We start from the raw sequence: 43,172 nt of genomic DNA on the forward strand, positions 1-43,172 counted from the left end.
CCAGATGCACGGACGAGCAGGCTTCACCCTCCTCCGCCACCGCATCCTCCTCGGATAGCGACACCCTCCGTCACCACCGAATGTGAGACAGGGCCGTTAAATTCACACCCCCCCTCGCCCCCTCACCGGCCCGCTGGCTCGACACAGAACAGGAGACCCGCGACCGCTGGCACGCCCTGGTCATCGCCCACGCGAGTGGGTGCGCGCCGCACGGTGAAACACCTGACGGCCCGACCGGTGAGCCGGGTGCGGGATGCTACGTCTGGGGCTGGGGCTCGGCTGATCGCCAGCTCATATAACTGATCTCCACAACGATCAGCCAGTTGCCCAGGATCCGCTCCCACAACAGCCCGTCCCGCCAGCTCCCGTCGAGGAAGATCGAGGAGTGCGCGACGCCGTACGGGCTGAACCCGTTGCGGCGCAGCACCCGCTGCGACGGCAGATTCTCCAGATTGGTGGATGCCTCGGCGCGGTGCAACCCGAGTTCGTCCGTCATCACCCGGAGTGCAAGCCCGACGGCGTGCCCGGCGTGCCCTTGATTCTGGGCGATGCTGGCGATCCAGTATCCGACGGTGCCGCGGCGCAGGTGCGGCTGCGGCAGGATGCCTCCGACGGTGACCTGCCCGATCACCTGGTCGTCAGCGAGCACCACGCCGGGCCAGACCGTGCCGGCCAGGTATCCGGCCAGCAGTCTGTCGATCCGCTCCGCCTGGCCCTCCGGTGTGAAGAAGTCAGCCGGCTGGGCCGGTTCCCACAGCCGGAAAGCCTCGAAGTCCCGCACCCGATGCGCGGCTATCGGGGCGGCGTCAGCGGGCTCGATCAGGCGAATCCTGGTGCTGTTGTGCACGGGCCGATCCTTGTCGCGGTGCGTCGGATAAGACCGGCCAGCCTATGCGAGCCGCAAGAGCCGACACTTCTGGCCAAGCGCTTCGTCCTGAAACGATCAGTAACAGAGTGCTGGTATTGAGTGGTTGAGTTTCCATATCCGGGTTGCCCACATCTCGCGCATATGGCGCTCTTCAGGACACCCCAGGGAAGCCTCGACGCATCAAGTCACTCGTACGTCCTGGCCGCCATGATCATGCGCGCCACCAGTTTCCAGTCAGGCTGGTCCGGCACTGGCTCACCTCGATTAGCGAATACTCCTGGCGTGTCTTGCAACCAGCCAGCCAGGGCCTCCAGGAATTCTTCGAGCGACGTATTTACCCAACTCGGCCCTCCCTCCGAGAGATCCACAATAACCTCCCCCAGGAACCTGACCAAATCATCGCGAGTTTCAACATCGTCAAGTCGATCGACGAGGCCCATCACTATCGCCCTCTCACCCTGATTGACACACCGTCATTCCTTGATGAAAACTTATCCCCCTTCACGGTCTCTCTATACCCCTCCCCGGCCTTTGGGTCCTTGCCGAGTCATACGCCGAGCACCCCGCCTATCGCCAGGAACGGCACCCATAGCCGTTCAAGGAGACAGGATTTAGCCCTGAAGCAGTCCGAGGGTGCGCCCGGCGACCTGGCCCCGCGCGCGCCCTCATGCGCTAATGTGATCACATCCAATTCGCCAGGAGCCCGACCGGGAGGACATCGCATGCGCCAAGTCATCCCCCTCGGGTTGTTCGGCACCCTCTCCGGACAGTCCCGTTTCAGCCGCAACGTGGAGGAGATCAAAAAGCTCTCCGGCCAGGTGCCCGTAGACGAACGCACACACGTAGCGGAATATTTGAGAACGGCACCTGTGATCATCGCCCTCATGGGATACACAGAGGACGTCGTAGGTCAGGAATTCTCCGTAATGGGTGGATCCGCACTTCACAGCGACGGCACCTACTACTGGCGCCGCGATACCGCCGAGTACGTGGAGACCTACGGCACACTCCTTCCTGCCGAATTCATGGAACACGGCACAAAGACGGAATGGCGCACACCCTTCCTGACCGATGAAGAAATCATCGAGATCGACGATTACTTCATGTCTCTCCGCACACAGAACTGAGCATCGAACACCCGGCTCAATGAAAGACCCCCCACCTGGACGAGTTCCACCAGCTCCTTGAGCCCTTTTAGCCTCGGCGATCAGCTTCGGCACGCTCCAGCGCAGCTTGGCGCCGTAAGCCGAGCGTCGAGGATAACGTCCAGCCAGCCCTTCCAACAACTCCAGGCTATGGAGGCTGACGGCACCCAAGCGACTGCGCTGGCCGGCCGTGAACGCGCCTCACCGATGTCAGCCGCAGGAGTTTCGGAAGGGTTTGCTGGGAATGTATTTTTCCCATTCGTCACGGGTGAAACCGCCGTGTGCCGCTGCGCAGGCCGCGGTGACCGGGTCCGCGCTGATCGCCGGGAGTGCGCCAAGGTCCCACAGGATGGCCGTTCCGTCGATGGTGGCAGTCGCCACGTAGCGGCCGTCCGGGCTGAATGCCAGGTCCGTGACGAGATAAGCCAGGGTCCCGAGAGTCCGGGGGTGGCTAGGGTCGCCTGTGTCGTACAGGGTGGCCACGCTGTTCGCGTCGAGCCGTGCCAGCAGGTCACCGCCGGGGTGGAACCTTGTCTTTATGGTGAGGAGGCTGCCGTCTTCGATGCTGGGCATTTCTCCCAGGCCTCGTGGTTGGTTAGGTCGGCTGATGTCTGCCAGCATGAGGATGTTATCGAGGGGATTGGTTGCGACGAGCACTCGACCGTCCGGGCTGATGTCTGAGTGATTCACGATCCGCCGCGGCAGGGTACAGAGGTGTTTGAGGGTGCGGGCGTCCTTGACATCCGAGCCAGCCACGGCGGTCCTGCCGGTGGAGTCGAACAACAGGTGATCCTTGGTGGTTCCCAGGCGTTGTGGATCCAGCGTGCTGACGTCGTACAGATCGGTCTCGTTGACGGTGAAAACTGTCAGGACCGCACCGTGGGGTGCGAAATCAATGGAAGACGGTCCGAGTTCACTCTCTTGGAGGGAACCAGCTTTCCGTGGCCGACGGCGATCGGTGATGTCCCAGAGCTGGATGAGGCCGGTGCGGTCGGAACTGGCGAGGATCTTGCCATCGGGGCTGATCGCCATTCCCACAACGAGGTCGTCATGTCCTTTTACCGTGGCAATCGTCCTCGGGTGCACGGGGTCGGAGATGTCGCGCAGCACAATGTCTCCGTCGGTCCCGCCCGTTACCAGGGTCCTGCCGTCGGGGGCGTAGGACAGAGTTCTGAAGTCCTTCCGGTCACGGAGGGTGGTGACGGGTTCCACGGAGTTACGGCCGCTGGTCGACCAGCGGACTACAGTCTGTTGGCTGTCCACGGCGACGAGACTCACGCCGTCCGGGGCGAACGCGAGATCGGTGATGGGGGCTTCGTTCCCCTTCAGGGTTCGGGTTTGCTTCGGAGCGGCGGGGTCGGTGGCGTCCCACAGCACGACCGTTCCGTCGTAGCTGCCGGTTGCCAGTTTCTTGCCGTCGGGGCTGAAGGCGAGTGCGGTGATGTCCTGCCGATGGCCGATGGCGCCTACGGAGAAGGAGCGTCGTTCGCCCGGTTTGTTGAGGTCCAGCGTTCTCAGAACCCCATTGCGGCTGATGGCAAGCAAGCCGCTGGGCGCGCTGAGTGCCAATGGTCTGTCGGCCGACACCGGCTCGGTCATCCTTTTAGGGGTCAGAGGGGCGCTGATGTCCCACAGGGTCGCCTTGTCCTCCGGTTTTTTCTTCTCCGTCGCCTCGCCGTCGGCTGCTTCCTGCGACCAGACGACGGCTGTCCGGTTGTCCTGGAGGAAGTCGACAGCGGTGGCTCCGACGAACCGCCAGGCGTCCGATGATGCCTTGGTGGTGCCGCGGGCGGACACGGTCCACAACTCCACGGTCCCGCGTGTCACGGTCGCCGCCACCGAGCCGTCGTGGTTCAACGCGAGGTTCCCGCTCTCCGTATTTTCTGCCTGCCGGCTGCTCGCGGTCCGTAGCGTGGTCAGGCGCCGGGGCTGCCGGGGTTCACTGACGTCGTAGAGAACGAGCCGGTCGCTGCCGCAGGAAGCGATCAGGGTCCGGTCGTCTCCGCTGAACACGATGTCTCCGTCCGGCGTGGGACAGCCGGGCAGCCGCGCGAGGGCCGTGCGCCGCGTGGGCGCAGCGATGTCCCAGAGGCTCACGCCCGAAGTTCCCGGGGCGCGCACGGCCAGTATGCGGCCGTTGTGGCTGAGGGCAGAGCCGTGCGCGTCCGTGCCGGGCGCCAAGGTGGTCACCCCCTGGATCGAACTCTGCAGCATGGTGTCCGCGACGGCCCGACGGGTCTCCACCGAGGGACGCAGTTGGTGCGCGGCCAGCCCTAGCCGTAGCGCCAGCCGGGGCTGGTCCGTACGCAGGTTTCCCGCCTCGGCCACCAGTGCGCGGTAGTCGGCGACCTCTTGTTGGTCTTCTGCGGTGCGCCACTGCCATACGGCCACTCCTGCCGCGATCAGGGCCAGGCACAGCGCGGTGCTGATCCCGATGAGGATGTGTCTGAACCGGCGGTGTCCCTCGGCCTGTTCCGCACCACTCGCGGTGAGGAAGGCATGCTCGGTGGGGGTGAGTTCATGCTGATCCTGTGCCAGGATGTCGTCGGCCTCGGCCAACCGGACGCCGCGGTAGAGGGCGCCGTCGTCGTGGCCCAATCGCTCCCAGGTCGAAGCGGCCTCGGTCAACTGGCGCTGGACGCGCAGCCGCTGCCGGTCCTCGTCGATCCAGCCCCGCAGTCTGGGCCATGCCGTGATCAGCGCCTCGTGGGCCAGGTCGGCGCTCGTGCCGTCCAGAGTGATCAACCGGGCCCGCGCCAGCCGCTCCAGCGTCGGTTCCATGACCGAGGGGGGCCCGCAGGAGAGCAGTTCCTCGCGGTCGGCCGGGCGTCTGGTGTCGGCCGTTCCCTCTCCGGGCGTGATCAGGCGCAGCAATATCCGGCGGGCGCCCAGGTCTGGGACCGGGTCAGTTCGGTGTAGAGGTTCTCGGCGGTCTACGCGACGGCACCATGCAGGCCGCCGGCCGCCTCGTACGCTGCGACAGTCAGTGCGCGGCTGCGCCGACGCCGCCAGGTCTCCAGCAAAGCGTGAGACATCAGCGGCAGTCCGCCGGGCTCCCCTTCCACCTCGCTGAGCAGCCGGGTGGTCAGCTCCCTCTCAACGATCAGTCCAGCTTCCTGGGCTGGTTTGACGATCGCCTGCCGCAGTTCGCCGGTGCTCATCGGGGCGGCCAGCAGGGTGGCGTCCCGGAGCGCTTCTGCGAGGCCCGGGTGCTCGGCGAGCCGGCCGAAGAAGTCCGCCCGTACGGCGATCACCACACGCAGTCGGCTGTCGGGCTCCCGCGCGGCCAGCAGCCGGTCGATGAAGGCGATGCGTTCGTTGGTGTTGCGGCAGAGCGTGTAGAGCTCTTCAAACTGGTCCACGATCAGCCAGGTATCGCCACCGGCGGGGTCGGTGTCCGCCGGCGTGAGCCGTGGACCGTGAGTGCGCAGCGGGTGGCTGCCGGGAGTCAGCACGCGGAGAGCGGCAGGGGGCGCTTCCGGCGAGTTGTGGCGCGTGCTGGCGGGTGCCGTAATAAGGGGAGCGCCGGGTTCTGTTCCGGGACGTGCGCTGGCCTGCGTGTCAGCGCTGTCGCTCGTTCTGCGCAGCCGGGGGATCAGGCCTGCTCGCAGCAGTGAGGACTTTCCGCTTCCGGACGGGCCGACGATCGCGGTCAGCCTGGAGCGGCGGGTCTGGTGCACCAGGTCGTCGGTGAGCTGGTCGCGTCCGAAGAACAGCCTTTCGTCCTGCGTTTCGAATCGGGCCAGACCGCGGTAGGGCGCTGCAGTCGTGTCGTCGGGCCGCAGTTCTCCTGCCTCTTCCTCGGTGACCCGGCGCCAGCGTTCCTGCCAGTCCTCACGGTCGCCGTCACACGCCTCCACGTATGCAAGGAGCACGGGAAGCGTCGGTAGCCGTTCTCCCGCAGCGGCTTGGGAGAGGGTGCTCGCACCGAAGCCGGTCCGCAGGGCCATCGCGCGGTAGGTGGGGCTGCCGGCGCTTTCCCGCAGCGCGCGCAGTTCGTGTGCGAGGTACTGCGCCGGACCCGCCGCCGGATCGACCGGATTCTCGCGCCGCCCTGCCATGGTGCTCGCCCTCCCCCAGGTCGCCTCGCCCGACCAGCGGCGTGGTCATTGTTCAGCCTGGCAGATCAGGGCTGTCATTCAATGCGGCGGCGGCTGAACTCGATGGTGTTCGGGCCGAAATGGCTCGGCTGTTGACCGGTACCCGATCACATCACGTGTTCAGCACGGGGAGGAACCGCCATGCACGCTGTGTACGACACCGTCATTACGAAATGGGCTGGCCCTGCGGACGGGATCCAGCTGTCGGCGTCGGTCGCCGATGATGACAACTGGCCGCCGCCGAGGGGGATCGCTGAGCGGTGACGGAACGTCTGTGCGGCGGCCGGTGACGGCCGCCGCACCTTGCGTCGGTCGGCGCGCCTCCGCGGCGCGTCGGCCTCCGGCGACCGGCTGCTCCGGGACCGAACTGTTGTCAGGATCCGGCCGTCAGTAGCGCACGCAGCCTCGCCGCCTCGGACGGCTGCGTTCCCGCGAGGAGCGGCAGCGCCTGTTGCCAGCATGTGCGGGCCCGCTCGGCCTGGCCGAGTTGCTGCAGTGCCTCACCCAGCAGGATCAGAGCGTGGACGCGCCGTCCGGCCCCGCCGAGCCCGCTCAGCAGCGCCAGCGCCTCCTCCGCGTGACCTGCGGCTTGGCGGGGCCGCTGCACTGCCAGTTCCGCCTGGGCCATCCGGTACCGGGTCATCCCCTGCCAGAAGGGCTGTCTGGTCACCTCGAATCCCGCCAGCGCCTCGCATAACTGGTCGAGTGCCTGATCGTGCCGGCCGGCCCGGTGCAGGGTCAGAGCGAGCGCGTAGTGACCGTTGGCGAGCCGCAGTGTGGCGCCCAGCCGCTGCCAGGAGCTGACCGCCTGCTCGCTGGCGGTGATCGCCTGTTCGGTCCGGCCGAGTTCGAGGTCCGCCCGCCCCACGTTCATCAGCATGGCCGTCTCGCCGTACTGGTTGCCGTCCGCGCGGAAGGCGTCCAGGGCACGCCGGTAATGGGTGGCCGCCCGTTCGTACTGTTGGCGTGCGGTGGCGAGGTTGCCCAGCAGGTTTTCGGCGTAGCTGTGGGTGAGGGGGTCCTCGGCGGTCCGGCCGAGATCGAGTGCCCGTTATGCCTCGTTTTCCGCCGATTCCAGGCGGCCGGTGAGGTGGTGGGTCTGGCCGAGGAGGAGCCGGGCCCGGCCCTCTGTCCGGGTGTCGCGGGCTGTATGGGCGTTTTCGGCAAGTGCGTGGGCCGCCTGTCCGTACGGGTCCGTGAGCGCGCCGGTTTCCATCAGATCCTGTGCTGTGAGCAGCACATCGGTCGCGTGCCGCAGGAGTTCCGGTTCTGCCGCCGCCTGCTGAACGGACGCGAGCAGGCCGGGGCCTTCCTGGTGGAGCCAGCGCAGCGCGTGGGCGCCGTCGTCGAACGCCGGTGCGGTGCGGATGGTGGGTGTCAGGTGTTCCAGCAGCCGGTCGCCGGGGTTGTGCAGCGCGTAGACGCGGGCGGTCGTGGCGAGCTGGGAGTCGAGCAGCCGGGCGAGGGCCGCGCTTCGCTCACCGACGGGCTCTTCCAGATCCGCGCGGCGGCGGGCGTAGAGCTGCAGCAGGTCGTGGTAGTGCCAGCGGGACGGCGCGGCCGACTCCAGCAGGCCGAGGTCGACCAAGGATTCCAGGAGTGCTTCGGTGGCGCGCTCGTCGCGCACCGGATCGTCGGAACCGTCGCCGATGACGGCGACGGCCGACGCAAGCGGGATGTCGGGCGCCTCGACGACCGCGAGCAGGCGGAACGCTCTGGCCCGGGTCGGGCTCAACTGGCCGTATCCGAGAGTGAAGGTTGCTTCGACGGCCAGGTCCCCGGTCCGTAGCTCGTCCAGGCGGCGCCGCTCGTCGGCGAGCCGAACGGCCAGGGACGCCACGTCCCAGGCCGGTCGGGCAGCCAGTCTCGCCGCAGCGATCCGGATGGCCAGGGGAAGAAAACCGCAGGCCGCGACGGCCTCACGGCAGGCGGCGGGCTCTGCGTCGGCACGTGCCGGGCCGATGACGCAGCGGAAGAGGGACAGTGCTTCCGCCTGCGTCATAGCGCCAAGGTCGGTCAGCCGCGCGCCGTCCAGTTCTGTCATCCGTGTGCGGCTGGTGACCAGGACAGCGCAGCCGGGTGTGCCGGGCAGCAGCGGCCGTACGTGGGTGGCGTCGCGGGCGTTGTCCAGCACCACCAGGACCCGGCGGTCGGCGAGGACCGAGCGGTACAGCGCCGCGCGCTCCGCTCCGTCTTTCGGCAGAGCGTGCCGTGTCCCTGGGCTCGCAGTGGGTGGCGCGGGCCCGGGTGGCTTTCGGGGCGGATCAGGGTGAGGTATTCGCCCCTGCGGCCTGCACCGGTGCCACCGACTCGACCGCTACCACCAACGGCTGCGCAACCCTGAACAGTCAACGCGCATAGTGCGCAGAACCCGGAAACCCGCAGGCCACACCGGCTCGGCCGGCACGCCCCACCGACTTGCCCTTCAGCAGTATTCAGTGGTGCCCGCTCTCCAAACTGAGCGATGCACAGGTCAGCCTCGAAGGACTGCTCATTTTCAGGAAGGCGCGGCAGCCGGAAGCCGTACACCACGGCGGCCAAGCCACCGCGCCCCGAAAGTGACCCGTCACCGCCCCCTATCCCGAACAGGCCGTGAGGGCGGTGACCGAGACGATCTCGTTACGACGGCTGCTCCGGACAAGAGACCGGAGCCGCCCGAACTCCTCCATGCCAGGGCTCACCCGCCTCAAGCCGGACCGGAGAACGCATGCCCACAGCCGGCTCGGCCGCCTCATCAAACACCTGGCTGCTGTCCCCGCCCCGTGGCACTACCCGCCCACGACGACTGGTCGGCTGATCGCCGCGCTCGCCGAACAAACAATCCCGAAGCCTGACAAGAACCGGGAAAACCTGTCTGTCCGGGAAAATCACCCGCTCGCCTCCACCAGGCAGCGCCCCAAGTAGACGGCGCGCAGCCGGCGCGGGCTTGTTTCCACGGCCCGCCCTCTGGGGTGGAGCCGAACCAGCGCACACGATGACGTCGATCTGCCTCGCCGCCGCGCGGGGCAGGTTCGGTATCCCTCACCTGTGGCAGGGACCTCGGGTGGTGTTGTGGTGATGAATGACGAAAGGTGGCGGGCGTCCATCCGTCGCTGCACTGCTTCGGTACCGCTTCTGTCACTGATCCGCTTCGCCGGTTCGGGGAATGCCGGGACACTGGGCAAGTGGCCCGCGGGAACAGGCGAAGTACAGTCCGGGGGAGCTCACAGCCTCCGGGGGCCGGACCAGGTGCTTACTGGGCTTCTTGGAACTCGTAGTGGGCTTCTTGGAACTCGTAGCAGGATCTTGTGGCCTCGGAGAGGGAGTGCCGATGCTCACTTCTCGGAGTCGGACCAAGTCGCCACAAGGGCTCTCTGATCTGGAAAGCGAGGACCGGGGACTGTCTCCTGGGTGGGTTCGCCGTTGAGCCAGCACACTTGCTCGGGGGCGCCGTCGCCGGTGTCAAACAGGCAGCACACTCCTCCGCTGTCGGCGGTGAGGCCGGTGAACACCTTCCTGATGTTCGCCGACCGCGCAAACAAGCGGCTCATCACCGACGTCGCCGCCCAGCACTCCAACGACGTGTAGCCAGGATGCAGAAGGGACTCGAACCGGATCGTCACGTAGATGTACCCGATCTGGACGCGCCCGTCCGCCTCCGGATCAGCGCCGCTCGTCTGCGCGTACTCGCGCAGTGCATCATCGACGTCGAACATGAGGGACATGTCGAGTTCGAGCGTGCTGCTCGTGGAACAGTCGACCGGCTCGCTCTCGAAACGGGACGTGAATGGGAGAACGAGCCGGTCACCGCCGGGCAAGGTAATCTCAAGTGGCTTTACGGCACGGGCCGGTGGCGCCAGCTCGGCCAGATTGGCCAACGCCCTGGCGACATTCCGAGGACGCAGATAGATGTCATAGCCGTAGACCAGCCCCACACTTCCCCCTGTCCCAGAGCGAACCGCACCCTCTCACGAATCACCCCTCGGGAGCCTGTCAGCTTACGAGCTGGTGCAGGTCCGGCCCCGCACATAGCGGTCCTTGAGACAGGAGCGCGGGTGTGCGGGGCCGGAGCTTCAGGAGCTGCTCACCGGTGGGCTTTTGGGCTCTGGTCGGGAGTGCATCGTGTGGTGGAGGTTTGTCAGCTGATGGTCTGGTATCCGGTCCAGTCGCCTGCGACGGGGACCTTTGTCTTGCGGTCGGTTCCGAGGTCGAGGTAGGCGATCAGGCTGGATGCGCCGTCGGTTTTGCGGGTGTACCAGATGTCGAAGGCTCCGCTGTGGTCGGCGTCGCCGGGTGAGGTGATGAGGGGGTTGGCGGCGACGGTGAACTGGCTGCCGGCCTGGATCTTGGTGCTGTGGTCGGCGAGGCCGTCTCCGTCGTCGTCGCTTCCCCGGTAGATGAAGATGTCGCCGGTGGTGCGGTCGCGGGCGCCGAGGTCGACGCGGCCGTTGCCGGTGGTGTCGCCGGGGGCGAAGAGGTCCATGTTCTTCCAGCCGTCCGTGCCGATGAGGACGGGTTCGCGGTCGGTGTCGAGGCGGTTGTCGGGTGCTCCGTAGTAGAGCCACAGGAGGTCGCCGTTGCGGACGAGGAGGTCGGGGTAGCCGGGGATGTCGGGGGTGCCGTCGTTGTCGACGTCGAGGGGGCCGTCGACGTCGCCGATGGCGAGGATGGCGTCGGCGTCGCTCCAGTGGTTGTTCGCGGGGTCGTAGACGGTCAGTTCCTGGCGGTCGTTGGTGTCGCCCTCGCAGTCGGTGCAGGCGAAGCCGAAGCCGTTGTTGGGGTGGATCCACAGGCGGCTGGTGCCGGTGTTGGTGTCCGGGCGCAGGGCGATGAGGTCTTCGTATCCGTCGCCGGTCCAGTCGCCTCGGTGGGTGATCTTCACTCCGGTCCAGTTGAAGTCGGAGGCGGTCTTGGCGTTGTCGGTGAGGGTGCCGTCTCCGGCGCCGTAGTAGCGGTGGAGGGTGCCGTCCTGGTCGACGGCCCACATGTCGGGGTTGCCGTCGCCGTTGATGTCACCGGGGGTGTCGGCCTGCTTGAGGCCGTTGGCGTAGAAGAGGTAGTCGGCGCTGTCGGACTTGTTGCCGGCCTTGTCCAGGCTGCGTGCGTAGAGGTGGTTGGAGCCGGAGGTGGTGGGGGTGAGTTTGACGCTGACGCTTCCTCCTGTGGCTGAGGGGGTGGCGGTGCGTACGGTGGGGTCGGTGTCACTCCAGTACTCGTACTTGGCGACGTCCGCGACACCTCCGCTGGAGAGGGTGAAGGTTCCTTCGCTGCGTACGGAGCCGGTGTTGGAGGGCCAGCCGTCGGTGCCGTCGGGGAACTGGCTGGAGGCGATCACGGGCGGGGTGCTGGGGCGGTTGGGGTCGAACACAAACCGGCAGCCTGGTTTGCCCGCGGCGGGGGTCCAGTCCGAGGTGGTCTTGCCGTCGTCCGCCCGGGCTTTCCAGGAGAAGTTGCCGCCGGCTGTGCCGAGGTGCTTGCTGAGGGTGCTTTTGGTGATCTTCAGTTTGGCTACGGTGCCCGAGGTGACGGACACGGTTTGGTTGACGATCATGACGCCGTTGGGGTCGTCGTTGGGGTGGTGTCCGGTGGCCCAGAGGTTGAACTGGATCTTCACGGTGCCGCCGTCCTTGTCGGTGCCCTTGGCGGTGACAAAGATGTCGGTGTTGCCGATGAGACCGTAGGGGGCGGTGTCTCCGCATCCTTTGGAGTTCTTCGTGCTGGGGATGGTGTCGAGGCCGGTGGGTGCGCTCGGTGGTGTGTTGTACTCGGTGGAGAGCACGGCGGACTTGGCGTCGAACTTCTTCCACCCGTACACGTCGGACTCGTCGTTGGCGGCGAGTTCGAGGATGATGGTGTTCCACTTGCCGGAGGCCGCGTCCTTGGCGCCGGCGGTGACGTCGAAGGCCAGGTTGCCTGCGGGGCAGCCTGATCCCCAGCCCTTGGCGTCGGAAACGCTGTCCAGTTTCTCTCTGCGGGTGGGGCGCTTGTTCCAGGTGGTCGAGGAGTCGATCTCGGTGGTGCGCCAGAGGTCGACGGGCCGGTGGGTGCAGGACCAGGACCAGGTGTTCTTGATCCGGAACGTCGACTTGAGGACCTGCTTGTCGGTGCTCCAGAGGTTCTTGGTGTTCATGCGGAAGTAGGAGCGGGCCAGGCCGTCGGTCTCGTTCTCGTATCCGGCGCGGGCGGTGGAGGTCGAGGAGCCTGAGCCGCCCCAGCCGGCGCCGTTGAAGAAGGCGCTGTTGGGGTACTTCTTGTAGGCGATGGTCCACGAGTAGCGGGAACCCTCGACGTAGGGGTCGATGTAGACCGGGTACCGGGTGTCGGTGCCGGTCATCAGTTCCGTGTCGGGCGTCAGTTCCAGTGTGCCGTCTTTGACTTCGACGGGCATGGCTGCTTGCTGGGCGCCGTGTCCGGGTTCGAACTCGTCGGTGGCCTGCGGGGGGCCCGCCGGCTCGTCGGCGGTCCGGGCCCTCATCCGCGATGCCTGGGCGTCGGTTGTGGTCGTGGTGCTGTCCCACATGCGGGGTGTGGGGGCGGTGAAGAGTTCCTGGCCGGCCGGGTTGACTGCGCTGAGGTTGCCGTGCTCGTCCGCGGTGACGTCAACGCCCTGGCTGGACATGCCGTATGCGATGGTCTTCAAGGCCGGGTTGGCCGCGGCCTGAGGGGACTTGACGACCAGGAGCTGAGCGAAGCCCGAGGCGCCGGCGCGCAGCTTCAGGTCCACGTCGGGCAGCACGTCCGGGTAGGTGGCGGTGTCGTCCGAGATCAGCGGTTCGGGCAGAGGCGTGGGCCAGGACAGGGAGAGGCTGCGGCCGTCGCGGGTGATAGTGGCCAGTGGTCCCCCGCCGCCACTGGAGAACTGGAGCCCCATGCCGGTGGCCGCTGGAGTGATCGTTCCGTCCTGGCCGCGCCGCAGGCTGGTGTCGATGTCCACCAGCCGGTTGCCCTTGCGGGCCCACTGGGCGGTGGCGAACCGCTCCTCGGTGAAGGTTCCTGACGGGTTGGCGAAGACCTGGGATGCCTCGGTGCGCTGCGAGAGCACCTCGACAGGCTCACCGGACTCGGCCGCCTGCGCGAGAGCCTTGGCCTCGGCAGTGGTTTCCGAGACCTCTGCCGCTTCCGTCTTTGCCTCAACTGCGTTTGCAGGCAGGGCTGTTACGAGCGGAGTGGCCATTGAAAGGGCGAGTACTGCAGCAAGGGCGGCACTCACTGCGGTGCGTTTCGGTCTCTTCCGGTGGACTCTCATCACGCTTCCTTTTCCATTTACACACAGCATTCCGTCGCACCCTATAACCCCGATCAACCGGGTCGTAAATGGACCGAGAGAGCCACCCCGGGGGTCCGTATCCACCAGAACGGCAAAGAAAATAAAAGAGGCAAAATACACCACATCCTTCGATTACATTCCGTTCTAACTGGTACTGGTACGGTGAGGGTGCGCAGCTCAGGGGCATCACATCAGCAGCCCCAAGGGGATCCTTTCCGGCTTCGGGCCTTTCGCGATTGCGGGCACATCTGATACCGCTGCCACCGCTCACCCGCACCCTGCCGACCTTCTTACCGGAGGGGCTGTTTGCCATTTCATTGCATGCTGCTAAGGTCCCTCCTTGGTCTTTACATTTATGAACTTCCCGTGGGGGGAATCGGTGCGAAGTTTGCGGGCGAAGTCGTTTCGCCGTTCCATGCGTGCGGTCAACAGACCCGCGCGCGCTGTCCGTTGGGTCGCGCTGTCGCTCGTGGCCTACCTCGTGGTGGGACTGCTGGGCGCTCCGATGGCCGCCGCGGCTGAACTGGACCTGCTGAAGCTGAAGAAGCCCGACCCGGTCCCCACCTCGCCAGTCGGCAAGCACACGCTCGCCCGTCCCGACCGGACCACCCAGTACGCCAAGGACAACGTGAAGGGGACCTGGCCGAAGCCGGGCACCGCACAGATATCCGTGCCGCGCAGCGGTGTCGGCAAGGGCCGTGCCGGCGACTTGCCCGTACAGCTGAGACCGTCTGATGCCAAGCAGCGCGCCGATGGGCGTCCTGAGCAGGCGCAGGTGCAGGTGCTGGATCAGAAGACGGCGAAGGCCCTGGGCGTCGACGGAGTCCTCGTGGCAGTCGAGCCTTTGGCGGGCGCTGCGGGGAAGGTCGACGTGCAGATCGACTACAGCGGCTTCCGGCAGGTCATCGGCGGTGACTGGGCATCGCGTCTGACACTGCAGCAGCTGCCCGCATGTGCTCTGACGACGCCGCAGGCCAAGGGTGCGGTAAGGGCAAGATGCTGCAGACGGTCAACGACACGGAGCAGGCCAGCGTGTCAGCGCCGGTTTCCCTCCCGGCCACGTCCTACGACAGCAGGCAGGAGACCGCTCCGGTTGGCAAGGCCGCGGCCTCCGATGCCTCGGTCACGGGCTTGTCGGCGAACCGCCAGACTGTTCTTCTGGCGGTCACGGCGGCAGCGTCCGGCGCGTCCGGCGATTTCAAGGCCACCTCTCTCGCACCGTCGGCCTCCTGGTCGGCTGGCGGAAGCAACGGTGGATTCGCCTGGACCTACAACATCAACGCCCCCGAGGTGCCCGGCGGGCTGCAGCCCGATGTGTCTTTGTCCTACTCCTCGCAGTCGGTGGACGGCCGCACGGCGGCGACCAACAATCAGGCCAACTGGATCGGTGACGGGTGGTCCATGGAGCCCGGCTTCATCGAGCGCCGGTACATCCCCTGCACCGAGGACACCAAGGACAGCAACGCCGCCGGCAAGGTGGGCGATCAGTGCTGGAAGAAGGGCAACGCCGTCCTCAACCTCGGGGGCCAGACCACCGTGCTGGTCAAGGATGACTCCGTCAAGGACGATCCTGAGGGCGACTGGCGGCTCGAAGGCGACGACGGCACCAAGGCCGTCAAGCTCACCAGCTCCAACCGGGGCAACGGTGACAACGACGGTGAGTACTGGCGGGTGACGACTCCCGACGGTACCCGCTACTACTTCGGCTACAACCGGCTGCCCGGATGGGTCGAGGGCAAGCCGGAGACCAACTCCACGTGGACCGTGCCGGTCTTCGGCAACCAGAGCGGTGAGCCCTGTCACGCCACCGCGTTCAAGGACTCCTGGTGCCAGCAGGCCTGGCGCTGGAACCTCGACTACGTCGTGGACCCGCACTCCGACGCCATGGCCTACTACTGGGAGAAGGAGACCAACTCCTACGGCCGCAACGTCAACGACACCACCGGCGTCTCCACCGCCACCGACTACACCCGGGGCGGCTACCTCAAGAGCATCGAGTACAGCCTGCGTTCGAACACCATGTACGGCAAGAAGGCGGCCGGAAAGGTCGACTTCACCGTCGCCGAGCGCTGCCTGAGCAACTGCGGCACCTTTGACAAGGCCAACGCGAAGAACTGGCCCGACGTGCCGTTCGACCAGTACTGCGCCCCGGGTACCGAGTGCAAGGACCGTTACTCGCCGTCGTACTGGAGCCGCAAGCGGCTCACCCAGATCGACACGTCGGTCCTGACCGGTGGCGCCTACCAGGCCGTCGACACCTGGAAGCTGGCCCACGACTTCCCTTCCACCGGTGACGGCACCGACCCCGCCCTCTGGCTGAAGTCGATCACCCACACCGGCCACACCGGTACCGGTGATGTCACGCTGCCCGCGGTCACCTTCAAGGGTCAGCAACTGGCCAACCGCGTCGAAGGCGCCACCACCGGCGGCAACGCCGACCCCGTACCTCCTCTCGTGCGCTACCGCGTCTACGGCATCGACACCGAGACGGGCGGCACCATTGGCGTCACCTACTCGGCCGCCGACTGCAAAGCCGGTGACGTCCCCTCCCCCGCCTCGAACACCCGCCGCTGTTACCCCGTCATGTGGTCCCCTCCGGACGCACCGGCCGCGGATTACGAGCCCTACCTGGACTGGTTCCACTCCTACGTGGTCACCCAGGTCCTCGAGTCCGACAACACCGGCGGAGCACCGGTCAAGCAGACCGACTACTCCTACCTCGACGGGCTTGCCTGGGCCAAGTCCAAGGACGACGAGTTCACCAAGGCCAAACACCTCACCTACGACGACCGCAAGGGCTACGGACGCCTGCAGGTCCGCACCGGCGCCGGCGCCGACAATCGGACGCTGAAGGAGTACCGCTACTTCCGCGGTATCGACGGCGCGCAGGTCAAGGACCAGGAGGGGATAGCGGTCACCGACCGTGCGGCCTTCGCCGGCATGACCCGGGAAGAGGCCACGTACGACGGAGACGGCGGAAAGCTGATCACCACAACGAGCTATGAGCCATGGATGTCCGCTGCCACCGCCACCGAGTCCCGGCCGCAGGGACTGCCCGCGGTGAGGGCATACGCCACCGGCATCGCCTCGGAGAAGACCCGTACCGCGGTGGACGCCGGCTGGCGGACCACGAAGACGGACCGCACCTTCGACACCTACGGCCAGGTCCTCACCGAGTCCCTGCTCGGCGACACCGCGAAGACCGGTGACGAGGAGTGCACCACCACCAGCTACGCGCAGAACGCCGAGAAGAACCTGCTGACCCTGCCGGCCGAGGTCAAGACCGTCGCGAAGGCCTGCGGCACCACGCCGTCGCTGCCCGCCGACCTGATCTCGGTGGCCCGTTACTACTACGACGACGCCACAAGCATCACCACCCCTCCGGCCAAGGGGGACGAGACGCGTCTCGACGAGCAGGACGCGGCCGGCACCGGCTACCTCACCACCTCCACCACCACGTACGACCAACACGGGCGGGAACTCACCAGCGCCGACGCCGAGGGCAACAAGACCACCACCGCCTACACCCCGGCCACCATCGAACCCTCGACATCGAAGACCGAGACGAACGCTCTGGGCCACACGACGACTGTGGAGTACGACCCGGCACGAGGGATCGCCACCGCCAACGTGGACGCCAACGGCAAACGCACCGACGCCGTACGCGACGGACTCGGCCGCGTACTGAAGTTATGGAACCCCGGCTGGCCCAAAGCCGACCACGCCACCCAGCCTTCCGCGGAATTCGCCTACACGATCTCCAAGACTGTCGCCAACTCCGTGGCGACCAAGACCCTGGAGTACGACGGCACCTACTCCACCTCCTACACCCTCTACGACGGCCTGCTGCGCGAAAGGGAAACCCAGGCCCCGGCCATCGGCACCAAGGACAGCGTCATCACCGAGACGCTGTACGACACCCGTGGCTTCACCTGGAAGACGTACTCCCCCTACTACGCCACCGGCGCACCCTCGAAGTCCCTGGTGAGCGGCTCCGACAACAAGATTCCCGCCGCCACGGAGAACCTCTACGACGGTGCCGGCCGGGTCACCGCCGCGATCTCCCGGACCTTCGGCGACGAGAAGTGGCGCACCAGCAGCGTCTACGACGGTGACCGGACCACGGTGATACCGCCCAAGGGCGGTACCGCCACCACGGTCGTCACCGACGCCCGCGGCCGGAGCACCGAACGGCTCGAATACACCAACGCCCAGCGCACCACGTCGCAGAAGACCAGCTATACGTACGGCAAGTACAACGAGCCGACCGCGGTGACCGACCCGGCCGGCAACACCTGGACCTACACCTTCGACAGCCGCGGTCAGCAGACCACGACCGACGACCCCGACAAGGGCGCGACGACCACGGTCTACGACAAGCTCGGGCAGGCCATCTCGACCACCGACGCCCGTGGCATCACACTGACCACCAGTTACGACCCGCTGGGCCGTCAGATTGATACCAAGCAGGGCACCACAGTCCTGGCGAAGTGGACCTACGACACCATCGCCAAGGGCCAGCCGGCCAGCAGCAGCCGCTTCGTCGCCGGCAAGGAGTACCGCACGGCCACCGACTCGTACAACGACAGCTACGAGCCTCTCTCGAGCACCGTGACAGTCCCCGCCGAAGCGGGAGCGCTCGCGGGCACGTACACGTGGACGTTCGGCTACAACACGTACACCGACCAACAGGAATGGATCAGGCATCCTGCGGTCGGGAACCTGCCGAGCGAGCGCCAGACCACCGTCTACAGCGAGGGCAACCTCCCCCAGAAGACCACCGCGGGATCCATCACGCTGGTCAACTCCACGGCCCACGACGTGTTCTCCCGCCCTGTGCGCACCGAATACGGAACGCTCGGCAAGAAGGTCTACAGGTCCCAGGTCTACGACGAGCACACCGGCCGCATGACCCGGCAGACCACCGACCGCGACCTCGCCTCCCAGCGCATCGACGACACCACCTACGCCTACGACCCCGCAGGCAACGTCACCGGCATCACCACCGCCAGCGGCCAGGACACGGCCAAGACCGTGGACAGCCAGTGCTTCACCACCGACCTCCTGGGCCGGCTGGGGGAAGCCTGGACCGCCAAGACCAACTGCGACTCTGCCCCCACGACGGCCACGGTCGGCGGACCGGACGCGTACTGGCAGACCTACAGCTACGACAGCCTCGGCAACCGCACCAAGCTCGTCGAACACGCCGCCGGTGCACAGGGCGGCACGGACGCCACCACCACGTATACGCATCCCGCGGCCAAGGCGGGGCTGCCGCACGCCGTGCAGCAGGCGAGTGTCCAGGGCGGCACCAACAACGGGCAGACAAGCACCTTCGCCTACGACAAAGCCGGCAACACCACCGAGCGCGCGATCGGCACCCGGACCCAGAAGCTGACCTGGGACCCCGAAGGACACCTCGCCACCCTCACCGAAGCCGGCAAAACCACCAGCTACCTCTACGACGCCGACGGCAACCGCATGATCGCCAAGGACGCCGACGGCAGCCAGACCCTCACCCTCCCCGGCGGCAACGAACTCAAGGCCACCAGCACAGGAACCAAAGAAGCCGTCCGCTACTACACCCACGGCGGCGAAACCGTCGCCGTCCGCACCAGCAAGGGCTTCTCCCTCCTCCTCCCCGACCACCAAGGCACCGCCATGGCCGCGATCGCCATGACCACCCTCGCCGTCACCCGCCGCAAACAACTCCCCTTCGGCCAGACCCGCACCGACCAAACCGAACAAATACCCGGCACCCGCGGCTTCGTCCAAGGCACCAACGACCCCACCGGCCTCACCCACCTCGGAGCCCGCGAATACGACCCCACCCTCGGCCGCTTCCTCTCCGTCGACCCCGTCATCGACATCAACACACCCGCCCAGATGAACGCCTACAGCTACGCCCACAACAACCCCATCACCCAATCCGACCCCACCGGCCTCTGCCCCGCCGACCTCTGCGGCAACGGCTACCCCATCGGCGGAACCGGCACCAGCAAAAACAACCCCACCCGATACGTCACCAACGCCTCCACCGGCAACCGCTACGAACTCGGCTCCTACATCGGAACCAACGGCAAAGCCATCAGCACACCAGGCAAAAAGACCGCACAGCAGTCGAAGAACCAAGCCCGAGCCAGAGCCGCAGTACAAGCTCAAGCCGCAGCAAACGCCAAAGCCAAGGCGCAAGCAGCCGCTCGCGCCAAAGCCAAGGCAGAAGCAGAACGCCGCAAGCGAAACGAAATCCTGAACTCCATGCTTCGTGGATTCAGGTCCACACCTGGAAGTCTCGGAAACAAGTTCGCGGGGGCGGTACTGGAAGGCGGTTTCGCTGCCATGGGATTGACGAATGCGAGCGGAGGATGCATCAATCTGGGCTGGGGAGTCGGCGCGACCGGTGGGGTCTCCGGCTGCGCAGTGATGGTCAGACGGCCAGACGGTTCGACCGACATCGGCTGGACCAGATCGGTTTCAGCGGGAGGATTCGGTTTCGGCGGAAGCGCCAACGCATCAATACTCCGAAGCAATGCTGACGATATCGGAAACTTCGGAGGATTCGGGCGCGACATCGGCGGCGGCCTTTACTTCGGCCCCGGCGTTGAAATCAACCACGAAACCGCCATCGGCACAAAAAACTCAAGAGGACAACAAGTCTATTCCGTCGAGGTCGGCCTGGGTGGAGGAATAGGATTCGAAGAGAGCGCCGGAATGAACTACACACAAAGCGGCAAATGGCTCAGCCGCCGCTGAGGCCACTCCACAGAGAGACTTTCCATTGTTTCCAATCATCGTCGGCATCTGTGTAGCATGTTTCGGAGTCTGCCTTCTGGGCAACTTCTGGAATTTCGCAAGTCGAAGTTTCGACTTCTTCTCCAGATTCACATACACAGGCATGGCCACAGTTAACACCCTCCGATTTGTGGGAGCAGGCGGAATCTTGGTCGGAGCATTTTGGATCGCGACCGCGCTATCCGAGATCCTCTAAGATTCCTGGAGCATCTCGGGTTGAGATCCCGCAGGCCAGCCCATAGAACCTGGTTGTCCCTTGCCGAAGAACACCGGCAGGTGAACACCCACAACGAGTTGGGCCCGACAGAAAGGCTGCCGGGCCCAACTCGTTTCTCGTCGGTCTTCATCGACGGAAACGTGCCAACTTTGGCAACTGGCAGCCTGACAGCCGAGGGGAGCCAGACAAGAGCCTTCCCCCTCCTCAGCAAGCACCAGGTGCGGATTCCGGGATGAGCAATTTTGGCGCGATTGCCGAGGCGTCTGGTTTCAACGAGCCATTGATGAAATTAAATATGGCTAATCCAGGGAAATTCCGCTTTCCCTGGATCAGCCACACAAAACACGGCAGGGGAATCAACATGCGTCACATCACCTGGACCGTCTGGGGTGTCATCATGGCGACTGCCGGATTTACCATAGCTTTCGACTACCGGAACATCGGACTCCGGTTCTATGATTTCATGGCCGCCCACACTCCCGACGGCTCCATCGATCCGAGATTCACCCCAGATATCTGCCGAATCATTTGGGGAATCATGGGGACAATCGGATTGTGCGTCGCCGCCTTCAATATTTTTCAGAAATTTATCCGCTGAGAAACCCATCATGGGCTTGCCGGGAAAAAAGTCGTGGCTTGCTGCTGCGGGGCTCGTTGTTCTGGTACGGGGAGACCGGAGGGGATTGAAGCCGTCCTGGCTGCGAAGTTCGAGGTGTTGTTGCCGCATCTGGATGAGCGTCGGCGTCGGCTGGCCATAGGAGCGGAAGCGCTGTCTCTGGGGCATGGTGGGATCAGGCTCGTCGCTGCCGCGGCCGGGGTCCGGGAGAGCACGGTCCTGCGGAGCGGCAGAACTGCAGTCTGGCCAGGCTCTGTTGGGGCAGGTCCGTCGTCCTGGTGGGGGCCGGAAGAGGGCTGTGGTCCTTGATCCAGAACTTCGACCAGCGCTACTTGCGCTGGTCGAGCCCGACAAGCGTGGCGACCCGATGTCGCCGCTGCGGCGGACGACTAAGTCGACGCGAAAGCCGGCAGCAGAGCTGACCCGGCAGGGCCACCGGGTCTCCGCCGACACGGTCGCCGGCCTGCTGCGGGAGGAAGGCTTCAGTCTGCAGGCCAACGCCAAGACATCGAAGGCTCTCAACACCTCGACGGGGATGCCCCGTTCCGTTACCTCAATGAGCAAGCACGAGAGCACCGGGACGCCGGTCACCCGGTGATCAGCGTGGACAGCAAGAAGAAGGAGCTGATCGGCGACTACAAGACCGCCGGGCAGGAATGGCGGCCCGCAAGGCAGCCCGTGAAGGTCAAAACGCACGACTTTCCCGGCCAGGCCGAGAAAGCGATTCCGTACGGAATCTACGACATGGCCGCGGACGCCGACTGGGTCAGCATCGGAACCGATCACGACACCGCGGCATTCGCCGTCGCCTCGATCCCCCGCGACGACAGGTCGGCGAAGCTCCGGTACGCCGCCCACCGCCATCGCGTCGTCCGGCCGTTTTCGGCTTTCACATGGCTGGATGGCGCTGTTCTGGGGCGAGTCGTCGCGATTGCCCCGCATGGCCGGAAAGACTCGGGCAGCATACGCAGCGAACACACATGATTACTTCATGCGATTAGGCAGTGTCCTGGCGATCAGTTGAGTCGTTGATACGACTATGGGGAGTAGGACTGATCTGACGGATGCCCAGTGGGAGCGGCCTGGAGCCGTTGCTGCCGGTGAGCAACGGGCGTTGTGGCAGGTGGCGGAATCATCGGCAGGTCGTGAACGGGGTGCTGTACCGGATCCGGACGGGTGTGCAGTGGCGTGACCTGCCGGAGCGGTACTAGCCGTGGAAGACGGTGCACGAGCGGCATCGTCGCTGGTCGGCGGACGGAACGTGGGAGATGCTCCTTCGGCGGGTCCAGCCGGGGCGGACGCCGTCGGTGAGATCGACTGGGACGTCTCGGTCGACTCGACGTCCGTGCGCGCTCACCAGCATGCCGCCGGGGCCCGGCACGCTCCGCCGCCCGTCCTCAAAGGGGGCTTCGCACAGGCGGTCAAAGCCGCTCGGGTCCGGGCGGAACTGATCGACCGGCTGGCGGAGGTGGTGCGGGAGGTGAGGCGCTCGGCCGCTCGCGCGGGGGCTTCACCACCAAGTCCCACCTGAGTGCGGACGGCCGCTGCCGGGTACTGTCCCTGGTCATCACGCCCGGGCAGTACGCCGACTGCACCCGGTTCGAGCAGGTGATGGACGGGATCCGCGTACCGCGGCTGGGTGCTGGCAGGCCGCGCACCAAGCCGGACAGTGTCAGCGCGGACAGGGCCTACAGCAACCGCCGGACCCGCCGCTACCTGCGCAGACGCGGGATCCGGCACGTCATCCCGGAGAAGCGTGACCAGGCCGCCGGCCGGGTCCGGCGCGGCAGGGCCGGAGGCCGCCCGCCCGGCTTCGACAAGGACCGCTACAAGAAGCGCAACACCGTCGAGCGGGCGATCAACAAGCTCAAAGCCTTCCGCGCGGTCGCGACCAGGTACGACAAGCGCGGCTACGTCTACCTCGGCACCGTCACCGCGGCCGCACTCGTCATCTGGCTCCGCTCATGATCGCCAGGACACTGCCTAGTGGGCGAAATGCGGCTTCTGAGGCCTGTGTGATCTCGTGGGTGCCCCCTCCCCGTCTCGTGCGTGGCTCCTCGCCGTCCGAATTCGCCGGCCGGGAGGGGGATCCGCACGGGATGCTGCACGTGTGATCGAGCGAGAGGCCGCCGTTCGGGCCGTCGAAGAGCAGTTGGAGCGGGACTACCAGGAGTGGCGGGCCGTGGACGCGGCCGCCAAGCGGATGGGTGTGGTTCACGTCGAGGAGCACGAGCTGGTGTGGATCGTCTCCTGGCAGTCCGAGGAGTTCGCACGCACCCGGGACTGGTCGTCCATGCTGATCGGCAACGGACCGTACCTCGTCGACCGGGTCGACGGGGCACTGCACCACATCGGCGTCATCTCCTCGGCGTCCGGAGCGTGGGAAGCCGACTACCGGGCCCGGATTCGCGGGCTGCCGGTGCGCACCGCAGTGGACGAACTCCACGACGAGTTGCGGGAAGTGGCCGCCGCGCGCGGGCGCGTGCACGCCGTGCGGACACTGCGCCGGAGACTGTCCGTACTCTCGCCCGCGGAGGCCATCGCGTATCTGAAGGCACTGTTGGACGGTGACGCGCCGACGCGCCTCGTGGCCGTCGCCACCAAGGAACTCGTGGAACCTCTCGACCCGGTACTTGCCGTGAAGACCGTTCGGGCGGGTCCAGTGGTCCGCCCCGGCGAGATGCTCGCCGACTGACAGGAGGTGCCGGCCGGCGGGCCGGTCGCGCGTTCCGCTCGGCCGTGCGCCAGGCCGTCAGCACTCCCCCTCCCCCGAGGAAGGCGCGTTCAGGTTCACGTCGAGTCCCTCCGTCCCGTCGAACCCGCCGGTGCTCAGCAACATCAGCTCCAGGGCATCGGACGACTGGTTGCCGTGGCCGTCGAGCCCGTGCAGGGCCTGCTCGGTCCAGATGCATTTTCCCTTCGCCGTGTAGCGGCTGCCCCAGCGTTGCGAAAGCGCAGTGATCAGCTGCAGCCCGCGACCGCCTTCGTCGGTGTCCGCGGCACGGCGCATGCGGGGCATCGTGAGGCTGCCGTCGAAGACCTCGCAGATCAGCTCGGCGCCGTGCAGCAGCCGGAGGCTGACCGGGCCCTTGGCGTGGCGTACGACGTTGCCCACCAGTTCGCTGGCCAGCAGTTCCGTGGTGGATGTCAGGTCGTCCAGGCCCCAGGCGGAGAGCTGCTCACGGACATAGCGGCGGGCCAGGCTGGCCGCCTTCGGTTCCTCGGTGAGCGGCCAGGAGGCCATCCTGTCCGCGTTGAGGGCGTGGAGGCGGGCCACGAGAACGGCCGCGTCGTCGGCCGCTTGGTGCTCGGCGGGAAGCAGCCCGGCCGTCAGTGTGTCGCAGAGGCGCTCCAGATCCGCGTCGCCGCCGTCCGCGTGGGCGGTGCGCAGGAGCCGGGCCAGGTCCGCCATACCCGTGTCGATGTCGCGCTTCGCCGACTCGACGAGGCCGTCGGTGTAGAGCACGACCAGAGTGCCTTCGGGCACGGTCAGCTCGACCGTTTCGAACGGCGGCTCGGCCGCGCCGAGCGGCGGATCCGCGCCCAGTTCCGGGAACCGCACGGTGCCGTCGGGATACATCAGGGCCGGGGGAGGGTGTCCGGCGCGGGTGATCGAGCAGACCTGGGTGGTGGAGTCGTAGAGCGCGTACAGGCAGGTCACGTAGGACTCGTCGCCCATCTCGCCGACGATGTCGTTGAGGTGCCCCATGATCTCGTCGGGGGGCAGTTCGAGGTCGGCCAGGGTGCGTACGGCCGTACGCAGGCGGCCCATGGCGGCCGCCTCGGGCAGGCCGTGGCCCATCACGTCGCCGACGACGAGGGCGACCTGGCCGCTGGAGAGCGGGATGACGTCGTACCAGTCGCCGCCCACGTCCATGCCCTGCCCGGCGGGGAGGTAACGGGCGGCGGTCACGCACGCGGCCAGGTCGGGAAGGCCGGTGGGAAGCAGGCTGCGCTGGAGTTCCCGGGACCGGACACGCTCGGCGTCGTAGAGCCGGGCCCGCTCAAGGGCCTGCGCGACGAGGGCGCTGATGGTGGTCAGCAGCGAACGCTCGTCGTCGGTGAGCCGACGGGGACGGTCGAAGGACACGACGCACACACCGAACGTGCGCCCGGACGCCGTCAGCGGCAGGAAGGCCCACGCCTGCTTGTCGGCGATGGCCGGCAGATCGGCGTGGTCGGGCGCGTACGCGGCGTACTCCTGCCGCGAGGACAGGAATGCCGGTACCCCGGACGAGACCACCTGCCAGGACGGGCTGGTGCCCGCCGCCACGCGGTCGTTCACGACATCCAGGAAGTCGTCCGCGTATCCGACGGACCCGACATTGAGGAGCCGGTTCCCCTCGATGGCCTGCACCATCAGCCCGACGGCGTCGAACGGCGGCAGCACACGCCGGGCCACCGCGTCCACCACGTCCCGTGAGGTAGTCGCCTTGGCGAGCGCCGCGGTCAGCTCCATGATCTGGGCGGCTCGCTCGGACGCGGCCCGCTCGGCCGCCCGGCGTTCCTCCTGCATGCGCAGCTTCTCGGTGACGTCAGACAGGTAAAGGGCGCAGCCCACCGGCCCGGGTACGAGCCGTAGCCGGTAACGACGCCCCGTATCTGGCATGAGCACATCAAAACTGACGGGTTTCTTCTCGGCGGCGGCCTTCCGGCAGCGGCGCTCCAGGCCCTTGATCCGCCGTGCGGCGGGCAGATCCCACAGCACACGCCCGAAGGTCTCGTCCTGGGAGAGTCCCATCGCGTGCTCCGCCTCCAGGTTGGTGAAGATGACGCGCCACTTGGCGTCCACCGCCAGGAATCCGTCGCCCATCTGGCGAAGGGCCCGGCTGAGCGCGTCCCGGGCGGAAAGCGACTCGCTGTTCTCCCATCTCACGCCGACCATCCGGAGCGGCCGGCCGCTGTCGTCGTACGTCGGCATGCCGCGGGCCCGCGACCAGCCGTACGTGCCGTCCAGGCGCCGCACCCGGTACACGGCCTCGTACACGGAGTGTTCGCGGATCGCCCGCTGCGCTTCCGCCATGGTCGGTGCCAGGTCATCGGGGTGGAGGACGTGCATCCAGTCCTGGACCTTGCCGGTGAAATCGGCCGGCTTGCTGCCGTAGAGCTCCATGACCGCCGCGTCCCAAATCAGTTCGTCGGTCTGGAGGTTCCAGTCCCACCAGCCGACTCTGAGGCCGGGCACATTCTGTCGGGACCGGTCACCGTCGGGATCCTTCGGTACGAATTCCGACATCTTCGGAGCCCGAGCCATGCGCTCCTCGGCCCATGCGACGACGGCCCGCAGGAAGTCCCACTGCTCCGGGGTGGGCTCGCTCCGGTCTCCCGTCAGGACGGTGAGGGTGCCCATGATCCGTCCGCCGCCGGACACCGGCAGGGCGGCCATGCCGGTGGTTGGCTCCGGGCTGTCGGCGGCTTCGGCGGGGAGCGGGGGCAGCCACAGGGCGGCGCCCCGGCGCAGGGCGCGCGCCGGGGCCAGCGGGCTCTTCTCGTCGATGATCTCCCAGGAGCCGGTGAGGGCGGACGGCAGGCCGACCGCCGACGCCAGGCACAACCCGGACGTGGGACCACAGAGGTGGATCATTCCCCCCAGGGCGCACAGCTCCCCAGCGGCGTGCTGGAGCGCCAGCCGGAAGACTTCGCTCTCCGGAGTGCCGGAAGCCACCGTACTGAGCAGGGCCAGTCGCGGGTTCACACTGCAAATTTTACGCTCGGCGGCCCGCATCCTCCGGGGCGGACCGTTCGTCGCGCCGGCCGGTCCCCCTCCCCGGCGGGAAAGCCGCGGAGACCGGGTGGGGGTCCGCGAGCACGGCAAGATCCGGAGGACAGCCCCAAGAATCCCGGTGCGCGCCGGCCGAGGATGCTGAGAGACTGCCGACACGCCGACATGCCGATCGTCGACGTCTCACCCAAAGTATCCATCGCCTACGAGACGTTCGGTGACCCCGCCGACGCGCCAGTCCTGCTCGTGATGGGGCTCGGCGCCCAGATGATCGCGTGGCACGAGGACTTCTGTCGCGCACTCGCCGATCGTGGCCGCTACGTGATCCGCTTCGACAACCGCGACTGCGGACTGTCCACCACGTTCGAGGACCGTCCCGTCGACATCGGGCGGCTCATGGCCGCCGTGAGCTCAGGAGACATGCCGTCCGCCCTCGCGATGGCGCCCTACTCGCTCCAGGACATGGCCGACGACGGCTTCGGCCTGCTCAGCGCGCTCGGCATCGAAGGTGCTCACGTGGTCGGATCCTCGATGGGCGGAATGATCGCCCAGACCATGGCCGTCACCAGGCCGGAGCGGGTACTGACCCTGACCTCGATGATGTCCTCGACCGGTGAACCCGCGTACGGCCGGTCCACCCCCCAGGCCCAGGCGGTGGTCTCCACTCCGAAACCGGCGGACCGTGCGGGATACATCGCCGCAGCGGAGCAGGAACTGGTGTGGGCCTCCGAACGCCACGGCGACCCCGCGGTCCTTCACGAGCTGGCAGCCCACAGTTACGACCATGCCTACCACCGTCGGGAGCAGGACGCCAGCTCGCGGCGATGATCCTCGACGGCTCACGTGCCGACGCGCTCCGAGGGCCCCGCGTCCCCACCCTGGTGATCCACGGCCTGAACGACACACTGATCGACCCGAGCGGCGGGAAACGCACCGCGGAGCTCGTGCCCGGAGCACATCGCACGCGGTGAACGACCGCGTCCTGTGGGGCGTTGTCGCCCTGACCGGCAGCCTCGTCGTGCTGGTGTCGGGCATCCTGTACGCGTGGGCGGGCCGCCCCGAACGGGACCTGCCCGCACCGCACGTACCGGTGGACGCGGAACAGGCGTACACCTACGCCTGTTACTGCTCCCGCAGCCCGGTCCTCGTTACCATCCCCGCGCCCTGGACCCGCCACCGCCGTGGCTACGGCCGGCGTCCCGGGTGCCGGTGACGCCGGGCGCGTGTGCCAGGAGTCCCACAGCGCGGGAACCTCGGTACGGTCCTGGGCGTGTGCTGACCCGGGGAGCCCGGGCACCGGCTCGCCGCGCCCGGCCGGCCCGGCCACCGAGTCGGACACGAACCTGCCTCAGCACTTCTGACGAGGACAGGACTACGGGCTCGTTCGGGCGTGCCCCTCCACCAGGGCGGCGAAGCCGTCGAGATGGCGGGCAAGGCTGTACTCGAACAATCCGTCCACGTCCGACACCGCTTCCCCGGTCACCGCGGCCAGCAGCGGAAATCGTCCGGAGTGGAGGAGCTCGTCGGCCCGGGCCCGCTGTGTCAGCCACCACCGGTCGAGCGTCACACCGGTCTCCTGCTCGGCTTCGACCTCATTCGCCATGGACAGCGCGACGGTGAGGACCAGTGCGTGCAGCGTGAGTGCCTCTCGAATCTGTGTCGTCATGGGCAGTCCAAGCCCGTCGAGTGCGCGCAGGGTCCACTCGGTGTGCGCCATCATGTTGGGCACGAGCAGCGGGCGAGTGAACGAGACGGCCCTGGGCAGCCAGAGGTGTCGCCGGCACATCTGCCATTGCCGGCGGGAGATCAGTTCGAGCTTGGCCCGCCACCCTTCCGGCCCCGGGACGGGCAGCTCCGGTTCACCGAAGACCTCGTCGGTCATCTGCGTCACCAGTTCGTCCTTGGTCGCCACATGCCGGTACAGCGACATGGGGCCGACGCCGAGCTCGGCCGCGAGCCGCCGCATGGATACGGCGTCGAATCCCTCGTTGTCGGCGATCGCGATGGCGGCGCGAAGAACGTGCTGCCGGTTCAGTGACCGCTTGGGGGCGCCGACCCGCCGTGGTCCCTGTGGTGCGGTGAGGCCGACCGGCCGCTTCTGACCCGTGCGGGTGCTGACCACCGTGCCGGCGCCGACCTTCGTTTCAACAAGCCCGTCGTCGCGGAGAGTGGCCATGACTCTGGTCGCGGTCGCGACCGCGACACCCCATCGCTGGGCGATCTGCCGGATGGAAGGCACTCGATCGCCGGGCCGCAGGTCGCCGGTCAGGATCCGGGCACGGATCTCCGCGGCGATCTGCCGGTACGGCGGTTCCGGTCGCTGTGCTGACGTCGGCACAGGAATCCCCGATCTCTTGGTGCGGTCGCCGTCTACCAAAGAATGTACTAGTGCACTAGCTCCGGCACTAGTTCACTTTAGCGCGCTGGGACCCAGAATTTCTGCCAATAGTGCTGCTACTTCAAGAACAACATCATTACGGTGTACGCATGGCTGTTGATACAACGTACGCATCCGTGCGGCGGGCGGAAGACACAGACCAGCAGGCGGTGCTGGACGTCCTGACCGAGGCGTTCATGAACGATCCCCTTGCCTGCTGGCTCTTCCCTGACGCACACCGACGAGGTCGTCTCCAGGCGCACTTCTACCGCCCCTTGCTCACCCATCCGGTCGCCGAGGCATACCTGGCCGGCCGTCGCGAGGGCGCCTCGGTATGGCTGAACCTGGCCGCGGGCCGGACGCCCTATGAGGAGCACCCGGACGCGCCGGAGGCGGGCCAGGAGACGGTCTTCGGCGAGAACGGCGCGCGGTTGCTCGCCCTGGGCCAGGCGCTGGCCCCACGGCACCCCGCCCGCGAACCGCACCTCTACCTCCCGTGCATGGGGGTGCTCAGCGGGCGGCAGGGCGCTGGACTCGGCTCTGCGATGTTGCGGCACCGGCTGGAGCGAGCGGACGCCGACGGGGCGGCCGCGTATCTGGAGGCGAGTTCGCCCCGCAGCCGCGCCCTCTACCAGCGGCACGGATTCGAGGACCTCGGCGAGCCGGTCCGCGTGGCGGACAGCCCGCCCCTGTGGCCGATGTGGCGCCCACCGCACCGTTGACCGCACACTCACGCCACCCGTCCAACGGACATAGGAGAGAACGTCCATGACAACGAACCGCAACGCCGATCGGCGACCGCCGACCCTGGTGTTCGTCCACGGCACCAACTCCTCGTCGGCCTGGGCTTCGGGCCTGACCGGCGAACTCACCCTGCGCGGGCACCGGTGTATCGCCGTCGACCTTCCGGGACACGGCCGGGAGGCGTTCTACCCCCGTTCGTACCAGGCCCCGCAGAACCTCGAAGAGCTGGCGACCGAGCCGTCGCCACTCGCCAAGATCACCATCGACGACTACGTCGAGCACGTCGTGAAGGTGGTGCGCCGTGCCCGCCGCCAGGGGCCCGTGATCCTGGTCGGCATGAGCCAGGGCGGCGTCACCCTGAGCAGGGTCGGCAACGCCATCCCCGACCTGCTCGATCGGGTCGTCTACGTCGCCGCCTACTGCTGCGTGGACCTGCCGAACCTGGCCGCCTATCTCGAAACCCCGGAGAACAGCGAGAGCCTGGTCGGCCAGGTGACCGCCGCCATGGTCGCCGACCCAGCGGCCCTCGGGGTGAGCCGGCTCAACTGGCGCTCGGCCGACCCCGCGGTGTTCCACGGCGTCAAGAACGCCCTTGCCGCAGACTTCACCGACGAAGGCGTGAGCCGGCTGCTCGCCACACTCGAACCGGACGAGACCGCCGGCATCCCCACGGCTGAAGCCCGGGGCGAAGCACACACCTGGGGCCGGATACCCCGGACTTACGTACGCTTCACCCTCGACCGGCTGATTCCGCCGGCGCTGCAGGACCGATTCATCAAAGAGGCCGACCGCCTCACTCCGGACAACCCGACCGACGTGCGAAGCGTCGCCGCACCCCATGTCGGCCCGCTCGACCGGCCCGAACTGGTGGAGATCTTCTCAGAGCTCGCCAGCCACTGACCCGGCGCGGCACGCTCCTGGGGAAGAGTCGTGATCGGTCGGTGGGGTTCGCCTTCGGGAGGGGGCGATGATCTGGATCAAAGACCTCACCCGGACCACTCCTTGATCACGACTCGATACGCGCCCTAGCCGACCACGACCGCAGGCACGTCCTCCGGGTTGTCGAGGAAGGTTCCCAGGTAGCGGACGGTCCCGAGCTGGACGGCGAGGCCGATCCGGTTCCGCGTGCCCCTGGCGGCCATCGCCCGGCGCCGCGCGGTCCGGTCCAGGAGGAACGACCCGCGAGCTGGCCCTCGTCGGGCTCATCGGCGAACCGCCGGCGCTGCTCCTCGGTCAGAAAGCTGGTGGGCACCTGCGCGCTCCTCGATCTTTGGGCCTGCTCTCGCGCGCGACGCTCCCAGCCGCCTGGACGTGTGGTGCGGCGATCTCCTGTTCCGGCCCGGCCGGGTGGTGCCTTCTGGTAAAGGACGGGCCCGCGGGGGGGGGCCACGTGGTGGAGGTCCGCGAACCGGTCGGGTGACCGCACCACCGTGCGGGCGGTCGGCCGATCTGTCCCGTCGGGAGCATGGACAGCAGTCTGGTTGCCGAGGGACGGCGGATCTGTCGTGAAGGTGTCCGGGACGCGGTCTCTGGTGCGCAGGATGTGGGTGGTCAACCCGCCGATGGTCGCGACGGTGGTGGTCGCGGGCGCGTTCCTGGTGGCCGCGCTGGTGGGGCTGGTGGTGGACGGGCGGGAGATCACCGGGCAGCCTGCGTGGGCGAAGCCCGCCCGGTTCGCGTTCTCCTTCGGTCTGTTCGCCGTCACGCTCATCTGGCTGATGTCCTTCGTCCGGGGCCACGCCCGTCTGGTGGGTGTGATGGCCTGGACGACGGTGGTCTGCGTGGCCGTCGAGGGAGCGGGAGGCACCTGGGCGGCGGTAGAGGGGACCACCAGTCACTTCAACTTCACCAGCGTCGTCACCGGCACCAGGATCATGGTCATGCTGGCGGCCTCGCTGGTCATGCTGGCGATCGGCCTGGTGACCGTGTTCTGGCTTGCTGCTGCGGGGGAGGGTCGAGCCGCCCGCGCTGGCCTGGTCCCTGCGGCTGGGAATGGTGGTGGTCACCGTGAGTACGGTCGCCGTCTACCTCATGGTGCAGTCCACCCCGGCGCAGGAGACGGCGGCGGACCCCCGGCCCGATTCGCCCTACCTCGGCGGGATGCCGTACATCGGCGCGCACACCGTGGGCCCGCCCGACGGCGGCCCCGGGATGGTGGTCACCAACTTCAGCACCGTCGGCGGGGACTGGCGCGTGGCGCACTTCGTCGGCGTCCACTCCCTCCAGGCCCTGATCCTGCTGGGCCTGCTCCTCACCCTTGGCCCCCGGATCCTCGGCCCCCGCCACCGCACCGCGCTGGTCTGGATCGCCGCCGCCTTCTGCCTCGGCCTGACCGGGATCCTCACTTGGCAGGCCCACCGCGGGCAGCCCTTCACCTCCCCCGACGCCGCGACCGGCCTCGCGCTGACCGCCTTGGCCGTCGCCACCACCGTGTCCACCGCCGCTGTCTTCCTCCTGAGGGCGGGCGTGTTCTGCGTCCCGCCCGCGCGGATTCCGCGCGCCCTCGGCGCAACGGTCCCCGACACGGATCACGGGGCGGCAGGACTGCCGTGCCCAAGGCTCCGGGAACCAGGTCACTGGTGTGGCGGTGCGGGGAGAGTGGGCGTTACCCGGCAGTCTCCGGTGCGCCGAGCTGTTCCAGGAGACCCTGGTAGTCCCAGTTGAGCCAGGTCTCGGCGACTTTGCTGCCCCGGAACCTGAAGGTGATCTGGCCGGACACCTCGAAAGTTCGGCCGCTCGGAGGGAATCCCTGGTACTCGCCGATGTGGCGGCCCCGCACGGTAAACGGCGCACACCAGGTCGTCCTCGGCGACCATGCTCTCGGCGGTGTGCCTGAGCTCGAAAGCTGTCACCAGTTCCCGGTAGATCTCGCGGGCCTCGGCCAGGCCCACGGTCTCCTGCGGCATCGCCGGATCGTGCTCGCGGTAGTCCCCCGTGCACAGATGGTCGTACGCGGGGATACGGTCCCGCTCCTCCGTCTCCTCCAGGAAGCGGGAGGCCACGTCCTTGCTGCGCGATTCCATGCCCGCCTTCCTAGCGGGATCCGCAGTCCGGGACGGGGACCGTCACGCCCACGCGGCGGGTTCCGCCTTGGCTTGTCGTTTAACGTCCAGCTTCGAACAGGAAGGTCTGACGATCACCCGTCCGTGCGGCCTGCTTGAGGAAGCGCCGGCCTCGCGTTCGCCCCGCGGCGCGAGGGCAGAGCCGCGACAGTGACGTCGGTGCGCTCGGGCATGATCTACTCCGATCGGACTCAGCGGTGGGGCGGCGTGACGTGGGCGAGTGGCGAACTGATCCGACGTTCGCGATGTGCCGAGCGTTGGCGGACGGGGCGGCCCTGTCCTCATTCGTGGGCGGGCCGTTCGATGTGCGTGCGGTGGTGGCCGCCATGCAGCCCAAGGTCAAGGACGGATTCCTGCTCGACGAGGTCCCCTGGGAGAACTTCCCGCAGGGGAATCACGTCAGGGAGGCCATCGCCCTGCTCCGTAACGGCAGTTCATCCGTTAGTGTCGGAACGGGTGTTGTGAGCGGTATGTGCGCCAACGACATGCGGGCCGCCGCTGTGCTCGCCGTACCGTTCCTGATCCGGATCGCTGCGGACCCCCGCAGCCCATACCGTGCCGACGCGCTCGCTGAAGTCTCCTCCCCGGCCCGCGCCCGCTACTTCGGCGTCGCCTCCCGCGGCGAACTGCTGCTCCACCGCGCCGACACCCAGTACGAGGACCTCTACGACGACTACGGGGTCGAGGTGACCGGCTACCCGGCGGGCTGGTCGGTTGCCGCCGCCCGGGCCGCGGTCACCGCCGACGCCACCCTCCTGAAACCCCTTCTGCACGACCCCGAGCCTGCGATCCGGATCCGCGCCGCCTACGCCCTGGCCGCCGCTACCGACCTCGATCGCGCGGTCCGTACTGCCTTCCGCGCACAGCTCGACGCCGAGCAGGACCCGATTGTGCGCGCCGCCCTGGTCTTCGCCACGGCCGAAAGCACCCGTGCCCACCCCCATCCGCCGACCACCGTGTGGATGCGAGAACGCTGGCGGGACCGGGCGCAAGCTCCCGAGGACCGGCTGGCCGCTGCGATCGGCTGGCTTTGCCTCACGGACGAACCCGCCCCCGACTACCTGCGCGCCGTCGTCGACAACCTCTCCACCGACGAGCGCGCCCACGCCATGGACGACCTGCCCTGGATGGCCGCCGCCGGCGGGTCGAACGAGACCGGACTGCGGCGCTGCGTCCGAGGAATGCTCCACCCCGAACAGTCTGATCCGACGGCGCACGACGACCCATGGGCCCCGCGATCCTGACGGCGACAGCAGACCTCGCGTACGTTCGGCTTCGAACGGGCGGACCCGATGATCACTCGTCCGGGTGTTCCGGGGACGCCGGTACGGCCTTCGCGTGATCCTGAACTCAACCAAGACGTGCAGATCAAGCTGAGGGCGGTCATGGCCAGGCGGAGGAGTGGATTCGCGCCCAGTTCGCGGGCGAAGGCCGGGTCGGGCGGGCCCGCGACGCTGATGGCCGTGCCGCCGGGCTTGAGTACGCGCAGGGATTTGGCGAGGGTCTCGCCGCCGAGGCTGTCGAGGACGACGTCGTAGCCGTCGAGGACCTCTTCGAAGTCCTGGGTGCGGTAGTCGACGACGACGTCCGCGCCGAGGTCCCTGGCCAGGTCGACCTTGGTGGTACTCACGGTGCTGGCGACGTGTGCGCCGAGCGCCTTCGCCAGTTGGACGGCGATGGAGCCGAGGCCGCCGGCGCCCCCGTGGATGAGGACCTTCTGTCCCGGCTGCGCGCGGGCCCGCTCGACCAGTGCCTGCCATGCGGTGAGGGCGACCAGGGGGAGGGACGCGGCCTCGGTCATGGTGAGCGTGGCCGGTTTGGGTGCCAGGTCATCCTGGGGGACGGCGATGAGTTCGGCGAAGGTACCGATGCGGTCCTTGTCAGGCCGGGCGTAGACGTCGTCGCCCACCGAGAAGCGGGTGACGGACGGGCCGACCCGGACGACCGTCCCGGCGAGGTCGTTGCCCAGAATGAGCGGGAGACGGTAGGGCATGAACGCCTTGAAGTCTCCGTTGAGGATCCTGAGGTCCAGCGGGTTGACGCCCGCCGCGTGGATCTTGACCAGGACGTCGTCGGCACCTACCTGGGGGGCGGGGATTTCGGCGGCGCGCATCCCGGCCTGGTCGCCGTACTTCTCGACCATGAAAGCCTTCATCGTCGTCTCCGTTCCGTGTCCCGTCCGTGGAAGGTCGGAGTCTCCGCTCACCCAGGCTTCTCCCAGTACGAACTAGTTTGTGTTGTCTTTCTGGGTGCGGCGCGGGCGCACCGCGTCCTCAGAGGCGTTCACCCGTCAGGCCACCGGCACGACCGGGGTGGTGACGTGGTCGGCGGCGCCTCCCTGGAGGCGGTTCAGTGAGGCGGCGATCCCCTCGTGGGGCACGCCGAGCGGCACCGCGCTGACCTCGGCGAGGCGTGTGTAGTGCTCGTCGGTCAGCTGGACATCGAGGGCGCCGAGGTAGCTGTCGAGCTGGGAGAGACTGCGCGGGCCGATGATCGGGACGAGCGTGGCCACGGAACGGGCGGCGCGCTCGCGCACCCACGCCACCGCCACCTGGGCGGGCGTCACGCCGCTCTCCTCGGCGATCGCCAGGACGGTGTCGACGACGGCGGTCTTCTGGCCGGTGCTCTCGGTGTGGATGACCATGCCCAGGTCGCTCAGGCGCCCCTCGGCGGAGCCGCGGTATTTGCCGGTGAGCAGTCCGCCACCGAGCGGGGACCACAGGGCTGCGCCGAGCCCGAGGCTCTCGGCCATGGGCAGGAGCTCACGGTCGGCGGTGCGCTCGACGAGGCTGTACTCGTGCTGGATGCCCACGATCGGGGCCCAGTTCTTCAGGTCCGCGAGGGTTACCGCGCGCGAGACGCGCCAGGCGGGGAAGTTGGACAGCGCGGCGTGGTGGATCTTGCCGGCGCTCACCAGGTCGTCGAGTCCGCGAAGGAGTTCCTCCATCGGCGTGAGCTCGTCGGGGAAGTGCACCCACAGCAGGTCGATGTAGTCGGTCCCCAAGCGCTTCAGACTGGCCTCGACCGAGGCGACCATGTTCTTGCGACTGTTGCCGGTCTTGGAGATGTCCGGCTGCGGGGCGGCACCGAGGGTGAACTTCGTAGCCAGGACGAAGTGGTCGCGGTCGGCGGAGATCAGCTTTCCGGTCAGTTCCTCCGACTCGCCGAACTGGTAGCCGTCCGCGCTGTCGAGAAAGGTGCCGCCGGCCTCGGCGAACCGGTCGAAGATCCGCCGGGCCTCGTCGGGCTCGGCGCCTGCGCCCCAGCCGGTGCCGAAGTTCGCGGTGCCGAGCGCGTACTCGGAGACGCGCAGTCCGGTCCGGTGGCCGAAGGTCGTGTAGCGCATGAGATGTCCTTGTCTGAGGGGTGTGGAGGTGGTCGCGCCGGGGGGCGTCAGCCTGCGTTCGGCTGGGGTGCCGCGGACAGGCTCTGCTTGACGTACCGGCTGGCCTCGTCCGCGAGGATCTCGGGCAGGCCAGTCTCAATGCCGTGCAGGGCCTGGGCCGCGACGTCGGCGGCGGCGACCTTCTGATCGGCGGGCACGCCGGCGGCCATGTCGGTGTCCATGTAGCCGACGTGCAGCGCCGAGACGGTGATCCCGCGCGGTGCCAATTCCTCACGGGTCGCGTCGCTCAGCGCCCAGGCGGCGGCCTTGGACGCGGCGTAGGAGCCGAGTCCTGCCGGGTGGAACCAGGACAGGGCGGACAGGACGTTGAGCACGGCGCCGCCGCCGTTGCCCTCGATCACGGGGGCGAAGGCGCGGGTCGCGGCGAGCGGGCCGAAGAAGTTGGTCTCCATCTCCAGGCGCACCTCGGCCAGGTCGCCTCCGATCAGCGCCGCGCCGGTGGAGATGCCCGCGTTGTTGATCAGCAGTGTCGCGTCGGACGCCACGCAGGCGGCCTCCTGCACCGACGTCTCGTCCGTGACGTCCAACCGCAGCGGGATGACGCCCGGCACGTCGACCGTCTCGGGCCGCCGGGCCGCCGCGTACACCTTCGCGCCACGCTCGACGAGCTGGGCAGCCAGATGCCGTCCGAGCCCCCGGTTGGCGCCGGTGACCACCGCGACCGCGTCCTTCAGTTCCATGCCCACTCCCAGTGTTACGGCCGCCGGCGAGCGACCGACGCCTAAATTAGATTACATACACAATCTAAGCACTGGTCTAGGATAGATGCCAGTCGACATCCAATCGGGAGGTGGCCCATGGGCCGCGCATCACAGGCGCAGGCAGAGGAGAACCGCCGGCGGGTCGTGGAGACCGCGTCTCGCCTGTTCCGGGAACAGGGAACTCACGCCAGCGTCGCCGACATCATGAAGGCGGCCGGACTGACCCACGGCGGCTTCTACAAGCAGTTCGCCTCCAAAGAGGCACTCATCGACGAAGCCACCGCCCACACCTTCAACGAACTCACCCGGCATCACAAGGAGGAATTCGAGCAGCACGGCGGACAGCGCGCCGCCGCCCAGCGGGCAACGATCGACGCCTACCTCTCCCCTGCACACCGCGACAGCCCGGCGGACGGGTGTCCCGTCGCCGCACTCGTCACCGACATCGCGCGCGAAGGCGAAGGCCGGGAAGCCCGCCGGATCTACACCGAAGGCGTGGGCGACTTCGCCGAGTGGCTCACCACTGAGAACCAGGACGGCATCACCCGGCTGTGCACCATGCTCGGTGCACTCGTCCTGGCCCGGGCCACCAACGGCTCCCCGCTCTCCGAGGAGATCCTCACCACCGCGCGCGCGGTGTTGACGGCATCCGGCTGATCCGTTCCACAGTCCGCCCCGCACAACCGGATGGCGCGGCAATGCACCCCACCGGATCCAGCCCTCCGGGCGACGTCGCAGGTACCGGCTTTCAGGTTGCCGACCTGGCCGAGCCGCCCGCCGCCGACCGGGCGGTTCCCGTCTCGGGCGGGGTTCGGGGGCCGGGCACCATGGACGCCGCGGCGGCGCGGGCGAGGTGTGAGTTCATGTCCAGCTCGAACCCGCCGTAGGGGTTCGCGTGGGGCCAGAACAGTGGGGACGGGCCCGCCGGTCGGCGTCTGTGAGGGTGTCGGCCCACTTCGGGTCGGCGGGGACCCGCTGCATCAGCAGCGTGTTGGCGTGGACCAGGGCGGACTGGAGCAGGTGCAGCGCAAGGATGCTCACCTCCTAGGACTCCTTGTCCTCACCAGCCAGGTCGCGTCCTTGCCGTAGAAGAGGTCCTTGTTCGCGGAGTTCCAGCTCTCCACGACCTGGAGCCCTTCGTGGATCTCCTGGCGCACCTCGACGTCGGCGAGGTAGTCGCGAACGCCGTGCGCACCGCCCGCCCGAATTCCTCGATCGCCCGATAGCGGTGCGTGGGGCCGCCGCGGGTGAAGCGCCGCAGCACCTACCCAGCCTCGGCGGCACCCAGGCGCAGGGCGGTGGTGTACTCCACGATCTGGTCGCACCTCTGGGCGATCAGGTCCCAGTTGATCGTCTTGGTGGACAGCACCGGCGCGAGGTGTGGCCACTTCTCGTCCTGCCCGGCCGCCTGCCAGTACAGCATCGCGGAGCCGACGTTCTTCAGCCTCGGCATCAGCTTGAAGTCCAGCACGTGAGCGAAGGCGAAGCCGACCATGGACACACCGTGGGTGTCGGTGTACTGGCGGTCCACCTCCATGTCGGTGCGGTGCCGCAGCACGCCCTCGATCATCGAGGCGACCTCGGAGGCCGAACAGGACTTCAGCTACGAGTAGACGCACACCGACTTCCGCTCCACATGGCCATGTACCGATGCTGCTGGCTACCCGAGCCAGTGACAGATACCTCGTCTAGGTGACAACTATCTCGATCAATCACAAATGACCTCTCGCAGCCTCGCGGCACCCGCTGACGATGATGGCGACCGTTACGACCCGCTCATCACGGCTTCCGGACCGCTGGTGGCCAAGGAGTGGGCGGATGGATGCGAAGGCGCGACGGTCCTTCGGGGCTCTGGCCGATGCGCAACTCGAGCGCTCCGTGCTGGGCGGGGGGGTGCCGGCTGACAATCGTGGTCCCCCACCGGCAGCGGTCCGAACTTCCCTTGCTGCGGTCCCGTCTTGCGGAGCGCCCGGACTATGAGGTGATGACCGGCAAGAACCTCGTGGCCGAGCTTCTCCGGTGGTGGGTCGTGAAAACCGGTCCGCCCGAGGCGAGACCGGCCGAGGCGAGGCTGCCTGCGTCGCCCCGCTGGGGCCCCGTGACCGATCCACGTGGCCGAGCCGAGTGTCACCCGCCCGACGGATCTGCGGGTGCCGCCGTGCGGCCTGCCCACTGCCCGCGCGGGCTCGCCGCGACCGCCGCGGTGAACCACTCCCAAGCCGCCTCCTCGCTCGCCGGATCCACCTGCGGTGTCCCGTTGATCGTGGACACCAGCGACATGTACCGGCCGAACAGTCCCTGGAACATGTCCTGGAACCCGGACACGGCGTTCTCGACGGCTTCGCCCGCCGGGTCGGCGCGGCCCGTGGCGAGGACCCACTCCCGCATCCCGGCGCCGTCCCGCTCCCCGGCCCGCTCCCCGACCGGCACCCCGCTCAACTCGGCCTCGAACTCGGCGATCGAGGCCAGCAGGCGGGCAGCAATGTCCTGGGCCTGCGGAGACTCCGGGGCCAGCCCGAACCGCTGCGCCTCGTCGGCCTCCTGGAGGATCTTCGCGTGTGTCTCGATCACCCGCTGCACGGCCGGTGTCGTCACGTGGCGTGCCCTGGCACTACGGGAAAAGGTGTCGTGGAAGAAGCGGTGCACGGACCGGCGGAACTCCCCGTCCCGCACCAGATCGGCCAGTTCGATCCAGGCTTCGAGCTGTTCGGCGGAGGGCTCCTCCGGCAGCTTCGGCCGCCACCCGCGCAACTGCTCGACATACGAGGGGTGCACGTCGAGACCGTCGCTGATCTCGTTCCAGAACCCGTCGATGAGCTGGTCGCGGTCGTCGTCGGACATGGAGACCAACTTGTGCATGAGACCCACCTGTTCTGTCGTGGTGTGCTGTCCGGTAATGGTCCGCAGGACGGCCCTGCGGGCTTGCAGACGGCGCATCTGCCCATCGACCAGCGCGAGATGCGCCGTGGCGAGATCGCCCAAGGCCATCTCGCCGGCCAGCAGCCGGCGGATGTCGTCCAGGCCCGCGCCGAGTTCCCGCAGGGTGCGGACGAGCTCCAGCCGGGCGATGGCGCCGATGCCGTAGAGCCGGTACCCGGCGGCCGTACGACCGCTGGGCGCGATGACCCCGGCGTCGGCGTAGTACCTGATGGCGCTGACACTCAGCCCGGTACGGCGCGCCACGTCCCCGATCACGTACAACTCGTCGTCCACGTCGGCCACTATGGAGTCTCAAGCGGCTGGAGAGTCAACAACCTCCACGCCCCTCCGGGACACCGACGACTGAACTGCCGCGTCAGTCTGCTGTGCTGCGGGCTCGTCGCGGTCCCAGAGCATCACGGCGGTCGAGCAGGCTCGCCTGCTACGCCACAGCGGACCGCGTGGGGGGACCATGGTCGTGCCGACCGGTGAGAGCGTGCGGAAGGACCGCCGCTTCCTGTGAAGCGGCGGTCACACTCGCGTCATCCCGCCCCGGATGGGATCAGTTCGAAGCCGGAGTCCGGCTCAGCGCCTTGAGGACTTCGCGGGCGAGCGGGACGGCGGAGGCCGGGTTCTGACCGGTGTAGAGGTTGCGGTCGGTCTCGGTGTGCGGCTGGTACTCGGGACCTTCGCGGTAGTCCGCGCCGAGGTCGCCGACCAGGCGGTCCTGCAGCAGCCACCGGGCCTTGTCAGCCAGCCCTCCGATGGCCTCCTCGGCGTTGCTCAGGGCGGTGAGCCGGTATCCGGTGAACGGCGATCTGCCTGCAGCATCGACGGTGGCCAGCAGTGCGGCCGGGCCGTGGCAGACCAGAGCGAGGATCTTGCCAGCGGCCAGGGCGTCGGCAAGCAGCCCTGCGGAGGCCGCGTCGGCGGACAGGTCCTCCATTGGACCCCAGCCACCGGGGTAGAACACGGCGTCGTACTCCTCGGGAGCGGCGTCCTCGATACGCACAGGGCTGGCCAGTTCGCTCGCCGTGGCGAGCGCGGCGCGCATTCTCGCCACGCCCTCTTCCCCGCCGCAGTACTCGGGGGTCAGGCTCACCGCGTCGGCGGTCGGGGGCACGCCGCCCGGGGTGGCCACCGCGATCTCGTAGCCGGCCGCCTTGAACTCCTCATAGGGGCCGATCACCTCCTCGGCCCAGAAGCCGGCGGGCCGGCGGGTGCCGTCCTTGAGAGTCCAGTGGTCGGCAGCGCTGATCACGAACAGGATCTTCTTCGCCATGATGAGTTGTCCCAACCGTTCAGCTCAGCGTGTTCCGAGGATGTCCAGGACGAGGCGCACGGCCTCGGGCAGATCGATGTGGTCGTCGGGAGCGGCGCCGAAATGGCCACCGGTGGGGGTGATCGTGGCGGTGGCGCGCAGGTTGGTGACGAGTGCGGCGACATGCCCGAACGGATCGGGTATCAGCACGGGGTCATCGGCGGCGGCCAGAACGTGAAAACGCCGGGCGGCAGGACGGATGGCACCCCAGTCGAAGGGCTTGGCGAAGAACTCTGCGAGCGCTTCGTAGCCGACTTCGTGCGCGGGGGCCGCTACCAGGACGGCGCCGGCGAAGGCGCCGCCGCGGTCGGGGTCGTACCTTTCGAGGAAACGCAGAATGTTGACGGCGCCGATGCTGTGGCCGACCAGCACGGTCTCCCCGGCAGGGGCGGCGAGCGCCCGTTCGGCGAAGGCGGTCTGCCACTGCTCCAGCCCCGGGGCGTGAGCGTCAGGGAGGTTCGGGACCTCGACCGTATGGCCGCGTGACTGGAGTTGGTCGCGCAGGTAGGGATACCACACGCTGCGCTCGTCTGTGTTGTAGGCGTGCGAGACGACGATGGTGCTCAATTCTCTCCCCAAATCAGAACGCTACGTTTCGTTTCGAATGACTGTAGCATTCGACCGACAGTCGGCACGGACGTCAAGGCGAAAGGGAGGACGGGGCCTCATGGCACGCACAGGTGGGCGCATCCGGAACGCGGAGGCACACAAGGCGGTGCTGACCGCCACGACGGAACTGCTGGAGGAGTGTGGCTACCAGGCGATCACCATCGAGGGTGTCGCCGAACGGTCGGGGGTGGCAAAAAGCACCATCTACCGCTGGTGGCGGTCCAAACCCGACCTGGTGATGGAGGCCTATACCGCCCTCGTCGCCCGCATCGTGCCCGAGCCGGACACCGGCTCCCTGGCCACCGATCTGACCGAGTTCGCGCAGCACCTCCACACGGGGGTCCGTCATCCTCCACGCATGCGCGCCCTGCGGGGACTGATGGCGGAGGCCCAGCTGGATCCAGCGTTCGAGGGCCCCTTCCGGGCCTGGGCGGAGTCGCGGAGGGAGGTGGTCCTGCGCATCCTGCTGCGTGCCCGGGAGCGAGGCGAGATCCGGCCCGGCGCGGACCTGGATCTCGCCGTGGACCAGATCTTCGGCGTGTTCTGGTACCGGCTCCTCGTCGGCCATCTCCCCCTGGACCCCGAGACCGCCGCCGGCCACATGGACCAGCTCCTGCGCGGCCTCACCGTATAAAGGGCCCCATGAGCGTTCCACGACGTCGTGGTGCCTGTTCGCCTCGCGGCCGAAGGCCGGCGGACGGCCTTCGCAGCTGCTGCACCACTGGCGTTTACGGATCCGGCCGGCCCGCTCGACGGGACGCCGAACGGATGATGCATGAGGGCTCAGAACATCCTTCAAACCCCTCCGCCCGCCCCGGGCGGCGACGGTCAGCCGGCGGGAACGAACCGGGCCGCCGGCCGCCGGCCCGGACGTGGTGGGCGGGAACGTGGCGGGACTCTGCACGAGGATCCTCCTCCTGGCCGGCCGGGCCCCGGACAGCCGCAGCCGCGAACACCACCGGTACAGTCACCACGCCGGTGTTCTCTCTCTGGCTGCTGTGCTCGGCACGGCGGCGCCGGGGCCTGCTCTCGCTGCTTCCTCCGCTGCGGCTGTTCCTGCCGCGGTGTCCTTCCGGATGCCGGAGCCCGCGTCCGCCGACGCGGCGCGCGCCCAACTCGCCGAGCTGACCGTCGCCACGCCGCAGCCGATGACCAGTTACTCGCGGTCCAAGTTCCCGCAGCGAGCGTGCGTTCCGGGCGTCGCGAGTCAGGTGGGACTCTGAAGACAGGGCCTAGGGCCTGTTGCGAAAGTGGATCTTGGTCGTGAATGATCACGTGTCGTGGAGCGTGGTGGAGATCTGACAAGTAGCCAGTGGGCCCGGCTGGA

General features: G+C 67.8%; 30 protein-coding genes and 4 pseudogenes. 14 read left to right on the forward strand and 20 right to left on the reverse strand.

Translation table 11 applies throughout. The features are described 5' to 3' along the window. Positions 1–256 precede the first annotated feature (256 nt). Entirely contained in the window at positions 257–847 is a 591-nt protein-coding gene (locus ACFXKG_RS38745; RefSeq protein WP_384849531.1) for a GNAT family N-acetyltransferase, read from the reverse strand. Between the two features lie 743 nt (positions 848–1,590). Here ACFXKG_RS38745 and ACFXKG_RS38750 point away from each other — a divergent pair. Continuing rightward, positions 1,591–1,995: a hypothetical protein gene (locus ACFXKG_RS38750; RefSeq protein ID WP_384849534.1), complete on the forward strand. Its 405-nt coding sequence runs from the start codon at positions 1,591–1,593 to the stop codon at positions 1,993–1,995. A 228-nt stretch (positions 1,996–2,223) separates the two neighbouring features. Here the strand turns inward: ACFXKG_RS38750 and ACFXKG_RS38755 are convergent, their stop codons facing one another. The 6 genes from ACFXKG_RS38755 to ACFXKG_RS38780 form a co-directional block, all read right to left on the reverse strand. Continuing rightward, the gene (locus ACFXKG_RS38755) at positions 2,224–4,887 is read right to left on the reverse strand and encodes a hypothetical protein (RefSeq protein ID WP_384849537.1); all 2,664 of its coding nucleotides are present in this window, start codon (positions 4,885–4,887) and stop codon (positions 2,224–2,226) included. A 59-nt stretch (positions 4,888–4,946) separates the two neighbouring features. Then, on the reverse strand, positions 4,947–6,074 hold the full coding sequence (locus ACFXKG_RS38760; protein ID WP_384849540.1) for a helix-turn-helix domain-containing protein: 1,128 nt from the start codon (positions 6,072–6,074) through the stop codon (positions 4,947–4,949). A 412-nt stretch (positions 6,075–6,486) separates the two neighbouring features. Then, positions 6,487–6,993 (reverse strand): tetratricopeptide repeat protein, encoded by a 507-nt coding sequence (locus ACFXKG_RS38765; protein WP_384849543.1) that lies wholly within the window; start codon positions 6,991–6,993, stop codon positions 6,487–6,489. Between the two features lie 171 nt (positions 6,994–7,164). Next, a complete protein-coding gene (locus ACFXKG_RS38770; RefSeq protein ID WP_384849545.1) occupies positions 7,165–8,247 on the reverse strand; it encodes a hypothetical protein in 1,083 nt (360 codons plus the stop codon). A 1,180-nt stretch (positions 8,248–9,427) separates the two neighbouring features. After that, a complete protein-coding gene (locus ACFXKG_RS38775; protein ID WP_384849548.1) occupies positions 9,428–10,027 on the reverse strand; it encodes a hypothetical protein in 600 nt (199 codons plus the stop codon). A gap of 203 nt (positions 10,028–10,230) precedes the next feature. After that, entirely contained in the window at positions 10,231–13,338 is a 3,108-nt protein-coding gene (locus tag ACFXKG_RS38780) for an FG-GAP-like repeat-containing protein (protein ID WP_384849550.1), read from the reverse strand. Between the two features lie 1,053 nt (positions 13,339–14,391). On the opposite strand from ACFXKG_RS38780, the gene ACFXKG_RS38785 reads away from it, so the two are divergent. The 5 genes and pseudogenes from ACFXKG_RS38785 to ACFXKG_RS38805 all read left to right on the forward strand — a co-directional run bounded on the left by ACFXKG_RS38785 (position 14,392) and on the right by ACFXKG_RS38805 (position 23,679). Further along, a complete protein-coding gene (locus tag ACFXKG_RS38785; RefSeq protein WP_384849553.1) occupies positions 14,392–20,112 on the forward strand; it encodes an RHS repeat domain-containing protein in 5,721 nt (1,906 codons plus the stop codon). Between the two features lie 488 nt (positions 20,113–20,600). After that, on the forward strand, positions 20,601–20,966 hold the full coding sequence (locus ACFXKG_RS38790) for a hypothetical protein (RefSeq protein ID WP_384849556.1): 366 nt from the start codon (positions 20,601–20,603) through the stop codon (positions 20,964–20,966). Positions 20,967–21,351: 385 nt separating this feature from the next. Further along, a pseudogene (locus ACFXKG_RS38795) lies at positions 21,352–21,968 on the forward strand (hypothetical protein). A gap of 55 nt (positions 21,969–22,023) precedes the next feature. Continuing rightward, positions 22,024–22,952 (forward strand): annotated as a pseudogene (locus ACFXKG_RS38800) (IS5 family transposase). 142 nt (positions 22,953–23,094) lie between these two features. After that, entirely contained in the window at positions 23,095–23,679 is a 585-nt protein-coding gene (locus tag ACFXKG_RS38805; RefSeq protein ID WP_384849559.1) for a YrhB domain-containing protein, read from the forward strand. A gap of 57 nt (positions 23,680–23,736) precedes the next feature. On the opposite strand, the gene ACFXKG_RS38810 is transcribed toward ACFXKG_RS38805, so the two are convergent. Next, the gene (locus tag ACFXKG_RS38810) at positions 23,737–26,679 is read right to left on the reverse strand and encodes a SpoIIE family protein phosphatase (protein ID WP_384849562.1); all 2,943 of its coding nucleotides are present in this window, start codon (positions 26,677–26,679) and stop codon (positions 23,737–23,739) included. 192 nt (positions 26,680–26,871) lie between these two features. Between ACFXKG_RS38810 and ACFXKG_RS38815 the strand changes: the two are divergent. Together ACFXKG_RS38815 and ACFXKG_RS38820 are read left to right on the forward strand one after the other, a co-directional pair. Then, positions 26,872–27,662: pseudogene (locus tag ACFXKG_RS38815) on the forward strand (alpha/beta fold hydrolase); the annotation flags it as partial. 11 nt (positions 27,663–27,673) lie between these two features. Then, complete coding sequence (locus ACFXKG_RS38820; protein ID WP_384849565.1) at positions 27,674–27,919, forward strand: hypothetical protein; 246 nt, start codon at positions 27,674–27,676, stop codon at positions 27,917–27,919. Positions 27,920–28,078: 159 nt separating this feature from the next. On the opposite strand, the gene ACFXKG_RS38825 is transcribed toward ACFXKG_RS38820, so the two are convergent. After that, positions 28,079–29,044 carry a TetR/AcrR family transcriptional regulator C-terminal domain-containing protein gene (locus ACFXKG_RS38825; protein WP_384849568.1) on the reverse strand — a complete coding sequence of 322 codons (966 nt, stop codon included), beginning with the start codon at positions 29,042–29,044 and terminating at the stop codon, positions 28,079–28,081. Positions 29,045–29,193: 149 nt separating this feature from the next. Between ACFXKG_RS38825 and ACFXKG_RS38830 the strand changes: the two genes are divergently transcribed. Next, entirely contained in the window at positions 29,194–29,805 is a 612-nt protein-coding gene (locus ACFXKG_RS38830) for a GNAT family N-acetyltransferase (protein ID WP_384849571.1), read from the forward strand. A 46-nt stretch (positions 29,806–29,851) separates the two neighbouring features. Further along, positions 29,852–30,727, forward strand: a complete 876-nt coding sequence (locus ACFXKG_RS38835; protein ID WP_384849574.1) for an alpha/beta hydrolase — start codon at positions 29,852–29,854, stop codon at positions 30,725–30,727. 125 nt (positions 30,728–30,852) lie between these two features. Here the strand turns inward: ACFXKG_RS38835 and ACFXKG_RS38840 are convergent, their stop codons facing one another. Continuing rightward, positions 30,853–30,996: a DUF4158 domain-containing protein gene (locus tag ACFXKG_RS38840; RefSeq protein ID WP_384849611.1), complete on the reverse strand. Its 144-nt coding sequence runs from the start codon at positions 30,994–30,996 to the stop codon at positions 30,853–30,855. Positions 30,997–31,762: 766 nt separating this feature from the next. Between ACFXKG_RS38840 and ACFXKG_RS38845 the strand changes: the two genes are divergently transcribed. Then, positions 31,763–32,491, forward strand: a complete 729-nt coding sequence (locus ACFXKG_RS38845; RefSeq protein WP_384849577.1) for a hypothetical protein — start codon at positions 31,763–31,765, stop codon at positions 32,489–32,491. Here ACFXKG_RS38845 and ACFXKG_RS38850 read toward each other — a convergent pair. The 5 genes and pseudogenes from ACFXKG_RS38850 to ACFXKG_RS38870 form a co-directional block, all read right to left on the reverse strand. Further along, entirely contained in the window at positions 32,433–32,606 is a 174-nt protein-coding gene (locus ACFXKG_RS38850; protein ID WP_384849580.1) for an ester cyclase, read from the reverse strand. The genes ACFXKG_RS38845 and ACFXKG_RS38850 overlap by 59 nt on opposite strands. Before the next feature lie 40 nt (positions 32,607–32,646). Next, positions 32,647–32,850 (reverse strand): annotated as a pseudogene (locus ACFXKG_RS38855) (hypothetical protein); the annotation flags it as partial. Positions 32,851–33,946: 1,096 nt separating this feature from the next. Next, positions 33,947–35,044 carry an NADP-dependent oxidoreductase gene (locus ACFXKG_RS38860; RefSeq protein WP_384849582.1) on the reverse strand — a complete coding sequence of 366 codons (1,098 nt, stop codon included), beginning with the start codon at positions 35,042–35,044 and terminating at the stop codon, positions 33,947–33,949. Positions 35,045–35,179: 135 nt separating this feature from the next. Continuing rightward, complete coding sequence (locus tag ACFXKG_RS38865; RefSeq protein WP_384849585.1) at positions 35,180–36,235, reverse strand: aldo/keto reductase; 1,056 nt, start codon at positions 36,233–36,235, stop codon at positions 35,180–35,182. A 47-nt stretch (positions 36,236–36,282) separates the two neighbouring features. Continuing rightward, a complete protein-coding gene (locus ACFXKG_RS38870; protein WP_384849588.1) occupies positions 36,283–36,975 on the reverse strand; it encodes an SDR family oxidoreductase in 693 nt (230 codons plus the stop codon). A 117-nt stretch (positions 36,976–37,092) separates the two neighbouring features. On the opposite strand from ACFXKG_RS38870, the gene ACFXKG_RS38875 reads away from it, so the two are divergent. After that, on the forward strand, positions 37,093–37,653 hold the full coding sequence (locus ACFXKG_RS38875; protein ID WP_384849591.1) for a TetR/AcrR family transcriptional regulator: 561 nt from the start codon (positions 37,093–37,095) through the stop codon (positions 37,651–37,653). A 204-nt stretch (positions 37,654–37,857) separates the two neighbouring features. On the opposite strand, the gene ACFXKG_RS38880 is transcribed toward ACFXKG_RS38875, so the two are convergent. From ACFXKG_RS38880 to ACFXKG_RS38900, 5 genes are all read right to left on the reverse strand, one after another. Next, positions 37,858–38,037 carry a hypothetical protein gene (locus tag ACFXKG_RS38880; protein WP_384849594.1) on the reverse strand — a complete coding sequence of 60 codons (180 nt, stop codon included), beginning with the start codon at positions 38,035–38,037 and terminating at the stop codon, positions 37,858–37,860. Between the two features lie 223 nt (positions 38,038–38,260). After that, positions 38,261–38,599, reverse strand: a complete 339-nt coding sequence (locus ACFXKG_RS38885; protein ID WP_384849614.1) for a Tn3 family transposase — start codon at positions 38,597–38,599, stop codon at positions 38,261–38,263. 524 nt (positions 38,600–39,123) lie between these two features. After that, complete coding sequence (locus tag ACFXKG_RS38890) at positions 39,124–40,209, reverse strand: MerR family transcriptional regulator (RefSeq protein WP_384849597.1); 1,086 nt, start codon at positions 40,207–40,209, stop codon at positions 39,124–39,126. 268 nt (positions 40,210–40,477) lie between these two features. Beyond that, positions 40,478–41,197: a type 1 glutamine amidotransferase domain-containing protein gene (locus ACFXKG_RS38895; RefSeq protein WP_384849600.1), complete on the reverse strand. Its 720-nt coding sequence runs from the start codon at positions 41,195–41,197 to the stop codon at positions 40,478–40,480. Between the two features lie 24 nt (positions 41,198–41,221). Next, entirely contained in the window at positions 41,222–41,803 is a 582-nt protein-coding gene (locus ACFXKG_RS38900) for an RBBP9/YdeN family alpha/beta hydrolase (protein WP_384849602.1), read from the reverse strand. A gap of 100 nt (positions 41,804–41,903) precedes the next feature. On the opposite strand from ACFXKG_RS38900, the gene ACFXKG_RS38905 reads away from it, so the two are divergent. Next, positions 41,904–42,479 carry a TetR/AcrR family transcriptional regulator gene (locus tag ACFXKG_RS38905; RefSeq protein WP_384849605.1) on the forward strand — a complete coding sequence of 192 codons (576 nt, stop codon included), beginning with the start codon at positions 41,904–41,906 and terminating at the stop codon, positions 42,477–42,479. Between the two features lie 442 nt (positions 42,480–42,921). Next, on the forward strand, positions 42,922–43,068 hold the full coding sequence (locus ACFXKG_RS38910) for a hypothetical protein (RefSeq protein ID WP_384849608.1): 147 nt from the start codon (positions 42,922–42,924) through the stop codon (positions 43,066–43,068). Positions 43,069–43,172: the final 104 nt, after the last annotated feature.

The sequence above is a fragment of the Streptomyces sp. NPDC059255 genome, from assembly GCF_042752355.1.
Lineage (GTDB): Bacteria > Actinomycetota > Actinomycetes > Streptomycetales > Streptomycetaceae > Streptomyces.

Excerpts from the sequence above, each read along its gene's own strand:
- ACFXKG_RS38750 (WP_384849534.1), top strand. The coding sequence starts at position 1,591 with ATGCGCCAAGTCATCCCCCTCGGGTTGTTCGGCACCCTCTCCGGACAG.
- ACFXKG_RS38760 (WP_384849540.1), bottom strand. The coding sequence starts at position 6,074 with ATGGCAGGGCGGCGCGAGAATCCGGTCGATCCGGCGGCGGGTCCGGCG.
- ACFXKG_RS38765 (WP_384849543.1), bottom strand. The coding sequence starts at position 6,993 with ATGCTGATGAACGTGGGGCGGGCGGACCTCGAACTCGGCCGGACCGAA.
- ACFXKG_RS38780 (WP_384849550.1), bottom strand. The coding sequence starts at position 13,338 with ATGAGAGTCCACCGGAAGAGACCGAAACGCACCGCAGTGAGTGCCGCC.
- ACFXKG_RS38790 (WP_384849556.1), top strand. The coding sequence starts at position 20,601 with ATGAGCAATTTTGGCGCGATTGCCGAGGCGTCTGGTTTCAACGAGCCA.
- ACFXKG_RS38830 (WP_384849571.1), top strand. The coding sequence starts at position 29,194 with ATGGCTGTTGATACAACGTACGCATCCGTGCGGCGGGCGGAAGACACA.
- ACFXKG_RS38835 (WP_384849574.1), top strand. The coding sequence starts at position 29,852 with ATGACAACGAACCGCAACGCCGATCGGCGACCGCCGACCCTGGTGTTC.
- ACFXKG_RS38860 (WP_384849582.1), bottom strand. The coding sequence starts at position 35,044 with ATGAAGGCTTTCATGGTCGAGAAGTACGGCGACCAGGCCGGGATGCGC.
- ACFXKG_RS38865 (WP_384849585.1), bottom strand. The coding sequence starts at position 36,235 with ATGCGCTACACGACCTTCGGCCACCGGACCGGACTGCGCGTCTCCGAG.
- ACFXKG_RS38870 (WP_384849588.1), bottom strand. The coding sequence starts at position 36,975 with ATGGAACTGAAGGACGCGGTCGCGGTGGTCACCGGCGCCAACCGGGGG.
- ACFXKG_RS38875 (WP_384849591.1), top strand. The coding sequence starts at position 37,093 with ATGGGCCGCGCATCACAGGCGCAGGCAGAGGAGAACCGCCGGCGGGTC.
- ACFXKG_RS38895 (WP_384849600.1), bottom strand. The coding sequence starts at position 41,197 with ATGGCGAAGAAGATCCTGTTCGTGATCAGCGCTGCCGACCACTGGACT.
- ACFXKG_RS38905 (WP_384849605.1), top strand. The coding sequence starts at position 41,904 with ATGGCACGCACAGGTGGGCGCATCCGGAACGCGGAGGCACACAAGGCG.
- ACFXKG_RS38910 (WP_384849608.1), top strand. The coding sequence starts at position 42,922 with ATGCCGGAGCCCGCGTCCGCCGACGCGGCGCGCGCCCAACTCGCCGAG.